This window comes from Gracilibacillus alcaliphilus (genome assembly GCF_016909015.1).
GTDB lineage: Bacteria > Bacillota > Bacilli > Bacillales > Amphibacillaceae > Gracilibacillus > Gracilibacillus alcaliphilus.
Map to the genome: position 1 here is coordinate 1 of NZ_JAFBFA010000041.1, position 47,642 is coordinate 47,642.

Genomic DNA, 47,642 nt, shown 5'->3' on the forward strand with positions numbered 1-47,642 from the left:
AATTTTATAATGAAGAACGTTACCAGGAGAAATTAAACAGCCTGGCACCGTTGGAATATCGGTACCAGACTGTTGCATAGATTTTTGTTTTTTCAATGTCTACTTGACAGGGTGCAGTTCACCGCCAAGGTCCTCTTATGATTATTGTTTTTCTTTTATAATAAAGTTAATAAAATCAATGATCAGCCGTGCTGAGATTTGTGAGGTGACATGTGTCGGATCATATAGAGGATTTACCTCTACTAAATCAAAACCAATCACGTTTCCTTTTTGGGCCACAGCTTCTAAAATGTCGCTGACCTCTTCATAAAATAGGCCGCCAGGGGAAGGAGAACCAGCTCCAGGTGCAATCGAGGCATCTAAACCATCGATGTCAATGGTCACATAGTATTTTTCACCGTCAGGCATATGTTCAAGTGCTCGCTCAATTCCTTGTTGTCTTAGCTGTCTTGGTGAGATAATTTTACTTCCATAGTTTCGGGCATCATCAAAATCTTCTTTTTGACTGCTGCCTACCCCTCGGATGCCGATTTGCGCCATTTTGTTGATATGATCCATTTCCGACATTCTTCGCATTGGATTACTTAGTGTAAATCGCTGTCCTGAGGCTTCTTTTAACCAATCCAAATGGGCATCAATTTGTACAACATTTACCTTTTCGTGGCTTTCTAAGGCGAAGGCAACAGGGTTCGTAATCGAATGATCGCCGCCCAATACAATAGGAATCGCTCCTTTAGCAATAATTGTTCGGATTGCCTCTTCTGTATTTTCATGGCTTTGCTCCACATCGCCATTAATAATCGAAACATCCCCGCAATCAACGATCGTAAAATCCTTGTCATCATAGACAATATCCTTCTCATGATCATAGCTGGCACCAAATGCATATAAGGAAGATTGCTCACGAATTGATCTTGGTCCCATACGAGCCCCAGAGCGCCAAGCCGTTGTCATATCATTCGGAACGCCGATAATGGCAAAATCGGCGTCTAGTTGATCTAGATCTGTACAGATAGGATATTTTTTAAAAGAAGTGATGCCGGTAAAGGGCATATCTAATTTTACTCTAGTATAGTCTTGCTTTTTTCCATATTTACTCATTTTGTATTCCCCTCATTTCTTAAAGTTCCTTTATTAAAAAATTGTCGATACAACATACAGACCATCAGTAATAAGCCGATGTAGCCGACAATTGGATAAACAAGATCAATAATCTTGGCAAATGGAAAGGCTCCACCAAAAAAGCCGACAACTGTTAAGATAATGATGATTATTTTATACAGATTGGTATTCCCACGTGAAAATTGAATCGATACGGTCCATAACATACCAACTGCCGTGGTGTAAATAGCCATTAACAGGATAATCGAAAAACACAGAGCGATGGCTGGGCTGATTTGATTTGCCAGAAATAATGTTGGAATCCCTTTTGTATGAACTTCTTCAATATTTGAAAGAATACCAATATAAATGGCGAAAACCCCTAATAGCATAATCAAACCGCCTACAGTCCCGCCTAGGATAACCGTGCGTCTATTAGTTTCATTTTTTCCTAAGTTGGCCAGGAAAGGAACAGCAACTAATAACACAAACGAAGAATAGACAAATCCTGACTGCCACCAGCTGCTGGTTCCTTGTAACAATTGTAACTCAGGAACTATTTTATTAGCTTGAATGATATCTTCGTAGTTAAAATTTCCTGCTCCAACGATGACAGCGAACAAGACAATGATGGGACCAGCAACTCCTAATATTTTAAGAATCGTGTTTAGGCGGGCTAAGGCAGTAATTAGTACGGCCACAGCCATGATGGTACGTCCCAATGTATCTCCTATGCCAAAATGTTCTGAAATGGTAGCACCTGCACCTGAGATCATTACAATAAAAACAACTAACATAAATAATTGCGCAAACCAGTAGAAAAATAGACCTAAATACTTTCCACAAAAATAAACAAAAACATCTTTGGCATTATCAGCTTGCAGCCGTGAACCAACGTCCATGGTATAAGCACCAAACCACATATGGATGACGGCTGCAACAATAATCGCTCCAATTCCCCAAAAACCAAATGGAACAAAGAACTGCATAATTTCTTGGCCAGTTGCAGTACCAGCACCTAAGATAAAGGACACAAACGCCCCAGCTAAGATAATAACCTTTGCTGCATGATTCATGTTATTTCCCTCCCAAATTTCAGTGGCGGTAATCTGCACCAGTTCCTCTGAATTTTTAAAATTTTCTAATAATTTAGAATTGGATACAATATTAGTATAAAAAAGGATGGAAGTATATATTATAATGAAGGTATTTCATACTAATAATTATTATTTTGCATCATTTTCTGGTGAATTATTAACTAAATGAAAAGTGGATGTTGAAGGGAGTTAGCAATGGATCCATTGGACATAGATATTATCAAACTGTTACAGGAAGATGGCCGTATGTCAATAAGTGAATTGTCGAAACACTTAGCACTCAGCAGGCCAAGTGTGACAGAACGAATGAAAAGACTACAAGAAAAAGGCGTAATTGAAGGGTTTTCCGCGAAGGTATCACCAACTTCGGTGGGAAAGAAGTTGGTAATCATGATTGAGTTAAGTGAACTACGTGTTTCCCATTATGAGTTTGAAAAAATAATTAAGGACGAACCGAAAGTACTCGAATGCTACCGAGCCACAGGACATGTCCATTATTATATTAAAGCAGCTTTAAAAGAGATGGATGAATTGACAGAGTTGATTGAACGTTTAATTCCTTATGGCCATACCAAAACATCGATTTTATTAGCCACTCCGGTAGTAAGTCGCGTTATTTTACCAGATTGAAATTGTTATTAGCTGAAAATGGCGCTTCCCTCTGCGTATCTAGTATAATAAACAAAAGTAAGATAAAGAAAGGGGAAGGAAAATGACACGAATTTGTATTGTACGACATGGAGAAACAGATTGGAACAGAACTGGCAAGATTCAAGGAAAGACAGATATTGAACTAAATGAAACGGGTATACAACAAGCCAAGGAATGCAGTCAATATTTGAGTCAATACGATTGGGATGTCATTATTTCAAGCCCTTTATCACGAGCTGCCCGCACAGCAGAAATTATTAATAAGAAATTAAATCTGCCATTGATTAAGATGGAGGAGTTTGTCGAGCGGGATTTCGGTACAGCAGAAGGATTATCAAAAGAAGAACGAGTAGCAAAATATCCAGATAAAAACTACCCAGGTCAGGAAACACGAGAAAATGTAGTACATAGGGTAACGAAAGGATTGGAATGGATTCTCCAAGAGTACCCGGAGCAGCGAGTGATTGTGGTTGCCCATGGCGCGGTAATCAATATTATTTTAGCTATCTTCTCTAATCATGAATTAGGTTCAGGAAAAACAAGACTGGTCAATGCCGGACTATCAGAAATTGAATATATCAATGGACGCTGGCAGGTAAACTACGCTAATGAATCAGGGCATTTATCACAGTATAGTGAAAAAGGGAAGATGTAAAGAGTGTGCCTGCGTCTATTTTTTCGATCAATTACATGGTTGACATAGAAAAAAGGAATCCGGTGTACGGGTTTCTTTTTGTTAACATAATACGAGAGTGGCTTGAAAATGGAGTTGAGTGACCTGTAAAGATCGATGAGTGGCCAGTAAACTAAGCTGAGTGGAAAGCCAAGTCAACTGGCCACTAAACATCTCTAAGAGGCCACAAAAAGCCGTGTTCACTCCAGCCATCAAGCAAAATGCAGTTGTGGGGCAACGCGCAAATCCTCTAAAAGTTCATACTGAGGGGCTATGCGGTTACCATCTTCGCCAAAAAATAAGACATCCTCTTTTGAAAAAGTAAGCTGCACCGGTTTATCAATGCTGTCCCATCGACTTGGTGTTTTTACATTCAGTTTGCCATACTCTGTCTTCACTCGATAAATGGTTTCTCCGCCGAGTTGTTCGGTAGACAGGAGTTCGCCATCGATCTGATAAGTATCTTCTGCTGGGTCAAAAGCTTGGACCAAGCGGATATTCTCTGGACGAATTCCAATTGAATAATCGCCTTGTTTCATAATATTAACTGGCGGTGAACCAATAAACTGAGCAACAAATAGATTCTGAGGATTGGTATAAATCTCTTTAGGCGTGCCTTGCTGCATGACTTCGCCTTGATTCAAGATAATAATATGGGTCCCCATAGACATTGCCTCCACTTGATCATGGGTGACATAAAGGAATGTAGTTTTTAACTGTGCCTGCAGCTCGATTAATTCTTGACGCATATGATTGCGTAACTTCGCATCAAGATTGGATAACGGCTCATCCATAAAGAAAGCGCCGGGACGTTTAACAATCGCACGGGCTAGGGCAACCCGCTGGCGCTGACCGCCTGATAATTGATTCGGCCTTTTCTGGGCGTGGTCAGTTAACTCTACCATTTCCAATACACCCGTTACCATTTGTTTTCGCTCTGCTTTCGGAATTTTCTTGATTTTAAGACCATACTCAATATTTTGATAAACTGTCATATGTGGGTAAAGGGCATAGTTTTGAAATACCATCGCAATATCCCGGTCTTTCGGTTCGTTGTAGGTAATCTCTTTTGTATCCATATAAATATGTCCAGAGCTTTCTTCTTCTAATCCTGCCAAAATTCTTAATAAGGTAGATTTACCACATCCAGAAGGACCCAAGAGAATCGTAAAAGACCCGTCTTTAATCTCTAGGCTAATATCTTTTAACACATTGGTTTTCCCAAATGATTTTTTTAAGTTCTGTAAGGTGATTTGTGCCATTCGTTTTTCCTCCTTTATTTGATTCCATATCGTACAAATGATTCAATAATATGTTTTCTCAAGATAAAATAAATCACTAAGATCGGCAGACAGGAAATCGTGGTGGCTGCCATTAAAGAGCCCCACATGTTCACATCCGAGTTAACAAACGAGCGTAAGCCGATTTGGATCGGGGCGTTTTCCATCTCGGTGGTAATTAACATAGGCCATAAATATTCATTCCAGCCATTGATAAACAGAAGAATACCCAAAGAAGCGATGGTTGACTTCAGATTTGGCAAGATAACCTTGACGAGAATAAAGAAATCTTTTTCCCCATCCAGTCTGGCAGAATCGATCAGTGCCTTAGGGAATGATCGAAAACTCTGATAGAGCGATAGGATGGCAAAGGTTGAAACAGATAATGGAATAACAATCCCTAGTAATGTTTCATTTAATCCCATTTGATTCACTAATACATAGTTTGGAATCATGATAACTTGCATAGGAATCAGCCATGATAAACTGATAAGCAGATAGATGAAGGTACTGCCTTTTACCTGCCAGCGTACCAAGGCATAGCTTGTCAGGATACTAGTAATCAGCTGAAAGGCAGTTAAGAGAGTTGCCATGACAAAAGAATTAAGCATCATGCGTAAAATCGGCATTTCCTGAAAGGCATAGACATAGTTAGAGAATGTCGCATTCCATGGAATGATACTGGAATTAAAGATATCAGCCTCATTTTTCAAGGAGGAGATGATCATCCAGTATAAAGGGAAAATAGCTATCAGGCTTAATAGAATCAATAACGTATGTTGTAAAATCGTGCTGATGGAGAGTTTTCGTTGTCTCACAGCTGTCCCTCCCTAATTATCATAAAAAGCGTATTTCTTGGTAATGTTGTTTAACACAAAGGCAATAATGCCAAAGACTACAAAGAATAATAAAGCAGCCGCTGCACTTAATCCCACGTCCATATTAGAGAATCCATATTTATACATCTCGTAATAAATATTGGTTGACGTACCAAATGGTCCTCCTTGGGTTAAAATATCGATATAGGCAAAGGTCCATTGACTAGAGAATAATAAACTCATCATCAAGACAAGAAAAATCATCGGTGATAACAATGGAAGTGTTAAGTCACGAAACTGCTGAAAACGATTGGCTCCTTCTAAGGAAATGGCTTCATAGTAATCTTTGCTGATCCCTGTTAAGGCTGCAGAGAATAAAATCGTACCGAATCCGATCATCTTCCAGCCGGTAATCAAGAGAATTAACCATTTGGCGAAGACAGGGTCGGAGAAAAAGGCGATATTGGAATCAATGAGACCAAATTGGAGTAACAGATCATTCACCAATCCGTTGGTAGGATGAAATAACCAGCGCCAGATCGCTCCAACGGAAACAGGTGCTAAGATAAGCGGAATAAAGAACATGGCACGATAGACATTCTTCATTTTGCCTTCCATCTTATGTGTCGCTACTGCTAGGAACAAAGGAATCACTATCGAGAAAGGAAGCAGACCAACCGTATAGAAAAGGGTATTGATAATGGAAATACCAAAATCCTTACTAGACAGCAGGCGAACAAAGTTATCGAGTCCTACTGGGGTAGGTGCTGTACCCGGAACCATTCCCCAATTTTGAAAAGCTAGCACAAATGTGGATAAGGTCGGATAATACATCCAAATCCACAATAAAATTAATGATGGTGCAAGATATATATATGGCTTGGTTAGTAATCGCCACTTTCTGGCGCGTTTGGACTTCGCTTGAATAGGCTCCAGTGCAGCGATATCAATAGAATTGCTTTGGTAATTAGACATATTCTTCATCCTTTATTCAATAGGTTTAGTGCTTTACCCATTAAGATGTGTAAAGCACCAAATGTTAAAGAAGTTGTTCAAAAAGTCCAATAAAAATGCTGCCTTGTACTTACGACGTACAGGACTAGTATCGGTGTTACATCACGATGTTGCGAAGTTAGAAGTTAACCGATGATGGTCCTTTTTATCGCACGTTTGAACCCGCCTGTAAACTATTATTTTAGTAGGATATTAATATTTTCTTCAGCGTTTTTCAATGTTTTTGTCACGTCTGCTTCTGTAGAAACTGCCTCAACAATCGCATCTCTGAAAATAGTAGATGCTTCGGTTGCCACCTCACCTGGCCAAATAGTAGCAGGCCGAATGTGTTCGAGTTGTGCTAGGTTGATCTGATACAGCGGATGTTCTTCGACAAAACCTTGTAAGTAGTTAGGATCCTCTGCTAAATCAGTGCGAAGCGGTAAATAGCCGATTTGTTCTGTGATCGTTGTATATCCTTCTGGCCCTGTTACATATTTAATAAATTCCCATGTGGCTGCTTTTTTTTCAGGAGAATCCGGTCGTACGGCAAGTGCACTTCCGGAGTTAACTGGAATGCTTGGCTGATCGCCAAATTGCGGAAGTCCAGCACCGTATAATTCCCATCCACCAGCTTCAGCTGCTGCTTTAAAGCCGCTATGCAAGGCGGTAGAGGTAATATACATTCCTAAATTGCCAGCCATAAATTGTTCTGGTACTTCAGTGGTAGAACCTGTTGCATGGGCACCACTGTTATAGATATCTTTCCATATCTCAATCGCTTCAATACCTTTTTCACTAGCAAAAACAGCCTCTGAGCGGTCTTCTGTCATAATATCTGCTCCATTACTGAAAAAGACACTATCTGTCACCCAGCCATTATCTGGTTCTAATCCGAATCCGTCTTTTCCAGTCTTTTCTTTAATTTGCAGCGCATATTCCTTCACTTCTTCCCATGTTTCAGGGGGATCGTTAGGGTCTAAGCCCGCTTCTTCAAATAATCCGCCATTGATAAAGACAATCGGTGTACTGAAGGTGAAGGCCAAACCATACATCTTATTATCAATCACGCCAAGTTGTAAGGCATTTTCCGAGATACCTTCCAGATGTTCTTCTAATTCTTCGGCAGGAAATACATCTTCATAGGCTTTAAAATCTAGATTTAATCTGGACGCATCCAAGGTGCCGAATGTATGTTGGATGACATCAACGTCTTTTCCGGCAGTAATATCTGCTCGATATTGCTGGTAATTAGGGTCTGCTACTGGTTCGACAATGACACCTTTTTCTTTTCCGACCGTGTCATTAAAGTCGTTGATTAACTGCTCCATACCTTCCTTCATTGTCGGAACGGCTAAGCTATACGTATAAAAGGTAATAGTCGTAGGGTTATCTGGGTCTAGCTCCACTAAGTCAGTAGAATTATTGTCACTTTCATTTTCGCTGGCATTGGATGTCTGCTGTCCCCAAATGCCGCAACCGGATAAGAATAGTAATAACAAACCAAATGCTAAGGATAGGCTTATTTTTTTAGTCATGGTGATATCTCCTTTTTGCACACGCACTTTTATTTAAAAACTTCATTTCATGTTCACAGCAGGGGAAGCCCCTGCTGATAGAAGTCTTACCTTATGAATGACTGGTCAGTGTCAGATCATAACTGAAAAGTACTTGATTATTGTCTGGCACTCGTGTTACCTCGATTTGCAGCTGCCCGTCTTGAATGGTACAAATATTAAAAGCACTGTTATTAGTGAAATCAGCTGATTCGCCATTAAACTCTACACCAAAGCAAGTTCCTTCTGCTGCTGATAATAGAAAATAAGGGTAGTTTTTAATCAAGTTTTTATGGATATGTCCACTTAACACAGCGATGATATCGTCATTATCTAGTATTTCTAATAATTGACTAGAGTTGACTAGGCTGTGCTCGCCAAATGTTTGCTCTTCATCAATCGGATGATGCACTGCTACAATCGTTCCGTTCTGTGATGGAACAGCTAACACATCTTTCAGCCATGATAATTGTTGTTCACTGACACGGCCTGTCCCGCTCTTATCATAGCTGGAGTCAAGGACAATTAAGCGATGCCCTTGAAGATCAGCGGTGTAAAATAACTCATCTTGGCAATTTAGTTTTTGTTCAAAGGCTTCCCAATAAGCACTAGTTACATCGTGATTTCCTAAGCATAGATAAATAGGTAGGTTAGTATAGGTTTCCAGTAGAGATTTTAAGTGCTGATAGTCGGAAACATTTCCTTCATGTACTAAGTCACCGGTAATCAGTAAGAAATCCAGTTTATCTTTGCGCGCTTCTGCATATTGGAGGATTTTGATTAATTGATCACTTGGATTAGATTGGATTTGATCAAGTCCCTCTAAGAAGCTGCCTTGGTATTCTTTTAAAACATGGGTATCGGTTAAATGGATAAATGATAATTTACTCATCCTAAACACTCCTTCTATCGTTTGATGTTTATCGCAGTGTAACTGACTGTAAGACTCCCATTTCAAGAAAAATAGAAAACAGGTCGTTTCTAAGTTGGAGGTCCAACAGCCAATAACAGCCCGATTGGTTCAAGCAACGTTTGGTGGGGGATGGAAAAAACCCCTACTGAACGAAGTTTCACTTTATTCTAAACAATAATCTTGTAATGTTTTACGGACTTCAGCTGTCATGCCATATTCTTCTGCTAAGAAATCTTCGATGGTTGGATAGTGTGTGAAAATATGTTGGTAAGACAAAGATAAGTATTGTTCTTGAAGTAAAAATCCTGCTTTAAATTGTTCAAATTGTGCCGGAGACATTTTATTTTCCACTTGAGTGAAGATTTGTTGATGATATTCCTCCAGCAATACGTTGGAAAAGACAAAATCTGCTACAATGTCTTCCCAAGCCACACCTAAGGCTAACAAGATAATCATAGAACCTATTCCCGTACGATCTCTGCCGCCAGCGCAATGGTGGATCAAAGGCAGATTTTCTGCTGGGTGTTTCATATGCTCCATTAGCTGCTTAAAGGAATAGTTTCCAATCGGTAAGCTGCGATATAGCTCGACTAAGAGATCATTACCAATGCTGTTCGACTGTTTAGTGGCAAATAAATCATTGAGCGATGTATAACTTGATGTATCTTCCTCTTTGTTGACGGATACCCGGTGATAATTTATGTTAGCTAGCTGTGGATCGGGACGTTCAGTAGCTTCTTTAGCCGTACGGTAGTCGAAGATCGTGCGGATGCCCAGCTCACGAAAGGTCTGGATATCTTCTTCTGTAACGTCGGTAAGGTCAGCTGAACGAAAAAGTAATCCTTGCTTAATCGTACGGCCATCTATAGTTTTCATCCCGCCAAAATCCCGGAAGTTGATCACGCCAGCTAGATCTAGAGCTTGACTGGTTTGCATCGCTTTGCTTACACTCAATCTGCATTCTCCTTTGTCTTTTTTTGAAATAGATAGTATCCTTACAATTACAAATCATAGCAGTCGGTTATTAAAAACAAATAAAGGATCTGTAAAGAAACATAAAGGGATTGTTAAGTTGTTATCTAAGTGTTAAACTGCGGTATATATAGAAAAAATAGGAGATAGATATTGATGAAACAAAATAAATATGATAATGAAGAATTTTTTGTGGCGTATCAAGAGATGCCTAGATCGGTAAAAGGCTTGGAAGCTGCCGGTGAGTGGCATATGGTTAAAGAAATGCTGCCAGAATTGAAAGATAAGGCTGTGCTGGATCTAGGCTGTGGATTTGGCTGGCACTGCCGTTATGCAAGAGAGAAACAAGCAAAATCCGTCATTGGGGTAGACATTTCTGAAAAGATGATCATCAAGGCACAAGCAATGACAGATGATCCAGAAATTTTTTATATCAAGGCACCAGTAGAGGATGTTGATTTTGAGGATGGTCAGTTTGATGTCGTATTTAGTTCACTGGCCTTTCATTATATAAAAGATTTTGCAGCCATTTGCCAAAAGGCTGCCGCTTTCTTAAAACCTGGCGGAGCCTTTGTGTTTTCAGTGGAACACCCGATTTTTACTGCACGGGCAGAACAGGATTGGTATTATGATCAAGATGGTAACATGCTGCATTGGCCGTTGGACCACTATCAAACAGAGGGACTGCGTGAAACAAGCTTTCTTGCAGATAATGTTCAAAAATATCATCGTACAGTAGCGAGTTATATCAACGAGGTGATTCAAGCGGGTTTTACTATTCAGGAAGTACAAGAATCGGTGCCATCCGCAGAAATGCTGGAACAAATCCCTGAAATGAGAGATGAATTGCGCCGGCCAATGTTTTTGATGATTGCGGCGGAGAAAGCCAAGTAATACCTCGCATTCTTGCTTCTCCTTACCTCGTTCTGTTAAGGTAAAGACCTGAGGGGAGAGAATAGTTATCAATAAATTCGGTATCCTTTAAAGGGCTTTTTTTGCATGCGGTTTGGTTACTTCATCACTAAAAATCCATACTAAAATGGGAAATAAAAGTGGTGCGAAAAAAATACTAAAATAACATAGTGAAGATAATAATTTGTTTCCTCCATTATAACAACTCCTAGATAAAGTGAGATTGCTCTTAATAGGGGGCTTTATTCCACGGGGTGGCTTACAAACGGCTGCCTCGGAATAAGAAAAAATAAAAGGTAATCAACGCTGCACCGGCAAACATAAGTTGTAAACTTTCTGAGACAAACTGACAGCTTCTTTGTTGCTATTTTATCGCAGTGTAACTGACTGCAAGACTCCCACTTCAAGAAATAAGGGAACAAGTCATGTCTAAGTGGGAGATCCAACAGCTAGTAACGGCCCGATTGGTTCAACTAACGTTCAGGGGGGGAAGAGGAAACTGACTAAGTTCGCGACGCCTGCACTAGCACATCCTATGTGTCGAAACCCCTACTGAACGAAGTTTCGCTTTATAAGAAATACTTATAGGCAATTAATTCATCATGAGTTAGCTGTTTTTTATAGCAAAAAGTGCGTACTTCTTTGTTTGTCTTAAAATCTCTTTCATTAGATCGATGTCAAGAAGTTGAACACTAGAAATGGTGCATTTCTGGACATCGATTCAGGTCTATTATGTTCTTATTTGTTATCTAAACCAAATAATAGTATAAAATAGTGATTCTTGGAATAATCCATTCTTTTATTTCAAATGTTGAATATAAAGCCATAATTGATAATTGCTAAATCTTTTATTTGAGCTCACTTCCGTACCGAACCACTGGGGAGGGGTGAATTGCTTTTGCTCTTCCATATCCTGAAATTCAACTTCCGCAACAATAAGCGGCACTTGTTCATATTGATCAATTTCTATATAAGAATCCATCCCGCTCAATTGACATACTGATCTGGTTTTTATAAGGGCTTGCTTATTTATTTTTGTGATGAGCTGTTCATATAATTCTTTTGAAATTTCATATTCGATTTCATTTCGAACAATTCCGCTTCCTTCTTTAAAGGTATGCGTGTATGTCGCCGAACCATTCTGTATATTTACCATTTTCCGTACCCTGATTTGCTGAGTAGGTTGGTAGGCTAAATAAGTTTGTTCAATCAGATTTGTAGAAAACTTTTTTAAATTTCCATTGCGGATTTCGTCAGCAGGAAATGTAGATAAGGCAAATTTCCTTTCTATTTCTAGGGACATGTTAATCCTCTCACTTTCTTATCTATTCATAGGTGTGACCAAATACGATTTGTTTATCTAAGGAATAAGTTTCTAGTCTTTGATCGTTTGTACTTATGGCATAGACAACCCAGTTCGTTAAATCGACAAGTGATAAATTGTACCCGTGACCTGCACCTGTATCAATCCCGATCATTCCTTTATGCAGCCAAACACGATCAACATCAGACCTCAGTCTGAATGTCGGTGTGTGACCAAATACGACTATTTTATCAGGGAAGTCGTCAAACGATGGAGGATTGATCCCTGTTAAATCTTCCATATGTTGTTCACGCAGTGGAACGTCTTTTTTTAAACCGGCGTGAACAAATACGAAGGGGGCTATTTCTTTCCAGAATGGTAATGAGGTTAGAAAAGGCTGCCAATTTACCGCATCTTTATCTATGGATTGCAACCATTTTAACTCATTATTACCTGCCAGTGCTACGGCACCTTCCTTACATAAAGCGTGAATCACTTGCAGGGTGCCAATTGAGTCAGGTCCCTTATTTATGTAATCACCTAACATAATCAATTGATCTATATTAGGTGAATAATTTGCTGCTTGTAATAGTTTAGTAAGTAAATGTCCATTTCCATGGACATCCGAGATTGCGAGTATTCGTTTTTCATTCTTCATAAAGATCGTTCTCCAATTTGCAATTTATAAAGCAAGACTTATCGGGGTGTTAGCGTCCGTTATCCGTCACTTAGTCTTTTTTGATATCTCTTCAAACCAGAGAGTGAGGGGTTACGGACAATTGCACCGGGGTAAATTACGATTTAAATATACGAGTTTGCTGCACAGAGAAAGAGATGCGTACTATTTCATTTAAAGGCAACTTCTTTGTATGCAGACCATCTATATGCTGTCCATCCTTTGTTTCTAACCGATACCTCCATCTGCTTCCTTCGTAAATGACTTGTACAATTTTTGTCTCTAAGTAATTGTCATGTTGATATGAGGTCGAATCAACATGAGTGGCTTCTAATTGAAGCATAATCGAGACATCATCACCAATGGTTAATTCGTTGTATGGGTTTGTGGGAGCAATTCCTTTTATCCTTAGTTCTCCACATTGAATGGTAGTTTCTTCTTCGTTTTTTGCGATAACTTTTCCTTTTAATTGATTTTGGTAGCCCATCAGCTGTGCTACACCCATTGTTTTAGGTTCTTCATACATTTGCTGGGGAGGTGCGAGTTGTGCTATTTTCCCTTCGTGTAACACAAGAATTCGATCTGCTAAGGCAAAAGCCTCCATCATATCGTGTGTGACATAGATCGTTGTAATGGAAAGCTTACGCAATATATCGGCTAATTCACTTCTCATTTCTGTCCGCAGCTTTACATCTAAATTAGATAACGGCTCATCCATTAGCAAGATACTTGGCTCTGTAGCTAAGGCTCTAGCGATTCCGACTCTTTGCTGTTGTCCTCCAGATAATTCGGAAGGCAGTCTTTTCAATAACTCTTCCAATTGGAGCAGTTTCGAGATGGATGCAACCCGTTCGTTTCTAACCGTCTCTGTTTTTTTCTCCATCTTTAATCCGTATTCAATATTCTTCCGAATGGTCATATGCGGCCATAGGGCATAATCCTGAAATACCATATTAATAGGCCTTTTTTCTGGTGGAATAAATGTATGCTTGTTCAGTACTTGTAAACCTGTCATGGTTATTTCTCCATGGTCGGCTTGTAATAAACCAGCAATGATTTGTAATAAGGTGGATTTCCCGCTGCCAGAAGAGCCCAAAAGACATATACATTCGCCCTCTGTCATTTCGAATGAAATACCATCTAATACTTTTGTCATGCCAAAAGATTTATGGATATCATTTATTTTTAAAATTGGTGACAATTAAATTTCCCTCTTTTCTATCTCGTTGATCCATTTTTTTGAAAATAACCTTAAAAACAAATTGAACAACGATAATTAATAATACAACGACGGTTCCGCCAAGAATGGAAGCAGCTGTAGCATATCCATATTTGGCAAATTCAAAGGCCTCATCAATTACTAAGGGCAAGAGTACAAAATTAGGTGGTTTCAGCATGGAAGCTGTAGCTAAGTCAAAAACACTTGTGCCAAATGAGGCTAACATGGCAATTAATAAAGTGTTTCTTACAATTGGTAGGATAATGGTCCACATTTTAGTCCATGTCGATGCACCTTGTACGGCAGCCGCATTTAATAATGACGGGGATAGATTGGCAAACGTCCCAAGCTGAACACGAACTGCGTAAGGAATTGCGCCGGCAACTGCTGCCATAACGAGTAAAGAGGGTTTTCCATATAAATGAAGACCAATTGGTTCTAACCATTTTTGATTCCATATAAATATGTATCCAATCCCTAAAACAACTCCAGGTACAGCTAATGAAATTAAGGTAAATACATGAAGTGAACTTTTGAGCTTCGAATTGGTAAAAGTTAATACATAAGCAACGATAAATCCAAGTATAACACTAATGATTGCTGCGACGGCAGCAATAGTAAGCGAATTTTTTAAACCTTCCATAATCGATAACTGGGCATGATCTAACTCGTCGCCTCCACCTAATACGGCGCTATAATGAGCGAGTGTAAAATTATCTAATCGTATCCCTGCACCAAAATGTTTCATAAATGATACAGCCGCACTTGAGCCAATGGGGATGCCTAAACATAAAAGCAGAAAAGCGAAGGTCCCAATATTTAATAACCAGGCATGTTTTGGCTTCTGTCTTGTTACTCGAACTGCTTTGCTATTTAAAAAATCTACTCTTGATTTTTGAATAGCAATAAATAAAAGTGCCATTGCCAGTGCTAGAATAAGCACTAAATAAAAAGACAATACTCCCGCCATATCGAATCTTACTGGTGATTGATTGATAGCTGAATAAATGGAATAAGGTAAGGTTGGAAAACGATAAACTGTTGCTAGTGCTGCCGGAAGTCCAAAGTCCCCGATTGTATCGATGAAAACTAGCGTCCATCCCGCGATATAAGCAGGTAAAGAAAGCGGGAGCTGTACCGTCCTCCACACTGTGAAAGGGTGAGCTCCATTTAGCCTTGCTGCATGTTCAAACCGAGATACATTCCATTCCATAGCAGCGACTATTGTTAAATATGCTAAGGGGAATTTTGTTAATCCCATAACAAAAATTAAGCCAATTGGCTGAAAAATAAATGAAGTTACCCACGACCAGTCTAACACACTGTTTGCTAACCCTTCGGAACTTGCGAACAATACCCATCCTTGCGCAATCATAAAAGAAGGAGCGATCAGTAAAATCCATACCGCTATATCTAACCATCGGCTCATTGTGTAATCCCATTTGGAACGGATTGTAGCGAGCACTCCGCCGAGCAGCGTTCCAAAGGTTGCCGCCCCAATCCCAAGTATGACAGAGTTTTTCAAGGAAATATACCATAACGCCCTTTCGAATATTTCAAAAATAATCTGAAACCCATTGAATGCTATGCTTCCGAAAAAGATGCCTGGGAATACAGCATTCAAAATAACGGCAAGCAAGGGGAAAAAGATAAAGATAAATAGAATAAGGGTAACTGCCCCGCCTATACGGTTTTCACTTCGTTTCATAATAAGTTTTATCCTTAATTAACATTTTGGTCAGCAAACCAAGTCTTTATTTCTGTTTCATACTCTGCTGCCCATTCTGCAGGGGGAAGTAAGAATGTACCATCTTGTCTACGCTCTTTACGCATGTTAGCCCCTTCACTAAATGGAGTAAACAAACTTGAATTCTCATTTTCCATTGATGTTAAGAAGTTTTGCGTATCCGGCTCTAACATATACTCTACAAATGCCTTAGCGGCTTCTAAATTTTTTGACTCTTTATTTATTGCCACGACTCGTAAACTACCCGGTGCTCCTTCATCAGGCCAAATGACACCAACAGGCTCTCCGTCAAGTTCAGCTTGATAAGCATTATGCTCTTGTAAGGCCGCGAGGTGAATTTCTCCATTAATTAACGCACTCGTCACAGGGCCGTTTTTCGGATATACGTAGAGCCCATCTTCCAAACGTTTCGCATATCGTTCTTTTCCTTCTTCGACTCCCCATTGATGAAAAAAGGAAGATACTAAAGGATAAGCTGGCGCTGCAACAGCTGGATCAGCATGGCCTACAGGACCGTCATAAGCAAAAAATTCATCCCATGTTTTTGGTGCTATTTCCTCCGTTAAGATATCTGTATTATAAGCAATGACAGCTGACGCATGTAGGCCGATTGGTGCGTACGCATGATCTTCTGGTACAAGTTCCTTTCCTTCGTCAGTCAGTAAGTCCAGATTTTCTGGTTCCCAATCAGTAAGTAAAAATCCACGATCTGCTAGGTTTCTAATCGATCCATGACCATCCATCATAACGACATCCCACTGTGGATTCCCTTGTTCGGCTTCAATTTGGGCAAGTGCTTCGCCGCCACCATAGTGAACACCTTCTATTTCATATCCTGTATCTTCTTGGAACTTAGGAGCAATTTCTTCAATAAAGTCATTTCCATAAAGTTTAATCGGTTCTCCGGTATCTTTTTCCTCTTCTTCATTCGAAGCTGAACTCTTTTCGCCTTCATTTGAAGCACAAGCTGTAAGAATTAGAAAAGAAAATAGACAAATAAATAATAAATTGTTCCTTTTTAACATGTGGCTTTCCCTCCATTTTTTTATTGTGAAATACTTACATAGTTAAAGATAAAGGATGAATATTAATCTGCTGTAAAAGAGTCGTAAACTTCATGTAAAACAATATCTATGTTATATAAATTTACATAGATATAATCTATAATAGAGTAAGCAATAATTGGATCATGTCAAAAGGAATAAAGAAACCGATCCAATATCGAAGGCTTGGCATGAAGCCTCTGCGGGTACGAATCTTTACGCAAGGACGCAGCTACTCCCTGTTGGCCAGTTTATTATGCTTGTCACTCCATGTAAGGCCTCCGTGAGAAATAAGATGTGATATCCATTCTTTAAAGAGAGGAGGGAAATTTTTTTCATCAAATCCATTTATATCAATGGCTCGACAAGTTTTTTGTGAAAAACTTTTGACAGTACCAATAGTTGAATAGGAGGGGAAACATGAATTTACAGCAATTAAAAGTTTTTGTATACACGGTAAAATATAAAAAGTTATATCTCGTTGCAAAAAAACTAGGAATTCGTCAACCAACGGTAACTTTTCATTTAAACAAGCTGCAAGAAGAGCTGGGGATACCTTTATTTTTTACGAAGTCATATCATACCATTCAGTTGACGGAAGCGGGGAATTCTCTTTATCATTACGCACAAAGTATTACGTCTCAATCAGAAGAAATTGAAGATTTAATGCAAGAATTTAAAGAATTGAAAGCTGGCTGTATTTCGATTGGAAGTACACATACGCCTGCAACTTACATTATTATTCCTTACTTGTCTAAGTTAAAAAAAGAATACAATGATATATCGATTGTTTTGGATGTTAATACGTCATCCGTAATTATCGAAAAGGTAAAACAATTTCAATTAGACTTTGGTATTATTACAGAAGTGAATTTAAAAGATGAGGAATTGATTATTACCCCTTGGCGGAAAGATGATTTGGTTATCGTTATGCATCCAGACCATCCTCTAACAAAAAAACAAACATTAACTCCGTCTGATTTATCTGGACAACCTTTAGTACATCATGAATCTGAATCTGTAAGTCGAAAATTATTTGATCAATGGGCTAACCAACATGGTGTTTCCCTCAAAATTAAAATGGAAACATCCGGGTCAGAAGCAATGAAGGAAGCAGTAAAACATGAAATGGGCTATGGCATTCTTTCTGAAAACATTATTAGCCGTGAAGTAAGAAGTGGTGAATTATGTATGCAGCCAATACCTGAATGGAAATACAAAAGACAAATTTTCTTAATCAGAAGAAAAGATAAGTTAGTTAGTCCTGCAATGCAATTATTTTTAGATCGATTTAGATTGGAATAAGTTTTAATTAAACAAAGCATCTACGTTCATAGAATCACAGTCATGGGCAGTACCAAGCAGTTGTATGGTTTACATGCAAACTGGAAGAGTTGTTTATCGCAGTGTAATTGGCTGTAAGACTCCCGCTCCAAGAAATAAAGAAGTATGTCATTTCTAAGTGGGAGATCTAACAGCCAGTAACGCCCCGATTGGCTCAACTAACATTCAATGGGGGATGAAATGAAAATCCCCACTGAATGAATTTTCGCCTTATGATGGTGTAACCGTCTGTAAATCTCTTACCTCAAGCTAATTACAAGGTTGGTCACACAAGGGTTTTTAAGGACGTGACGTTAGCTTGTGTTTCTTGCTATGCAGGGCGGGCAGTGGGGTGTCACCGTCGGGGCTCCGGCTCCCCAACCGTCTGTAGAAAGCGGCTTATATTTCTGAACTAGATCCTTACGCAATCAACAGGTCCGGAATTAGAGGAAGGCTTGTCTCTTCTGAAAATAGTTAATCTCATATAGGAAAAATACTATTTGACCACTTTCCAATTTTGGTTTGCAGTGGGAATAAATTCTTTTGTATTTTCTAATTCCTCGATGAGCATTTCGGTTATTCCGAATGGAAATTCTTTGATAATTTTTTCTGAACTAAACATATCATAGCCGCCTGTACCACTTGCACGATAGCTGCTGGTGGCAACACGATATGTTTTATTTGGATTAATAGGTTCGCCATTGCTGGTGAGCTGCGTGATTCGTTTGCCTTCTGGTTTTCTTAAATGGACGGTATATTCGATTCCTTCCCACATATCATAGTTATAGCCAAGCAGACGAGGCAGCTTCCATGATTCATTTATGACGATATTCTCATTCTGATCTAATGTGAGAAAAGTATTCGTAAACTCAAGAGAAGCACGTATTTCTTCTCCTGACACTTCCATTATCACTAATGTATTAGCGAATGGATAAAAGGTATGCATATCTCGTCTGGTCAGTGTTTGACCAAACGCCATCCCATGTGTAAGAAAATAGGCTGTTGCTGCCATATCTGCCCCAGTTACTTTCAGAAAAGTTTTATTCACCCACTCAATCATAGGATGTTCCTTTATCCAAACATCTGACAAAGGATCACCAATCTGCATGCTAGATGGATCAGTGATTGATGTGAGCGTTTCATCAAGCCAACCATCTACTTCTTTTTCAATATCCTCTATTCCAGATAAAACAGCCTCGTCAGCTGTCATATCTTTTACAGGAAGGAGAGAGGTTTCTTGTTGGACTAATTCATAAGGAGTGCTGCTATCCTTCTTTTCCACCCATAAATCAATACGACCGACAAATTCACCCTTTGTTCCTGATTGTATAACTGCCTTGTTATCTTCTGTTACAGCTTGATATACTAAGTGCTGATGACCTGTAATAAGTACATTTATCTCTGGAATGGCTCCCAGCAGTTCATTGCCCTGATTTTCTCCATTTCTGACTGCTATATGCTCACCAGTTATAGGATCCTGCTCAAATCCGCCATGGTAAGCAATAACAACTATATCTGCACCAAGCTCCTCTTTTAAATAAGGGACCCACTTTTTGGCTGTATTTATCGGATCTAAGAAGTCAAAACAATCAATATGCCGATCAGGCTCCCATAATGGAATGTTTTTGGTTGTTAATCCCAGGATGCCAACAGTAAGCTCACCAAACTTTTTAATAATATACGGTATTCCAAAATAAGGCTCCTCTGTCCCTTTTTTTACGGTATTGGCAGACAGCCATGGAAATGTCGAGTCCCTAACAGCCTTTTCTAACTTTTCCCGTCCATAATTAAATTCATGATTTCCGATAACGGCTGCATCATATTGGATTTTATTGCATGCAGCTATGACAGGATGTACGATGGTTTCCTTCTTTTTTTCAACAAGAGCAAAATGAGATAGTGGTGTGCCTTGCAGCATATCCCCATTATCAAGAACAATAACATACTCTTCCTGTTCCCTGACTGATTTGATGATAGAAGAGACCTTAGCATATCCTTTTCCATCATAACTTTTATCCTGGCTGTTATAGGGTGAGATTTTGCCATGAACATCACTTGTAAATAATATAACTATTTTCTGTTTTTTCATAGGCGTTGGCTCTTTCCTTTCTTTATTTCACAAAACAAGTTTTTTTATCACAGATCCGTAGACCTGATTCCCTTCGGTTTCTTCCGCAGCTCTGGCAGGGCAAGTTATTGCGGTTCCCGGTGGGAGAAAAGTGAAAACGCCCCCGGAAGAAAGCTTTGTTCTGTATCTGCCTTAAACAATTCGTTTTCTAAGCGCACTTGAAATCAGGTCAACGATTAATACAACAATCACAATGCCGATAATAATGATACTAACTCGGTCCCAGCTTCAGCCTTGGATGGCAAAAATTAATGATGTTCCAATTCCGCCTGCACCAATTAAACTTCCTACTTCAAGAAATAAGGAAGCACGTCATGTCTAAGTGGGAGATCCAACAGCCAGTAACGGCCCGATTGGTTCAACTAACATTCAGTGAGGGATGAAAACAGACTAAGTTCACGACGTCCTGTCGCAACATCTGCATTAGCACGTCCTGTGCGTCGAAAAACCCCCACTGAATGGAGTTTCGCTTTATTTTTTGATAGTCCTTGTTAAAATAGAGATAAGCAGCAACTTGGCAGGGGGTATGTCCACACTTCCATTAACACACTCGCCTGAAAAGAAGATGTTCACTGACCGTTTGTTGCCTTACTAATATGTTTCCATTTTATGCAGCATGCCATTTTCCATATAATAGCTTGTTTTTTCTGGAATAAATACAGCCTGTTTCGGATTGTTAGGCTGTACAAGTTCTGGATAAAGACTATGCCAAGGAATTAATAATGCTGGATGGAAAGCATCGATGAGCGCTAAAATATCCTTTTTCGTTGCATGCCCTGATACATTTATAGACTGATAGTGGATTTGAAAGTGTTCCAGATATTTCAACAAAGCGTAATATTGCGGATCAAACGCCCCTAATGGCATGCCGTTCGCATGAAAATAAAGCGCACCTTGGACCTGCAAATCTAATAAATCCACTAAATGATCAAAGCTGTTTTGGACAAAATATAAAGCTGGATTCTGATTGATTTCAGCTGTTGTTACTGTCGGATATTTTTTTATTAATTCTTCTTCCCAGGCAGCTAATTTCTTATTTTTCGGTAACAAAATAGAGAATGCACGATGAGCTGCGAAATAATTAGCGAGATAAGCTGTCTTTGTTTCTAAGACTACTTGGCGGTTTGCCCGCCGGCCTGCTTCAATTATATTATTAATGCGATCGACATTACGATGGTACATATTAAATATACCTAAATGTGTATGCTGCAGAAGTCTTTCTCCAACATAGGAAGCTATTTCCTGTTCTGATTCAGCAGGTGCTTGACGCTTATCCTCATCGCTCTCTGGTTCAACTGGACGAAAAGCAGTACCTTCCATTAGCAAAATATCGATAGATATATCTTTCATTGCTTGGATAAGCGCCAGATTATACTCTGGATGCTGACCATGCATGCGGATGTCTCCAGAGTAAAGGATATTTAAATCAGGTGTTTTAATAAGCATTGCTGCGGATCCATAAGCATCATGATCTGTCTGGTAGAGTGTCACTGTTATTTCACCAATCTGTACGGCTTGTTGATATTCGATACCTGTAATTTGACGTGGTCTTGTCAATCCCTCCCCAATTACCTGTAAATGTTCAAAAAGCTCTTTGCTTTGCTCAGACATATACACTGGTATAGCGTCTGCAATGGTATCCATTGCTCCCATATGGTCTAAATGAAGATGTGATATAAACACAGCTGTTTGTTTGTCTGTTTCTTCCAATGCTAAGGGCCTTGCTGCAGGGAAATCATCTGTTTGTATATCTGACTCAGCATATATACCATCTATTGGTGGTATGGCACCCAATTTTAGTAAGTCACTAACATATGTCTGCTGTCTGTTTTTATGATTTTGCACAAAAGAGGTGCCTGGGTCATAGACTAACCCAAAATCAAATATGACGCGGGCTTCTCCATAAGTTATTTCTGCTATATTCCCCCCGATAGTGTTTAAGCCGCCCCAAAATGTAATTGTTGTTTGCTGCATGATGTATCTGCCTCCTGTTTTTAGTGTTTATCGCAGTGTAAGACTCCCGTTTCAAGAAATAAGGAAGCACGTCATTTCTAAGTGGGAGATCCAAGGCCCGATTGGCTCAACTAACATTCAGTGGGAGATGAAAACAGACTAAGTTCGCGACGACCTGTCGCAACGTCTGCACTAGCACGTCCTATGCGTCGATAACCCCCCACTGAAGGAACTCGCTTTATGTCATGGTGCAATATCATCTATAAATCTCCGCTCAAGTGTGGAGAGCTTCAAAAAAAGTCTGAGCGGGGGGATAACGGCTAATTATCGCCGCTCATTAGTGAGGGAGGAAGGAACCTCCCGCTGATGGCAGTCTCGCTTTGTCATTTATCCAAGGCTCCCATTCTGCATGAATGTATTCTTGCTCCATGACAGCGGATTGATTGAATACATTAAATCCAATTTAGAACCCATTCTGCATGAATGTATTCTTGCTCCATGACAGCGGCGTACAACTCCGACCGTCCAATACTAGAAACTGATACATAAGCATTCTCCACTTCTTGGTCTCATTTACTGTAATGTTTCGTTTGCCCGATCTTGTGCATCGGTTAATCCTTCTTTTACCGTTTTCTGTCCAAGCTGAATATTGTCAAATTCCTCTAACAAGATATTTCTTACCTTGTTGCTGCCTTGAATACGAGCAGTAAAGAAACCTGCATCAAATTGTTCCGTACCTGCTTTATATTCATCATTTTCTTCAACAAAGGATTGATATTCCTCCAGCTCTTGCGCAGAATAACGGACTGGTAAATAGCCAGATTCCATAGACCAAGCAGCTGTAATCTCTGGGCTTGTTAAAAATTTCATGAATTTCCATGCGGCTTTTTGCTCAGCTGTTTCTGCTTGGTTGAACATAATGATATCATTACCTGCAAATACCGTTGCTGCTTCACCGTCCAATGTCGGTGTTGGTGCTGTTCCCCACTCGATGTTTCCTTCAGCAGCGCCTGCCACATGAGGAATTCCAGCAGAAGATCCAATATACATTGCTACATCACCGCGCCCAAATGGGTTAGACATATAATCTTCCTCTCCAGCTGTACGTGCAATTTCTTCATCAATCATGTCCATGATCAGTGACATCGCTTCTACACCATTTTCAGAGGCAAATTGTGCTTCGCTCGTTTCTTCATCAATAAAAGTACCGCCCATTTGGTTAAGAACCGCTTGGAATTCAGATTCATAAGAATTCTCAAACCCCATTCCGACTACATTGTCCTTTGTAACTGTTTCAGCAATATTTCGGACATCATCCCAAGTTTCTGGAGCTTCGAATCCATTATCCTCTAATATTTCCTTATTATAAAAAAGAACCCTTGTACTCTTGCTAAATGGCAGACTGTAGTACGTACCATCCCACTGGCTGGACTCTCTAAACACATCCACATAATCATCTAATTCTTCGTCAGATAGACCTATTTCACTATCTTCTATAAAATCATTTAATGGCATAATAAAATCATTATTCATATATTCAGGTATAACACTTGTTACAGCCTGAGAAAGTGTAGGCAGGTTACCGGCTTTTGCAGCAGCCATTATTTTTTGCTCCAGATCATCATAGCTACCCTGGTTAACCGGCTTTACGGTAATATTTTCATGCTCACTATTGAATTGATCAACAAAGCTATTAATCTGTTCTTCGTGAGGCCCGCTCATCGCATGCCAAAACTCAATTTCTACTTCTTCTGCTGCTTCATTTTCAGCGGCAGTATCTTCTCCGCCTTTAGAATTCCCTTCTCCACTTTCAGAGTTATCTTCCCCGCCCTCAGGATTACCTCCTCCACAGGCAGCCAGCAGCAAAATAAAACACATACTTAATAAAGTAAGCAATAAACTCTTCTTCATAATATTTTTCCTCCTCAAATAATAATGAATATACTTGAAAATAGGTTGCCTCTTTCAAAAAATGAAATTTTCTTCTGCAGGGTTTTTACGAACGATTCTCCGTGATAAACAACGCAGTCAACAGATCACCTCCTTGGAAAAGTGCAGAATCAGCCTTTCAATCCTGTCCTAGAAACACCAGCAATGATATGTTTCTGCATGATAAAAAATAAAATAATCATCGGCAGCACGACCATAGAGGAAGCGGCCATTAATAACTCATATTTCACACCAGCTTCTGTTGTAAAGGCTGAAAGTCCGACTGGCAACGTACGTAATTCCTGAGAGTTGGTAACAATTAACGGCCATAAGAACGCATTCCAGCTATTGATTACTTTTAATAAAGCTACCGTAATCAGTGCAGGTTTGGCTAAAGGAACCATGACATACCATAGAAATCGAAATTCACTGCAGCCATCAACCTTGGCAGCAAAAGAGAGTTCTTTCGGTATTCCCAAGAAAAATTGTCTCAGCAGGAAAATAGCAAAAACACTGGCAATCCAAGGTACAATCAAGGCTTGGTATGTATCAATCCATCCCAAATTGGATAAGGTAACAAAATTAGGTATTAAAAGGACCTCTCCCGGTACCATCATCGTTCCTAATAAAACAGCGAATATTACCTCTTTCCCATAAAAGTTAATTCTCGCAAATGCATAAGCTGCTAAAATCGTTGTAATTAATTCACCAATGGTGCTTAAAACCGTTACAACCACGCTGTTCATAAAATACGTATCAAAAGGAGCAACGCTTAATGCTTCTGTGAAATTACTCCAATTAAGTTCAGAAGGTATCCAAACAGGAGGCATAGTCATCACTTCATTCGGTGCTTTTAAAGACGTGCTCAGCATCCAAACGAACGGAAGCAGCATTAAAATAGCGCCAACAGAAAGTAAAAAATATATGGTTGTCTTGGTTAATGCTGATTTAATCATTGAATCCCCCTCAATCATAATGAACGAATTTTTTTCCGATAATCAACTGAACTAATGTAAATATGAAAACAATGATAAACAAGACGAAAGCTGCAGCAGCTGCCAAACTGAATTCATATTCTTCATAGAATTTCTGATATACGTAGTACACTACAGTCAGCGTACTATTCGCAGGTCCTGGCTTACCATTAAATAAGGCAAAAATCTCATCGAACACTTTAAATCCATTAATAATGGAGATAATGGAAACAAAAAACATCGTTGGTGACAGCAATGGCAGCGTCATATTTGTAAAACGTCTCCACGCTGAAGCTCCGTCAACCTGGGCAGCTAAATAGTATTGCTGATTAATATTTTGCAAGCCGGCTAGAAAAATAATGATATTAAACCCCAATCCTTTCCAAATACTCAAAATAATTAAAGCTGGCATCGCATAAGTTGGATCTGTAAGCCAGTTAATGGGATCTATTCCAAACCAGCCAAGAAAATAATTAAGCAGACCATAGTCCGAATGAAAAATCCAGCTCCAGACAATCGCTACAGCTACCACTGAGGTAACAAAAGGCAGAAAATAAATCGTCCGGAAAAAACCTAAAAATTTAATCTTGCTATTAAGAAATAAAGCAATCGTCAAAGATAATATAATGGAAATCGGTACAACACCAACGACAAAAATAAATGTATTCAGCGTCGCTTTTATAAAATTAGGGTCTTGGAAAAGATGGATAAAATTCCTTACACCTCGCTCATACACCACATTATTAAAGTAATCAAAATCTATATAAAAACTCATCAAAAAAGACTTGATAATCGGATAGATGTTAAAAATAATTAAGATAAGCAGTGCCGGCAGAAGATACAGGAAGGCTTTAAACGTGCTCTTCCAAGTTGGTTCTGACATCATGCGAAAACCCTCCTCCAATGCGTTCACTTGTATTCGTATCAAAGAAGTGAATCTGATTTTCTTCAATAGCCAGGCTGCAAGTATCACCTACTTGTAAATGGATTTTCGGATCTACTAAAGCACGTACTGGTATGTCCCCTTGCTGTACACGAATAAGCGTGTCTCTGCCAATGGTCTCGATATGAATAACTTCTCCTGTAATAAATGCTTCATTTTCTGCAGCAATTTCTAAATGTTCAGGACGCAACCCGATTTTAAGTGTTTCATAAGCCTTCAATGCCGGGTTCATGAAGGTGACCTGTTGATTCGTTCCGTCAATCGTGTACGTTCCAGCCTTGCTTTCTTCCTTGGTTAAGTTTAAGAAGTTGATTGGCGGATTCCCTAAGAAACTCGCTGCAAATACATTACTTGGTGTGCGGTACATTTCCTGTGGTGCACTATCTTGTTGTAATTCCCCTTGGTTCATAAGCATCACACGGTCAGATATGCTCAATGCTTCTTCCTGATCATGTGTAACAAACACAGCAGTAATTCCAACCTCTTGCTGTATTCTTCTAATCTCTTCACGCATTTCTAAACGCAATCGTGCATCTAAGTTTGACAAAGGTTCATCTAAGAGCAGTAGCTTTGGATTTTTCACGAGAGCACGGGCAATCGCAACCCGCTGCTGCTGTCCTCCTGAGAGTTGGGCTGGCTTTCGGTCAGTCAGATGATCAATCTGCACGAGCTTAGCCATTTCCATCGCCCGTTGCTTTGCTTCCGCTTTCGCAACTCTTTGCATTTTTAAAGGGAACATAATATTTTTTAATACAGATAGATGTGGGTATAGGGCATAACTTTGAAAAACCATTCCGATTCCACGTTTTTCTGCATCAAGATGTGTTACTCTCTTATCTCCAAAATAAATTTCTCCACCGGTAGGTTTGTACAGACCCGACAAAAGCATTAATGTTGTACTTTTCCCGCAGCCGCTTGGTCCAAGTAATGAGACCAACTCACCATTCTTAATGGTAGTGGTGATATGTTTGACTGCAGTTACATCATCAAACTGCATAGTTAATTGTTCTAAATGAATGTCCATCATTTTCCCCCTATGAAACTACTTTTTCTAGTGGTTATTCTAGCAAATGAATGTAAAAGAAAGATGATTATAGTGTAAATATTTCTTTTTATTATTTACTTATTATAAATAATATGGTATGCTATAATCTTGGTTATTTTTCGCTCTGTGACTGTCTCCTATATATTTCTTTCCGTATTTTTTCTTCCAATACAAAAATAAATAAACATAAGCATAAGACCGCGTTTAAAAACGATACCCAAAAATCCATACGAAGTCTCTAAAACGAAACTTTCTGCCATGGGCGTTTTCACTTTTCTCTCACTGGGACTGCGATTACCTGCCCCGCTAAAAACATAGATGAAACCTAAGGAATCAGGGAATTCGCCTGATCTCCCGTCTGCATAGAAGGGCTGCAAGCTTCTTCGTATATCGTGCTGGCTGGAGCAGGGAGTTTTACGGTCGAAAATGAGGTGGAATGCAAGTTAATAAGTTATATTAGAATGGAAAAGCGTAAATTCTATGTCCATGCAAGCTATTAACTCAACTTTCACGACAATGGGAAGGCAGAGCCTCGATTCAAGTATTAAAGCTGGAATTATTCCTGGGAGAAATAACGAAAATGAGGGAAGATCAACTACTGGAAGAAATACGTAAAGAAGTCAAAAGAGGAGTAGGGTTAAAGAAGATCCGCCAGCTTCAAGAGGTGTCTAGTCAATCTGTTGGTATCCAAGAATCCAGAAGACTGGCACGGATGAAAAATCCAAACATTATTGGATCAATACACCCTTCTTCAGGAAAAAATCAAGGAAGTATGGCATATGGTGGAATCGATAACAAGCACGATTCCAGGTGTCCAGGAAATGATGGATATAAAGGGTGGGTGAAACAACGATCGCTGCATTTCTAGCAGAGGTAGGCGATTTAAGCAGATATGATCACCCCGAACAAATCATTAAGTTAGCTGGATTAAACTTAAAACTGGCCACGTCAGGAAAATGGAAAGGTAAAACGGTTATTACCGAACGAGGGCGGCCTAAATTACGCGCCCTGTTGTTCCAAGTCATCTTTCCATTAGTGGGACACAATCCTGCTTTTAAGGCATTACACGAATATTTTACAACCAGAAAAGAGAATCCGTTAAAGAAAAAGCAGTCCTTGATTGCACTGTGTTGCAAGTTGATTCGCATTTTATTCACGATAGGAAAGAAACAAGTAGCTTTTTGTCCGGAAAAATGTTAGGGGACATTCCTCATTTTCCCATACAGGATGCCGCTTAGCGAAAGAAATAAAGTAGGCCCCCGTTTTCATGATAGCGAAGCGATTTCATTTATTTAAAAATAACCATCACATGAGAAGCAAGGAGCAGCCGGCAAATTTATATACAAACGGGCCATGCCCCTGTAAGAAAGCATGACCGGCCCCCACTTCATGGATAGACCGAACGAAGGAATGTATGCGCAATAGACGCTGTGAGATGTGGGAGGGTTTGTCACCATGAGTAAGGTGGGAATCAGTTTTATTCAGAATAAGGGGATAATTGATCAAGCAAGATGGATCGGAGACGGTTCAGTTAAAGTTATTATGGATAAGTGCTATGCGAAGGACGGTAGGATTAAAGCCTTCGACAACCCTCAATTTAATGAACTTAAAATTGAAATTGAAAATCATGGCGTTCAAGAGATTAAGCATAGTTTAACAGAATGGATTGACTTAAGAAATCAATTTACAACTCAACGAATTACTACTTACCATGACTAATCCATCACTCAATTACACATTAAAACGAGTATTCGCCGAGAACTCTTAGTGAGTTGGCAAGTGGTAAACGCCAACGAATTCAATTTGAACATTTAGATAAAATCGTGAATGTACGGAATATCAAGGATATGAATGAATTGTTTCGTATTGCAAGAAGATGAAAAATATAATTATAGATGTGTTTAATTGACTTTAAATTTTGCACACAAAAAAGACGTTAGCTGAAGCCATGCCTGCGGAAAGCGACTTCTCGCAGCGGACATCTATCTTGGCTAAAAGGTAAAGGATCAAATGCTCTTCTTGGTTTTTAAAACACAAGCTTCGCCTATTGAAATAAATGATGCAGCAGCTGGTTTCGATCTTCGAAGAATTGCTTCATCACGGAATAATGTTGGGTGTCTTCCAGTTTCTTTGCTTCCATGCCATCTTCTGATAGTTCAATGATCGCGGCATGAGGATAAGCCATTAACATAGGGGAGTGGGTCGCAATAATAAATTGTGAACCTTGATGAACCAGCTCGTCCATCCGGCTTAGCAATGACAATTGTCTCAGCGGTGATAAAGCAGCTTCCGGTTCATCTAAAATGTATAAACCATGCCCGCGAAATCGTTCATTAAAGGTGGCGAAGAAGGATTCGCCGTGTGATTGCTGATGCAATGACTTGCCGCCAAAAGCATCGACAATTCTTGCACCGCCCATTGGGTCCTGATCTAGTTCCTCTACATAAGTAGCTACATTATAAAAGCTTTCAGCCCGTAAGAAGAAATTATCCCTTGGGCGATAGGCGCCCTTGGCAATACGTAGGTATTGATCCAAATTGCTATGTGAATCATAATTGGAAAAATTAAAATTCCGTGTTCCGCCTTCAGGATTGAATCCTAATGAAACAGCCATGCCTTCCAACAAACTGGATTTCCCCATTCCATTCTCCCCAATAATAAAGGTGACATTCGGATGGAAATAGATATCTTTAAACTTTTTAATAACAGGAAGATTCAAGGGGAAATGCTGAAAAGACGGAATATATTCTGTTTTGAGCTTCAAACTTTTTATATATTGTGTGTCAATGTCTAATCTGCCCACTTTATCACCTCTTTCCTTACGAAATAAGGATTTGAATCCCTTTTACAATATTCCATATCAAAAAGTAAAGACTGATCAAAAAACAGACAACCATGGCAATCGAGGTAGAAATAAGCAACACCATACTAGCATTTTCAAGATTATTCTGAAATTGCCAAATACCTAAGAAGCCAATAACCAAAACGGCAGCGATGGCAGTCAGTGCAGGGATAATATGTGTCCAAAGTGCTTTTTTTGCATGTGGCTTGGTTACTTCATCACCAAAAATCCACACTAAAATAGGAAATAAAAGTGGTGCGAAAAAGATACTAAAATAGCATAGTGAAGATAATAATTTGTTTCCTTCCATTCTAACAACTCCTAGATAAAGCGGGGTTCTCTTGATTCCCTGCTAATGATATGAGGATATATATTAATAAACAAATAACCAATTAATAATCGATAAGAAAACAGCCATCACCATAATTCCAGTTACAACAATCATGTGCCGTTTGCGCTGCAGGGCGATGATCGCAATATATTCTCTTACCATGGCATTAGGCCAATAATACAAAGCTGTCTTGGCACCAATTCCTTGACTGTTTAGCCCTGCCATTCGGGCATAAATTCCTGCACGGAAAAGGTGAAAATTATTTGTCGTAAAAATACTGTGATAGTTTTGATCCGGCTTCCGCTGATCCATGATCTGCTTGGAGAAGAGCATATTTTCATAAGTGTTGCGTGATTGATTCTCTTGAATGGTATCCTCTTTCGGAATACCATGTTTGATGGCATACTCTTGCATTGCTTCCGCCTCAGGACGCCCTTCATCTGGGCCTTGTCCACCTGACAGAATAATTTTTGGCGGGGCGGCTGCCTTTTTTTGTTTCTGATAAAAATCAATGGCTTTATTAATTCGACTGGCTAACAGCGGAGGGACTTGATCCTTAATCAGACCACTGCCCAGCACAATAATAAAATCCTGATTACGTTTGGGGCGGTTAAATTGATACAGCAAGTAAGCCGTAAAGAAATTCAATAAATGTAAAAAAAAATAAAAGGTAATAAATGCAGCACCGGCAAACAAAGGTTGTAAACTTGCTGAGACAAATTGTGATAGGTTCAGTGTGTTGAGAAATAACAGCACGATAATACCAATGGCTGCAAGCAGTGTTAACGAGTTCGCCAATCTTTTGCCTTCTCGGCGCATAAGTATTCTAGCATTTAGAAAGAGCCCCCCAATTAATGCCACAATGGCAAATGGAATTAAAATCAATAAGGCGAGTAAAGGAAAAGCGATCAAAGAGCTTAAATATGTATTATTTGTTTCAAAGGCATATACGAAACAGAATAACAGAAAGGACACAATAAAAATATTAAATAGAAAACCATTGACTAATTTCCTCGGATCCCTCCAGTAAGAGATCAGAAAGGTAATTAAGAAAAATAAGGGAAAAAGGCCAAGCCACAGCAAGTATGATCACCTCTTTGTTGTTATTTTATCCTAGTAAGGCCATTTTGCCAGACATGTTAGGAAAAACAGGCTCCAGCTTCGATAAATCTCGTTTTATCGGAGCAATCAAGTTCTGTCTATATAATAAATATTATCGTACCATATTTAGCAGAAGACGTATAGAAGGATTGGGATTAGTTTGGTTTTGACATTTGGGTAAATATCTTTTACAATAAATGGTGAATAGAAAAGGAGGATTATTAAAAAATGACACATTCCATGAGACTTCGTTTCCCAACTTTGAACTAAAAGCAATTAAATAAGTTCAAAGACTCTGTTTGATTGAACAGAGCGAACGGGATAAGTCTGTCCTTTTTTAATAATCTTCATGAACAGTGAAATGGTAACGAAGAGAAAGGTGGATACGTCTGTCTTTCTTTATTTATCATGGTAAAAACGTCCATAAGTCTCTATTTTTTGGAGGATACCGGACGATAACACCTCGCTATCTATCGGTGGAGAGAGAGGCGAAACCACCCACTGATAGCAGTCTATAGAAAAGTAATCGCCGACTCCCCACCAGAAGACAGGAGGAGGCTAAGCTTTATTTAGATGAAACTATGGATCAGGATAGATTCCCTTCGCTCTTATCACAGGCAGATTGTCTGTGATTTTTTGATGCCAAAAATCAGAAATAGTGGAGGAAACAAAATGGAACAATTATGTTTTGAATTAAAGCAGGTACAAGTGACCTATTTGGATAAAGAAATATTAACTATTGAACGGTTGGCAGTACACCAATTTGACCGGATCGGTATTGTAGGAAAAAATGGTGAAGGAAAATCGACCTTGTTGAAATTGCTGGCAGGCAAAATAAAGCCAACTAATGGCTTGGTAGATCGTCATGTGGAAGGAGGTTATTTAGAGCAAACAGAGCCTCCTGCAGAACAGTCGGCAGATCCTGCCCTATTAGGAAAACTGGCGGTTCCAGCTTCGTCTGACCTGTTAAGCGGCGGAGAACAGACAAGGAAGAAACTGGCCCAATTGTTTACGGATTATCATGAGGCACTGTTGCTGGATGAGCCGACTACTCATTTGGATCAAGCAGGAATCTCCTTTTTAATCGATCAGCTGCGCTACTATTATGGAGCGCTTGTGTTGATCAGCCATGATCGTGCGGTATTAGATGAGCTGGTGACAACGATTTGGGAAGTGCATAAGGGAGAGGTTCGTGTCTATGCCGGCAATTACAGTGCTTATCTGGAACAGAAAAGGTTGGAGCGAGAGCAGCAAATCCAGGCACATGAGCAGTTTATTAAAGAGAAAGCTCGTCTGGAACAAGCGGCAGAAGCTAAAATGAAGAAAGCACAGAAGGTAGCACAAGCAGGGAGGCTGTCCAAAAAAGAAGCAAATGCAAAGCCGAATAAATCGTTTATGACCAAATCGAAAGGATCAAGCCAAAAAGCAGTGCAAAAAGCAGCAAAAGCGATAGAACATCGGGTGTAGCAACTTCAAGAAGTAGATGCAGTACAGGAAGAACGGCCGATCACCTTTCCTGTAGCTAGCTCATTGGCGTTGCACAATAAGTTTCCGATTATGGCGGATCATTATACCCTTCAAGTGGCAGATCGTGTATTATTAAATCAAGTGAATTTTCAACTCCCCCTTGGCGAGGTTATTGCTATTACCGGAGTGAACGGCAGCGGAAAGAGTACACTGCTGAAACAAATTGCCGAGCGAGATCCGGCACTGGTCATCTCACCTAAAGCGGAAATTGGCTTTTTTCAGCAGATGAGTTATCAATTTACCGCTAAAGAACAAGTATTGTCCTTTGTCAAACATCGTTCTGATTATGAGGAAGCTTTTTTCAGAAGTGTGCTGCATTCGATGCGATTTGAGGGGACAGATATCTATAAGGATGTTCGGTCATTGAGCGGTGGCGAGGCGATCCGTCTTCAGCTCTGTTTATTGTTTTTAGGACGGTATAATATCTTATTGCTGGATGAACCGACTAATTTCTTAGATATCGATGCGATCGAGGCATTAGAAAAGTTTATTGCTGGCTATCAAGGGACAATTATTTATGTCTCACATGACCAGCACTTTATTGAACGAACAGCAGATAGCATCTATCGTATAGAGAATCAGCAATTTGTAAGGGAAGATTAGTTATGGGTCCCGCCTGAACGAGAAATTCAGGCGGGGTACTCTGTTGTTATTATTAGGAGGAGATGATAGATATGGAGATCATTCGAGCTAGTGAGCCTTATCGAGAGGAATTTAGTAAGGTATTTGTATCCGGTTTCTGGAATGATTTATCTTTTTTTGCTAAAAATCCAGAGCAATTGGCCGAGGCAGTTGCCCATATGTTTGTACTAGAATCATTTTATATTGCTGTTATCGATGGACATATTGCTGGTATTACTTCATTTACAGGTATTCACGATGAAGATATTGTTATTCAACACGATAAAAAAATATTGCGAAAAAAATTAGGATGGATAAAAGAAGGACAATAGCTAATCATGTATTCACGAAGGAATTCCAGCAAGCTCCATTAAAAACAGGTGAAGGGATAGGCAATGTAGGTTTCGTCGTTACAGCACCCGATTATCAAAGACAAGGAGTTGCCTTTAGACTGATGCAATATCTATTAGACCTGCCTGGTTATCAAACATATATGCTGGAGGCAGTCGCTGACACAAACACTGCTGCACTAGCCTTATATGAGAAACTCGGTTATCAAGAATTTCGCCGCATCAAGCAAAAACACAGCAAATGGAGCGGGATTAATTATTATATTGATATGAAGTATGAGAAGAAATAGGCTGTGTGATTAAGATGGAAAAGAATAGACTTTCGTGAACATGACCTGAGTCCTGTGTTGATATGGATTTAGGTTGCTTTATGAAGAGATGGCTGCTTCAACAATTGTTAATGGTGTTGTACAACTAGTCACTTCTTTTTTACTGATCTAATATAAAAAGAACGAAAATGGCCACTGCGAAACACTTATCTTGTTGTGTCTGATCCATTATAAAAAATATATAACAAGAAATTAACTTTCACATAAATATAGTTCTGGTTAATCAGTTTCTATATTGAATTTCTTGTCTAATTAATATACACTTAACTATATCAAATTGATATAGTGAGGCGATTACATGAATCAAAGTCATTATTTATTATTAGGATTACTAGCCAACAGTCCTAAAACCGGTTTCGATATTAAGAAAGTAATGGATAAAAATATGAATTTTTATTGGAAAATAGGTTATAACCAGATTTATCCTTATCTAAAGAAACTGGAAGAAGTTAACTATGTAATAAAATCAGAAACATCAAGTAGTAAAGGACCAACTCAAAAAATTTATTCGGTTACAGAGGATGGGATGGAGGCCTTATTAAATTGGTTGGAAGAGGATTTAAAAAGTATCCCAACCTTCAGAAATGAGGTGCTACTGCGTTTGAATTTTGGTCATCAGACAGAAATGAAAAATAATATAACCTTAGTTAAAAACTATAAACAATTGGTCACAGACCGGCAGGATAGCTTAAAAGATATTCGCAGGGAAGTGGATCAGAATTGGAGCTCCCATCAGAGTTATATCTACTGGATATTAACACTGGAATATGGCTTAAAAATCTCGCAAGCAGAAATAGAATGGTGTTCGTTTACATTGAATAAATTAAAGGAGCATGGATAGTTATGCAAACATTTATCATTTATTGCGTCGGAGCTTTATTAGGCTGTATGGTTAGTTTGTTATTTAAAACAACAGAAAACATGCTGTTAACTGCTGCGCAGTTCTCTATAATTTTATCATTTTTGTATACGTTTATGGGGAGATGGATACCACCCGTGAGGGATTCGTTAATTCGAATGGTGCCTGCTCTTTTCCCGTTTCCAACATTAATTGTCTATGCTACAGGTATCATAGAATTGTTTATCGCAATAGGTGTTCTTATCCCTGCTACACAGCAAATCTCCAGCATAATCGGGATTATATTATGTATTGTATTATTCCCAGCTAATATCAAAGCATTTAAACAAAATATTCATCTAGGTACTAAACCGCCAACAAACATATATGTCAGATTCGTTGTACAATGCTTATTTATAGCTTCTTTTATTTTGATGGTTGTGTTTGGTTAACAATGGTTTGTATGAGACAGCGGTTTATTATAATGACCATAAATAGATTTGCTAAATCAATTATTATTTTAGCAAGTTTTGGTATGATCGTGTCTGTGTTAGGGTTAATTAGCTCCTTTTATTTTAAGTTACTTTATCTTTTTATTATTATTGATTAATAAACTCTTTCATGACGTCAGCAAAAGCGTTGTTATTTGCTTTACTTGTTCATTTGATTTAAGTTTCAAGAGGAGATTTATCTAGCGAGAACTAATCTCTTTTGCTTTTCAATAATTCAATTAATCGATAAAGATAATGAGCCCCACGCAGCTGCTGCTCAATCTGATAATCCATATAGGTTAAGGCGTCTGTGACAACCTGTCTGGCATCCATTAAACTATGCTGGTTCATTTTGTCGAGGATATCACGGACGGTTTCTAGTAAATAGACAGAAGATTGGACGGTGCGAATAATTAATAGCCGTCTCATATCTTCTCGAGTATACATCCGGTAACCATTCTCCGGGTTTCGGGCTGGTGTGATCAGGTCCTCTTTTTCCCAATGCCTGAGCGTGGTTGCAGGTACATGTAATTCGGCTTCTACCTCGCCAATTGTGTAATATCTTTGTGGGTGTTTCTTCATAAATTGCTGCATGTTATCAGGACTTAAGATATGCAGGGCGTCTGTGGCTTGTTCTTTTCGCTCAAATAGTTCCGCTTGGACAGCATTGACTTCCCATAACGCTTCTGTGAATTTATTTTCTTGCAATAAGGGCATGACACGGCGAACGGTTGCCATCCCGAATCCTGGATACATGGCTCGAATACACTGAAAGTATGCTTCATGCACTTCTGTATATACGCGATAACCATTTTCTTTTCGAATCGCCTTAGGAACAATTCCCCATTTTTCATAGTGTCTCAATGCGCTGGTTCCGACATCTAGCTTTTTGGCAATATCAATTGGTCTAAGTTCCATGACAACCTCCTAAAAGTTTAAACTAAAACTTTTTAGTACCATGACGGGTTTGGTGTTATAATTCCTTATTAAATAGTAACATGTTATAAAGAAGTTTGCACTTGCACAAATGTTATATGATGAAATAAGAAGATATGAAGGAGGAATGTGGCAATGAATGATGTCATGATGGTAAAAGGTGCAAGGGAAAATAACTTAAAATCTCTCTCTGTATCGATTCCGAAGAATAAACTAATTGTGTTTACAGGTCCGTCTGGTTCAGGGAAATCCACGCTGGCAATGGATACCTTATTTAATGAATGTCAGCGGCAGTACTTGGAGTCAATGGGAATGCAAGGTATCAATAAGCCTAAAGTAGACAGTATTAGCGGGCTGTCACCAGCGATTAGCATCAACCAGCAGATTACTAACCGCAATCCGCGCTCTACAGTTGGAACCATGACAGATATGTATACAAGTTTGCGAATGATATTTGAAAAATTGGGTATCAGACAATGCCCTCAGTGTCAGCAGACGATTGATCCAGTCGCTTATAGCGGGGAAGTGGAGAAAGAAGCAGACAGCTTTACTGAATATATCTTCTGTCCTCATTGTCAGGAGCGAATGGAAAAGTTGACACGGACACATTTTTCCTATAATAAAACTGAAGGGGCATGCCCTACCTGTAAAGGCTTAGGTGAAACCGTTGATATCCATCTTCCTTCTGTTTTCCATGAAGAACTTTCTTTACAGGATGGTGCTGTGGATATTTTTAAGGGGCGTTACGGTGAATATCAAATTGCGGTTCTTCAAGCAGCTTTCCAACATTATAACCAGCCATTTGAGGAAACCATGCCGATCAAGCAATTAAATGAGGCGCAGCGGGCGATTTTGTATTATGGTGTGGAAAGTGATCAAGTAAAAGAACTATTTCCGGATGTGAAGCCGCCAAAAACGGTGGAAAAAGGGAAGTTTCCAGGTGTATTAACGTCAATGTGGCGTCGATTTACGGAACATGGCGGCTCTTCTCCTGAAGCAGAGGCTTATTTCTATTCACAGATCTGTCCGGATTGCCGTGGTGAACGGCTAAATAAGACAAGCCGAGCGGTTAATGTTGCGGAAAAGACTATACCACAGTTAGTGACCCGTTCCTTGGAAGACATGCTAGCATGGGTGCAGGAGCTGGAGCAAGCATTGGATAAAGCCCGCTATCTATTAGTGGAAACTTTCCTTCAGGACTTGAAGACCAAGCTGACCAGAATTGATAAAATCGGCTTAGGTTATTTAACCTTAGATCGTCAGGTAATTACCTTATCTGGTGGAGAAGCACAGCGGATTCGCTTGTCTGCCTTGTTAGATTCTGCTCTTACAGGTGTATTGTATATTATGGATGAGCCTACTGTTGGTCTGCATCCTAAGGATACAGCAGGACTTGTCAGTGTGTTGAAAGGCTTGCGGGATCTAGGCAATACCATCTTGTTAATTGAACATGATGTCGATGTTATGAAACAGGCAGATTATATTATTGATATTGGCCCAGGCGCAGGAAAACTGGGCGGAACAGTAGTCGGTCAAGGTACATTGTCAGAATTGATGGAACAAAAAGATTCGGTGACAGGTCAGTATTTGCGACAGGATGAACCGGAACGGAAGTCGTATCGAACAGGCGCTGGAGATGGCATTACCATCTATCATGCCAATGTGCATAATTTGAAAGATGTGACCATTACCTTTCCAACTGGCTGTTTAACAGCAGTGACGGGTGTCTCTGGTTCAGGCAAGTCCTCACTTGTGTTTGATGTACTGGCTAAGGCAAATGACAAGTTTCATGAAGGATTTGAGAAGGTAACCGGCGTGGAGAGTTTTGATCAAATGATTACAGTAGGCCAATCTCCGCTTAGCCGGATGAAACGATCCAATATTGCGACTTATATGGATTTGTTTACACCAATCCGTACATTATTTGCCAAATTACCAGCGGCAAAAGATCGAAAATTAACGGCTAAACACTTTTCTTTTAATACAGCTGGCGGTCGTTGCGAGAACTGTCAAGGTCTGGGATATGTAACGACGAATATGCTCTTTTTTCCTGATTTAGAGGTAGTATGCCCGGAATGCCAAGGGAGACGATTTAAGCAAGAGATACTGGCAGTAAAATATCAAGGATATTCTATCAATGATATCTTAGAAAATTCTATTCATGAATGTCTGGCTATTTTTGAAGGAGAGAAAAAGATACAGCAAACCTTAAATTTATTGGTGGAAATTGGGCTGGGTTATCTCAAGATGGGGCAATCGTTAACCACGTTGTCAGGCGGTGAAGGGCAACGGCTAAAATTGGCCAAAGAGTTAATGAAACAAGGCAACAAGCAATCACTCTATTTATTAGATGAGCCAACGACTGGTTTACACCCGAATGATACAACCCAATTATTAAAGTTATTAGATCGCTTAGTAGATGCCGGTCATACGGTGATTATGGTAGAACATAACAGCCAAGTGATTAAGGCAGCTGATTGGATTATCGATCTAGGTCCAGAAGGCGGAGATAAAGGTGGTACGGTGATTGCAGAAGGGACGCCAGAAGTTATTAGGTGGCAGGAAAACTCTTATACAGGGCAGTATTTGTAGGGAGTTCACTTAGAAAAAGTGAGCCTTAGGCAGAAAAAATTTGTGTAAGTGAAAAGGTCTTAACGAGTCATAAGTTAATAATACATGAGAGCAAGCCTTTCTTGGTTTGCTTTTTTACACAAAGAAAAGGCTGTTGCTCATTTATTTTTCATTGTGCAACAGCCCTCTGTGATTAGTTTTTATACTTGATTACATTACTCATTCTAATTTAAGGAAACTAACATAAGCCTTCGCAAATATATACACAGCCTACTATTTCCGCCTTAATTGCTCTGTTTTCTCATAATCAATCGTTAGACTCTGCTGGCAAATGGCCACACCATAAGTCTTAGCAGCTGCAGAAAGGCTTACTAGTCCATTTTTTACATCTTCCAGAACCAACTCTGGTTCACGTTCAAACGGATCTCCCCAGCCTCCGCCGCCTGCACGGCGAAATTGAATAATACCACCTGGCGGCATTTTAACTGCAAAGGCAGTTTCTTCTACAGCTTGTTGATTATCTGCTCCATAGTTTACAATTACCAGATTACTTGGTGCGTCATGACCAGAAACAAAGCCTTTGGTTGTATTGCGGACACCTGCCATCATCACACTTGTGGAACTGTCGGCAAGGTGCTGAATTTGAACATCTAAACCGGGTGTTCCGCGCCATTTCCCTGCACCGGTAAAATCTGCTACATATTCATGTTTTAGCACCCTGCTTGGGTATTGTATTTCATTCATTTCAATCGAAGGCAGGGTAACCCCTGTCATAACGGGTGGATATAATCCCCAGCCGTCTGTTTCAAAAGCAGCTCCTGCTCCGCCTGTATAACCGAAGAAATTAAGGTTAACCCATTGGTTGCCATCTTCATCTACGCCATTTGTATAAGCCAATGGTAATTTGTGGGCATTTACGCCAACGCGTTTTGGTGCACATTTGGAAATCGCTAATAAAACAGCCTCCGCAATTTCTGCGCCGACACAAGCTGTGGCATGTCCACATGGTGCGGGCAGTTCAGGATTAACCACTGTTCCGACAGGGGCAGTTACCCGAACAGGGTTCATATAACCTTCGTTAATGGGAATATCTTCATCACAACATGTTGAAATCCCAACGAAGGCAAAGGAAGTGGTATTAGACAACGGACTGTTAATAAAACCAGCTGCCTGTTTCGACGAACCAGTGAAATCGATATGCAAATCACTGCCTGATACGGTGACCGTTGCTTTTAGTTTAATATCTCTATTGCCCTGAAAATCATGATCAGCAAATGTTTCAGCACTGTATGTGCCATCAGGCCAACTTGCGATCTCATCTCGCACTCTGCGTTCTGTATATGCTATCCGTTCATCAATGGCGCCTATCATCTGATCTGCTCCATATTGATCTAACATTTTTTGAATGCGATTGGCAGCTAGTTTACAGGCACCAATCATGGCATCCAAATCTCCCTCCAGCCAATGGGATAAACGGTTATTCGCAACGATTAAATCAAACACATCCTGCCGTTTTTCACCACGTTCGTATATCTTTAATGGAGGAATGCGGAGCCCATCATGCCAAATATCTTTTGAATTAGGGTTATACCCACCGGCAACTGGTCCGCCATTATCTCCCATATGACTTCTTACTGCGGGCAATAGAATTGGTTTACGATTATAGAATACAGGCATGACAATCGTCCAATCTAAGCTGTGTGAGCCGCCATGATAAGGATCATTAACAAGTAGGATATCACCGGGATGCAGGTCATAACGGAAGGTATCGATTAGATGGTCTACCGCTCCGACAATGGCATAAAGGTGTAACGTACAACCTGGTGCCTGAGCCACTAATCGTGATTTGTGGCCGGATAAATCAAAAATACCCGTGGTAAAATCGTGTGCTTCATTAAATAATGGTGATCTGGCCGTTCGCGTAACAGTTGCGCTCATTTCACGCGCTATCGCATCTAGAGAGCCGCCGACCACTTGTGATACGATCATTTTTTGATCCATTATTGATGACCTCCTCTCTCATATATAAAGGCAATTTCATCCCCGTGATTCAGCCGATTTCCAACCGTGCTCCCGTGTAATACCAGATTGTTTTCTTTGGTGTCCATTTTGATTTCACCGTAAGATCTGCCTGCTTTTTCCGGAATGATCGTGATGACATCAAAGCTCGCGCCTTGATTGATTATTTGAATGATCATCTGTTTATCTTTCTGTTCACGTTTTACCATTTTAAAATGATAATTGAATTCTAGCTCTTCTGCGGATACCAGCTTGCGGTCGCCGAATAAGGCAGACGGCCCCCAGCCTTGCAGCGATTCAGGAAAACCAGGTGCTAAGAACAGTGGTTCCGTTTCTCGTTCTTTTCCAAACGGAGGAAATAGAATGGCTTGTGGTCCTGGTCCGTGAATTTCCAGATAAAGATCGTCAGCAGTATCATTATTTTTCAATGCTTTGGTGATGACTTCGGCAATATAGTGACCGGTAATGACGGTGCTTAATCCAACAGCAGCTGGGAATTTCGGAGCAAGTACACTACCTTTAGGTACAACAACATCAAATGCCTGCAGAAGTCCTTCATTGATTGCAACTTCTTCTGCTATAGGTGCGAGCACTGGCCATACAGCATAAGCCTTGGTTGTTGACAATGCTGCATTAACAGGTGTCTGTACTTGCTTTGACGTACCTTCAAAATTGATTTTCAATCTATCTTTCAAAGCTTTAATTGTCACATGGAGGTTGATGACCTCAGCATTGCTGTTAAATGTAAGTTCAGAATGCATGTCTTGGTTTGGAAATTGTTTGATTTGTTCCAATATTCTGCGATGGCTATAGTCGCTCATGACGGAAATAGCATGATCAAGCTGCTTTTTTCCATGTTTCATTAATGATAACAGCTGTGTTTGTGCTGCACGTAAACAAGCATACATCGCATTTAATTCTGCTTCATACAGGCTTTTTACCCGACTGTTTGCTAACAAAAATTTCAGTACATCCCGCTGTAATAATCCCTGCTTATATAGCTTGATGGGCGTAATCCGCATACTTTCCTGCCAAATTTCAAAGGCATTTGGATGGAATCCTCCCGGGAATTCACCGGCTAGATCGATCATTTGTACACGAATAACGGGAAAAAGAACAAGCTCTCCTTGATAAAACAATGGTGCAGCCATTGTTAATGATTGTCCTTTTGTACCGCCATTATACGGGTCAGCTACTAGTAATACGTCTCCATCTGAGATATCAAAAGAAAAATAGTCAAACAGATGGGCGACACTTTCTTTGACAGCAAATAAATGCTCTGGTTTGAATTGATGCTGGACGGCAAGTTCTAATTCGTTTGTAAAGATGGCTGCGGCAAACGCTCGGTCTTGGGAAACTAAGGGTGAACGGGAGATTCGCTGCAATGTTTCTCCCATTTGCCGGCTGATGGCCTGAAGCTTGGAATATTGAATTTGTTCTTCAATCATTGGTTACCACCTCTAACCTGCTGTACCTCGATAACACAATTTCCATTTGCATCAATAAGTGCCTCTTGTCTTGGGTAGACAACGATAGTGGTGCCCCATTGTTCAATAATGGCAGGGCCGGCAATCAAATTACCTGAAGTGAGCTGGGCACCATCGTAGACAGGAATTGTTACAGGGTCTGGCTCAAAATAAACGATTCTTTCATCTGTTTTTGCCTCTATAGGATCTTCCTTACCAAATGGTTCATCTGCCATTTTTAGTTTCTCACGTACACCAATTAAATCTAAACGAAGGTTTAAAATTTCAATTGTTTGTTCGGCGTCCTGATGAGCGTAAAGCCGTTCATGCATTTCATGGAAATCTTTTATGGTTGCTTCCAGATTGAGTCTGGTAATTCTTTTTGTTCGAGAACGTACAGGTACGGTTACTTCATGGACTTCACCTTTATAACGCATATCAATATAGCGATGGGTTTCAAAGTGTCCTACAATATTTTCGCCACCTAATTTCTCACGGGCGGTTTTTTCCATTTGTTCAAAGTCTCGATTCATATCATCTAAGTTTAAGGTATCGATATCCTCGAATCTTGTTTTTAGCTCTGTCATCTTTAAATTGGCTGCGACATCGCCAAAGGCGGAGAATACAGGTGCTAGAGCAGGTACAATAACGGTATTTATACCCAAATCTTCTGCTTGTCTGCCGGCATGAATGGCACCAGCTCCTCCAACCGCCATTAGTGCAAATTCTCGAGGATCATAACCACGCTGTGAAGATACATACTGAACAGCATTTGACATATCGCTGTTTACAATTTGAGAAATAGCCAGCGCAGCTTCCATAGTTGTCATTCCTAACGGTTCGGCAATATATTTTGCGATTGCTCGCTCTGCTAAATCGCGGTCTAATTTCATTTCTCCCCCGAGGAAATTATCCGGGTTAATATAACCTAAAAGTACATTTACATCTGTTATGGTTGGTTCTGTTCCGCCTCTGCCATAGCAGGCCGGCCCTGGAAAAGAGCCTGCACTTTTTGGTCCGACTCGCAATGCACCGCCGCTATCAATCCACGCAATGCTTCCCCCGCCGGAACCAATCGTATGAATATCCATCATTGGTAAGGCAACACGGTATCTGCTGATCCAGCTTTCTGTTGTAATCGTGGGCTGAAGTTCTTCAATAACTGAGACATCATAGCTGGTTCCGCCCATATCCACCGTAATAATATTTTCATTGCCTGACTTTTCACCAATAAAAGCTCCTGCAGACACACCGCCTGCCGGACCTGATAAGAGACTGCCTGCTGCAAGCTTTCCGGTTTGCTCGACGTTCTGTACACCGCCATTGGATTGCATAACAAACAATTCACCGCGAAAACCATTTTTCTGCAAGTTTGCTTCTAAATGGTTTAAATAAGATTGTAAGGTTGGTCCTGTATAGGCATTGACTATCGTAGTAGATACTCGTTCAAATTCACGGATTTGCGGCAATACTTCACTTGATAAAGAGATAAACATATCAGGTGCTTCTTCCTTAATAATTTCTTTCACTCTTATTTCATGTGCTGGATTAACGAAACTAAATAAGAAACAGACAGCGATGGCTTCGATGCCTTCTGCTTTCAAGCGGTGAACAGCGTCTCTTACTGCTTGTTCGTCTAACGCTTGAATAATTTCTCCTTCTTTATCCAGTCTTTCTGGTATGCCGATACGATACCTTCTGGGCACAATTTGATGTGGTGCTTGTAAGCGAACAGAGAATACACTTTCTTTATAAGCGCGGCGGAACTCGATTTCATCACGGAAACCTTCTGTTGTCAGTAAGCCAACCTTAGGACCGTCATATTCCAGTAATGTGTTGGTGGCAACCGTTGTACCATGTACAATTAATGGACAGTCAGCTAGAAAAGTTTCCTGATTAACACCTAGTAAGCCGGCAATTTTGTTAATGCCATTCATGACACCATCCGATTGATCTGGAGTGGAAGGGGTTTTTGTTGAAAGTAGCTTTCCTTGTTTGGTAGTTACCACTAAGTCAGTAAATGTTCCTCCTACGTCGACACCTAATACCCAATGATTCGCGTTAATTGCTTGTTCCATGTGTAAGTCCTCCTTGTTACCTGGATAATGTTAAAAACCATTTGCTTCTTCTGATTTCTCTCCAATTTCAAAAGATATATTTAATTTGTTTAAAATAAAGGCAAGTACAATGTACAGGGCAAAACCGATTACGATGGCATTAATTGCAGTAATCCCCCAAATGATTTGGGAACTTATCCATCCAGCTAATACAGTAGCAGCAATGGCGGCAATATTCCATTTGGCATAGGTTGTCCCTGTTCCAAATTGATAAGATTTGCGCAGAATTTTAGGTTTTACAATCCAATGATCGGCTATCATGACACCCGCAATTGGTGGCACATAGGTACCTAAGGCATTTAGAAATGGTACAAAATAGTCCTGAATGCCGATAAGAGCGATGGCTAATCCAAGTATACCTAACACAGCGACAATAACAGTCTTTGGCATGTTTACTACATTTCGAAGCCCGAGAGAACCGGTATAAAGGTTGTTATCATTGGTTGTCCATTGGGCAAATACTAAGATTAAAAAGGCAAAAAAGCCTAACCCAATTTGACTCATAGCAGCCGGAATATTTGGTGTGGAGCCAATTGATGGAACTTGAGCAGCTAATGTCATGGCCGCACCGGCGATCACACAGAATACACCGCCTAGAAAATAACCGATGGAAGAACCAAAACCACCCTTGGTTGGCGTTTTACCGTAACGGGTGACATCAGCGAATACAATCGCCCCTGCCGCAGCATTTCCAACTACAATCGTAATTCCTGTAAATAAGGAAATCGATTCTCCGGTCGATTCAGCAGTAAACAAAGAATTCCAGCTTCCTAAATGATTGACAGCTGCTGTCAGCCCCCAAATAGATAGTATGGAAACCAATGGAACGGCGATCATACTAAGTGCTGCCAAACCACGATAACCAATAAATGCGGTCAGCATCATCAAAATACCGCCCCAAACCATTGCTAATTTTGGCTGGGCAAACCAGAGATCAGGAAACATCTCGGCAATCGTCATACCGAAAAAGGCAATCTGCCAGCCAAACCAGCCAATCCCCATGGTTAGTGCCAATAAAACTCCAAACAAATTGGCGCCATATCGTCCAAATACCTGCCGAGTGAGCATGGTTGTCGATACACCATATTTTGCTCCCATCCAGCCTTGAAAAAAACCGATAATAGCAAGAGTTAACATGCCAAATACGGCAGCTAGTACGGCGTCACGAAAATTCATTCCAGCAACTAAAGCTCCACCGGTGAAAATAGTCGATAAGGAAATGATCCAGGCACAGCTGGTAATAGAAATATTAAATGTACTTTTCCTTTTATTAGCAGGGACAGGGGTAATCGAATAATCTTCCAAATTAGTTTGATTCTTTGTCATTATTCATCTCTCCATCTATATAGCTGATTTGTGTACCTGTCTTTAATGTATTCCCGATCGTACAAGCTCTTTCAGCAGATTTAATTAATCTTTTGCGGTATTTGTCATCCAGATCCAGTGATAGCTTAATATCAACGGTAAATTGCTCTACCCTGGATGGGCCTTGTTCTGCTTTTTGTGCATGAACGGTAACTTGTAAGTCATCTTCATGAAAGGAAACACCATCCCGCTTTAATAATCTGGAAAGGGAAATAACGATACATTGTCCTAAAGCTCCTGTCAGCAATTCTATCGGAGTAAATCCTTGTTCTTCGGCATTCTCAGCGCCGATAACCTGATTATCTTTTGTGTTGCTTATTTCTAAGCTGTTATGAGACCACTTTACTATTGTTTTCATATTTTACCTCCTGAACCAACCAGTCCGAAAAATTCATAACGGACAATTTCCTCGGTGATGTCGTCTATAGAAGTATTTGGAGTATAGTCTAATTTATTCAACGGACCAAATAACCATCTAGACATAATCCCAGTAATAAAACTGGTTAAAATTTGCGCTTGTAAATCGACACAATCACGATCTTCCAGCATGTTTAAATCAATGGCGCGCTGGATATTGTTAGCGAATTCTGTTTCCATAGCAACAATGGTTTCAGCGATTGCTTTTCGAAGGTGTTCATCACCGCCATGTCCTTTTAATAAAAGCAAGATCATCAAATGGCGATGATTATTTCCAAAAATTAAGAGTTGTTTGACCAAATGTTTGGATGACTGTAACATATCTGAAATGTAGCCACTTTCCCTGCGGTAACCTTTGCGGACAACTTCTAACAGCTTCTCTCGGCCGTCTTCGATAATGGTAAGTGCTATTTCACTCTTAGATTGGAAGTGCCAATAGAAGGTACCTTGTGCAACGCCGGCGTGTTTCACGATATCTGATACCTTTGTTGCATGGTAACCTTCTGTTGCAAATAATTCTAAGGCTACATCCAATAGAAGTTCTCTAGTGTTTGTACTCAATTTGGTGTATCCCTCCTTGATTGACAAGTCAGTCAGTATTGGTGTGATAAATGAATAAATCCGATAAGTTTACTATAGATTGAGAAGTTGAAATTGTCAATCATCTGAATTGGCAGAGGTAAATTAGGTGTGGCACCATAATGAAATCCCTTGTTTTCCATATCAGTTGTTTATATTATATTTCTGAATGAAATGCAGTTAGGTGCAGGGAGTGAGAAGCTTTGTTTCATTACAAAGGTGTGTTAGTTTATACTTACCCGAAGAATGTAACGGTCAGGTGTCTGCAGACGGGGACAGAAAATAGAGGCTGTACAATAAACTATTGCACAGAACTTGTAGAATATGACAAAGGAAAGAAGAATAAATTGGGTGCACCATGGCTGTTTCTGCTGATGACAGGTGAAATATAACATAATAATAGACTCTCGGAATTTCAAGAGTGAAAATGACCCAATTTCCATAAAATCACTGGAAATAAAGCTTAATCCAGGCAAACAACGGTCATTTTCAT

At 39.8% G+C, this 47,642-nt stretch carries 42 protein-coding genes and 2 pseudogenes; 14 read left to right on the forward strand and 30 right to left on the reverse strand.

The window, feature by feature from the left end; translation table 11 throughout:
* Positions 1-141: 141 nt before the first annotated feature.
* Positions 142-1,101 (reverse strand): agmatinase, encoded by a 960-nt coding sequence (speB, locus tag JOD18_RS20930; protein ID WP_204671113.1) that lies wholly within the window; start codon positions 1,099-1,101, stop codon positions 142-144.
* Positions 1,098-2,177, reverse strand: coding sequence for a YkvI family membrane protein (locus tag JOD18_RS20935; protein ID WP_204671115.1), 1,080 nt, complete (start codon positions 2,175-2,177; stop codon positions 1,098-1,100). Before JOD18_RS20935 ends, speB begins: the two co-directional genes overlap by 4 nt.
* A 216-nt stretch (positions 2,178-2,393) precedes the next feature.
* Here JOD18_RS20935 and JOD18_RS20940 point away from each other — a divergent pair, with 216 nt between their 5' ends.
* Positions 2,394-2,828, forward strand: a complete 435-nt coding sequence (locus tag JOD18_RS20940; RefSeq protein ID WP_204671117.1) for an Lrp/AsnC family transcriptional regulator — start codon at positions 2,394-2,396, stop codon at positions 2,826-2,828.
* 82 nt (positions 2,829-2,910) lie between these two features.
* Positions 2,911-3,504, forward strand: a complete 594-nt coding sequence (locus JOD18_RS20945) for a histidine phosphatase family protein (RefSeq protein WP_204671119.1) — start codon at positions 2,911-2,913, stop codon at positions 3,502-3,504.
* Positions 3,505-3,734: 230 nt separating this feature from the next.
* Here JOD18_RS20945 and JOD18_RS20950 read toward each other — a convergent pair whose 3' ends face one another.
* From JOD18_RS20950 to JOD18_RS20975, 6 genes are all read right to left on the reverse strand, one after another.
* Positions 3,735-4,784 carry an ABC transporter ATP-binding protein gene (locus JOD18_RS20950; protein WP_204671121.1) on the reverse strand — a complete coding sequence of 350 codons (1,050 nt, stop codon included), beginning with the start codon at positions 4,782-4,784 and terminating at the stop codon, positions 3,735-3,737.
* 14 nt (positions 4,785-4,798) lie between these two features.
* Positions 4,799-5,620 carry a carbohydrate ABC transporter permease gene (locus tag JOD18_RS20955; RefSeq protein WP_338029594.1) on the reverse strand — a complete coding sequence of 274 codons (822 nt, stop codon included), beginning with the start codon at positions 5,618-5,620 and terminating at the stop codon, positions 4,799-4,801.
* A 12-nt stretch (positions 5,621-5,632) separates the two neighbouring features.
* Entirely contained in the window at positions 5,633-6,595 is a 963-nt protein-coding gene (locus JOD18_RS20960) for a carbohydrate ABC transporter permease (RefSeq protein ID WP_239588283.1), read from the reverse strand.
* Positions 6,596-6,810: 215 nt separating this feature from the next.
* Positions 6,811-8,151: an ABC transporter substrate-binding protein gene (locus JOD18_RS20965; RefSeq protein ID WP_204671124.1), complete on the reverse strand. Its 1,341-nt coding sequence runs from the start codon at positions 8,149-8,151 to the stop codon at positions 6,811-6,813.
* 91 nt (positions 8,152-8,242) lie between these two features.
* Positions 8,243-9,061 carry a metallophosphoesterase family protein gene (locus JOD18_RS20970; RefSeq protein WP_204671126.1) on the reverse strand — a complete coding sequence of 273 codons (819 nt, stop codon included), beginning with the start codon at positions 9,059-9,061 and terminating at the stop codon, positions 8,243-8,245.
* Positions 9,062-9,244: 183 nt separating this feature from the next.
* On the reverse strand, positions 9,245-10,036 hold the full coding sequence (locus JOD18_RS20975) for a tyrosine-protein phosphatase (RefSeq protein WP_204671128.1): 792 nt from the start codon (positions 10,034-10,036) through the stop codon (positions 9,245-9,247).
* 174 nt (positions 10,037-10,210) lie between these two features.
* Here JOD18_RS20975 and JOD18_RS20980 point away from each other — a divergent pair, with 174 nt between their 5' ends.
* Positions 10,211-10,948: a class I SAM-dependent methyltransferase gene (locus tag JOD18_RS20980; protein ID WP_204671129.1), complete on the forward strand. Its 738-nt coding sequence runs from the start codon at positions 10,211-10,213 to the stop codon at positions 10,946-10,948.
* An 817-nt stretch (positions 10,949-11,765) separates the two neighbouring features.
* Here the strand turns inward: JOD18_RS20980 and JOD18_RS20985 are convergent.
* The 5 genes from JOD18_RS20985 to JOD18_RS21005 form a co-directional block, all read right to left on the reverse strand.
* Positions 11,766-12,269, reverse strand: coding sequence for a CYTH domain-containing protein (locus JOD18_RS20985; protein WP_204671130.1), 504 nt, complete (start codon positions 12,267-12,269; stop codon positions 11,766-11,768).
* 22 nt (positions 12,270-12,291) lie between these two features.
* Positions 12,292-12,927, reverse strand: coding sequence for a metallophosphoesterase (locus JOD18_RS20990; RefSeq protein ID WP_204671131.1), 636 nt, complete (start codon positions 12,925-12,927; stop codon positions 12,292-12,294).
* Positions 12,928-13,063: 136 nt separating this feature from the next.
* Complete coding sequence (locus JOD18_RS20995) at positions 13,064-14,146, reverse strand: ABC transporter ATP-binding protein (RefSeq protein WP_204671132.1); 1,083 nt, start codon at positions 14,144-14,146, stop codon at positions 13,064-13,066.
* A complete protein-coding gene (locus JOD18_RS21000; protein WP_204671133.1) occupies positions 14,121-15,872 on the reverse strand; it encodes an ABC transporter permease in 1,752 nt (583 codons plus the stop codon). Before JOD18_RS21000 ends, JOD18_RS20995 begins: the two co-directional genes overlap by 26 nt.
* Before the next feature lie 14 nt (positions 15,873-15,886).
* Complete coding sequence (locus JOD18_RS21005; protein ID WP_204671134.1) at positions 15,887-16,936, reverse strand: extracellular solute-binding protein; 1,050 nt, start codon at positions 16,934-16,936, stop codon at positions 15,887-15,889.
* 438 nt (positions 16,937-17,374) lie between these two features.
* Here JOD18_RS21005 and JOD18_RS21010 point away from each other — a divergent pair, with 438 nt between their 5' ends.
* On the forward strand, positions 17,375-18,259 hold the full coding sequence (locus JOD18_RS21010; protein ID WP_204671136.1) for a LysR family transcriptional regulator: 885 nt from the start codon (positions 17,375-17,377) through the stop codon (positions 18,257-18,259).
* 514 nt (positions 18,260-18,773) lie between these two features.
* Here JOD18_RS21010 and JOD18_RS21015 read toward each other — a convergent pair.
* The 7 genes and pseudogenes from JOD18_RS21015 to JOD18_RS21045 all read right to left on the reverse strand — a co-directional run bounded on the left by JOD18_RS21015 (position 18,774) and on the right by JOD18_RS21045 (position 27,228).
* Positions 18,774-20,366: a bifunctional metallophosphatase/5'-nucleotidase gene (locus JOD18_RS21015; RefSeq protein WP_204671138.1), complete on the reverse strand. Its 1,593-nt coding sequence runs from the start codon at positions 20,364-20,366 to the stop codon at positions 18,774-18,776.
* Positions 20,367-20,537: 171 nt separating this feature from the next.
* A pseudogene (locus JOD18_RS21020) lies at positions 20,538-20,687 on the reverse strand (phosphonate ABC transporter, permease protein PhnE); the annotation flags it as partial.
* 309 nt (positions 20,688-20,996) lie between these two features.
* Complete coding sequence (locus tag JOD18_RS21025; protein WP_204671140.1) at positions 20,997-22,379, reverse strand: MBL fold metallo-hydrolase; 1,383 nt, start codon at positions 22,377-22,379, stop codon at positions 20,997-20,999.
* 552 nt (positions 22,380-22,931) lie between these two features.
* The gene (locus JOD18_RS21030; RefSeq protein WP_204671142.1) at positions 22,932-24,269 is read right to left on the reverse strand and encodes an ABC transporter substrate-binding protein; all 1,338 of its coding nucleotides are present in this window, start codon (positions 24,267-24,269) and stop codon (positions 22,932-22,934) included.
* Between the two features lie 149 nt (positions 24,270-24,418).
* The gene (locus JOD18_RS21035) at positions 24,419-25,243 is read right to left on the reverse strand and encodes a carbohydrate ABC transporter permease (protein ID WP_204671144.1); all 825 of its coding nucleotides are present in this window, start codon (positions 25,241-25,243) and stop codon (positions 24,419-24,421) included.
* A gap of 10 nt (positions 25,244-25,253) precedes the next feature.
* Complete coding sequence (locus tag JOD18_RS21040) at positions 25,254-26,147, reverse strand: carbohydrate ABC transporter permease (protein ID WP_204671146.1); 894 nt, start codon at positions 26,145-26,147, stop codon at positions 25,254-25,256.
* Positions 26,113-27,228, reverse strand: coding sequence for an ABC transporter ATP-binding protein (locus JOD18_RS21045; protein ID WP_204671148.1), 1,116 nt, complete (start codon positions 27,226-27,228; stop codon positions 26,113-26,115). The genes JOD18_RS21040 and JOD18_RS21045 overlap by 35 nt, the downstream gene beginning before the upstream one ends.
* Positions 27,229-27,829: 601 nt before the next feature.
* Here JOD18_RS21045 and JOD18_RS21050 point away from each other — a divergent pair.
* The 3 genes from JOD18_RS21050 (at position 27,830) to JOD18_RS21060 (ending at position 28,968) form a co-directional block, all read left to right on the forward strand.
* Positions 27,830-28,117, forward strand: a complete 288-nt coding sequence (locus JOD18_RS21050; protein ID WP_204671150.1) for a hypothetical protein — start codon at positions 27,830-27,832, stop codon at positions 28,115-28,117.
* Positions 28,087-28,449, forward strand: a complete 363-nt coding sequence (locus JOD18_RS21055; RefSeq protein WP_204671152.1) for a transposase — start codon at positions 28,087-28,089, stop codon at positions 28,447-28,449. The genes JOD18_RS21050 and JOD18_RS21055 overlap by 31 nt, the downstream gene beginning before the upstream one ends.
* A gap of 255 nt (positions 28,450-28,704) precedes the next feature.
* Positions 28,705-28,968, forward strand: coding sequence for a hypothetical protein (locus JOD18_RS21060; protein WP_204671154.1), 264 nt, complete (start codon positions 28,705-28,707; stop codon positions 28,966-28,968).
* 325 nt (positions 28,969-29,293) lie between these two features.
* Here JOD18_RS21060 and JOD18_RS21065 read toward each other — a convergent pair whose 3' ends face one another.
* The 3 genes from JOD18_RS21065 to JOD18_RS21075 form a co-directional block, all read right to left on the reverse strand.
* Positions 29,294-30,052, reverse strand: a complete 759-nt coding sequence (locus JOD18_RS21065; RefSeq protein ID WP_204671155.1) for an AAA family ATPase — start codon at positions 30,050-30,052, stop codon at positions 29,294-29,296.
* 16 nt (positions 30,053-30,068) lie between these two features.
* A complete protein-coding gene (locus tag JOD18_RS21070; RefSeq protein WP_204671157.1) occupies positions 30,069-30,401 on the reverse strand; it encodes a DUF4870 domain-containing protein in 333 nt (110 codons plus the stop codon).
* A 63-nt stretch (positions 30,402-30,464) separates the two neighbouring features.
* A complete protein-coding gene (locus JOD18_RS21075; protein ID WP_204671179.1) occupies positions 30,465-31,502 on the reverse strand; it encodes a YdcF family protein in 1,038 nt (345 codons plus the stop codon).
* Positions 31,503-32,195: 693 nt separating this feature from the next.
* Between JOD18_RS21075 and JOD18_RS21085 the strand changes: the two are divergent.
* From JOD18_RS21085 to JOD18_RS21100, 5 genes and pseudogenes are all read left to right on the forward strand, one after another.
* Positions 32,196-33,653, forward strand: a pseudogene (locus JOD18_RS21085) (Msr family ABC-F type ribosomal protection protein).
* A gap of 71 nt (positions 33,654-33,724) precedes the next feature.
* Positions 33,725-34,003: a hypothetical protein gene (locus JOD18_RS24465; RefSeq protein WP_239588284.1), complete on the forward strand. Its 279-nt coding sequence runs from the start codon at positions 33,725-33,727 to the stop codon at positions 34,001-34,003.
* Entirely contained in the window at positions 33,982-34,311 is a 330-nt protein-coding gene (locus tag JOD18_RS24470; RefSeq protein WP_239588285.1) for a GNAT family N-acetyltransferase, read from the forward strand. Before JOD18_RS24465 ends, JOD18_RS24470 begins: the two co-directional genes overlap by 22 nt.
* A gap of 337 nt (positions 34,312-34,648) precedes the next feature.
* Positions 34,649-35,191, forward strand: coding sequence for a PadR family transcriptional regulator (locus JOD18_RS21095; protein ID WP_204671159.1), 543 nt, complete (start codon positions 34,649-34,651; stop codon positions 35,189-35,191).
* 2 nt (positions 35,192-35,193) lie between these two features.
* A complete protein-coding gene (locus JOD18_RS21100; protein ID WP_204671161.1) occupies positions 35,194-35,640 on the forward strand; it encodes a DoxX family protein in 447 nt (148 codons plus the stop codon).
* Positions 35,641-35,889: 249 nt separating this feature from the next.
* Here JOD18_RS21100 and JOD18_RS21105 read toward each other — a convergent pair whose 3' ends face one another.
* Complete coding sequence (locus JOD18_RS21105; RefSeq protein ID WP_204671163.1) at positions 35,890-36,597, reverse strand: MerR family transcriptional regulator; 708 nt, start codon at positions 36,595-36,597, stop codon at positions 35,890-35,892.
* Between the two features lie 153 nt (positions 36,598-36,750).
* Here JOD18_RS21105 and uvrA point away from each other — a divergent pair, with 153 nt between their 5' ends.
* On the forward strand, positions 36,751-39,207 hold the full coding sequence (gene uvrA, locus JOD18_RS21110) for an excinuclease ABC subunit UvrA (protein ID WP_204671165.1): 2,457 nt from the start codon (positions 36,751-36,753) through the stop codon (positions 39,205-39,207).
* A gap of 252 nt (positions 39,208-39,459) precedes the next feature.
* On the opposite strand, the gene JOD18_RS21115 is transcribed toward uvrA, so the two are convergent.
* From JOD18_RS21115 to JOD18_RS21140, 6 genes are read right to left on the reverse strand one after another with little or no spacing between them, the layout of a single operon-like run.
* Positions 39,460-41,187, reverse strand: a complete 1,728-nt coding sequence (locus tag JOD18_RS21115; protein WP_239588286.1) for a hydantoinase B/oxoprolinase family protein — start codon at positions 41,185-41,187, stop codon at positions 39,460-39,462.
* Positions 41,187-42,653 (reverse strand): hydantoinase B/oxoprolinase family protein, encoded by a 1,467-nt coding sequence (locus tag JOD18_RS21120; RefSeq protein WP_204671167.1) that lies wholly within the window; start codon positions 42,651-42,653, stop codon positions 41,187-41,189. Before JOD18_RS21120 ends, JOD18_RS21115 begins: the two co-directional genes overlap by 1 nt.
* The gene (locus JOD18_RS21125) at positions 42,650-44,749 is read right to left on the reverse strand and encodes a hydantoinase/oxoprolinase family protein (protein ID WP_204671169.1); all 2,100 of its coding nucleotides are present in this window, start codon (positions 44,747-44,749) and stop codon (positions 42,650-42,652) included. Before JOD18_RS21125 ends, JOD18_RS21120 begins: the two co-directional genes overlap by 4 nt.
* Before the next feature lie 30 nt (positions 44,750-44,779).
* Positions 44,780-46,114, reverse strand: coding sequence for a purine-cytosine permease family protein (locus JOD18_RS21130; RefSeq protein WP_204671171.1), 1,335 nt, complete (start codon positions 46,112-46,114; stop codon positions 44,780-44,782).
* Positions 46,095-46,511: an OsmC family protein gene (locus JOD18_RS21135; protein ID WP_204671173.1), complete on the reverse strand. Its 417-nt coding sequence runs from the start codon at positions 46,509-46,511 to the stop codon at positions 46,095-46,097. The genes JOD18_RS21130 and JOD18_RS21135 overlap by 20 nt, the downstream gene beginning before the upstream one ends.
* Positions 46,508-47,131: a TetR/AcrR family transcriptional regulator gene (locus JOD18_RS21140; protein WP_239588287.1), complete on the reverse strand. Its 624-nt coding sequence runs from the start codon at positions 47,129-47,131 to the stop codon at positions 46,508-46,510. Before JOD18_RS21140 ends, JOD18_RS21135 begins: the two co-directional genes overlap by 4 nt.
* Positions 47,132-47,352: 221 nt before the next feature.
* Here JOD18_RS21140 and JOD18_RS21145 point away from each other — a divergent pair, with 221 nt between their 5' ends.
* Positions 47,353-47,541: a hypothetical protein gene (locus JOD18_RS21145; protein ID WP_204671175.1), complete on the forward strand. Its 189-nt coding sequence runs from the start codon at positions 47,353-47,355 to the stop codon at positions 47,539-47,541.
* Positions 47,542-47,642 lie beyond the last annotated feature (101 nt).

Excerpts from the sequence above, each read along its gene's own strand:
- speB (WP_204671113.1), bottom strand. The coding sequence starts at position 1,101 with ATGAGTAAATATGGAAAAAAGCAAGACTATACTAGAGTAAAATTAGAT.
- JOD18_RS20935 (WP_204671115.1), bottom strand. The coding sequence starts at position 2,177 with ATGAATCATGCAGCAAAGGTTATTATCTTAGCTGGGGCGTTTGTGTCC.
- JOD18_RS20940 (WP_204671117.1), top strand. The coding sequence starts at position 2,394 with ATGGATCCATTGGACATAGATATTATCAAACTGTTACAGGAAGATGGC.
- JOD18_RS20945 (WP_204671119.1), top strand. The coding sequence starts at position 2,911 with ATGACACGAATTTGTATTGTACGACATGGAGAAACAGATTGGAACAGA.
- JOD18_RS20950 (WP_204671121.1), bottom strand. The coding sequence starts at position 4,784 with ATGGCACAAATCACCTTACAGAACTTAAAAAAATCATTTGGGAAAACC.
- JOD18_RS20960 (WP_239588283.1), bottom strand. The coding sequence starts at position 6,595 with ATGTCTAATTACCAAAGCAATTCTATTGATATCGCTGCACTGGAGCCT.
- JOD18_RS20965 (WP_204671124.1), bottom strand. The coding sequence starts at position 8,151 with ATGACTAAAAAAATAAGCCTATCCTTAGCATTTGGTTTGTTATTACTA.
- JOD18_RS20970 (WP_204671126.1), bottom strand. The coding sequence starts at position 9,061 with ATGAGTAAATTATCATTTATCCATTTAACCGATACCCATGTTTTAAAA.
- JOD18_RS20980 (WP_204671129.1), top strand. The coding sequence starts at position 10,211 with ATGAAACAAAATAAATATGATAATGAAGAATTTTTTGTGGCGTATCAA.
- JOD18_RS20985 (WP_204671130.1), bottom strand. The coding sequence starts at position 12,269 with ATGTCCCTAGAAATAGAAAGGAAATTTGCCTTATCTACATTTCCTGCT.
- JOD18_RS20990 (WP_204671131.1), bottom strand. The coding sequence starts at position 12,927 with ATGAAGAATGAAAAACGAATACTCGCAATCTCGGATGTCCATGGAAAT.
- JOD18_RS21000 (WP_204671133.1), bottom strand. The coding sequence starts at position 15,872 with ATGAAACGAAGTGAAAACCGTATAGGCGGGGCAGTTACCCTTATTCTA.
- JOD18_RS21005 (WP_204671134.1), bottom strand. The coding sequence starts at position 16,936 with ATGTTAAAAAGGAACAATTTATTATTTATTTGTCTATTTTCTTTTCTA.
- JOD18_RS21010 (WP_204671136.1), top strand. The coding sequence starts at position 17,375 with ATGAATTTACAGCAATTAAAAGTTTTTGTATACACGGTAAAATATAAA.
- JOD18_RS21015 (WP_204671138.1), bottom strand. The coding sequence starts at position 20,366 with ATGAAAAAACAGAAAATAGTTATATTATTTACAAGTGATGTTCATGGC.
- JOD18_RS21025 (WP_204671140.1), bottom strand. The coding sequence starts at position 22,379 with ATGCAGCAAACAACAATTACATTTTGGGGCGGCTTAAACACTATCGGG.
- JOD18_RS21030 (WP_204671142.1), bottom strand. The coding sequence starts at position 24,269 with ATGAAGAAGAGTTTATTGCTTACTTTATTAAGTATGTGTTTTATTTTG.
- JOD18_RS21035 (WP_204671144.1), bottom strand. The coding sequence starts at position 25,243 with ATGATTAAATCAGCATTAACCAAGACAACCATATATTTTTTACTTTCT.
- JOD18_RS21040 (WP_204671146.1), bottom strand. The coding sequence starts at position 26,147 with ATGATGTCAGAACCAACTTGGAAGAGCACGTTTAAAGCCTTCCTGTAT.
- JOD18_RS21045 (WP_204671148.1), bottom strand. The coding sequence starts at position 27,228 with ATGGACATTCATTTAGAACAATTAACTATGCAGTTTGATGATGTAACT.
- JOD18_RS21050 (WP_204671150.1), top strand. The coding sequence starts at position 27,830 with ATGAGGGAAGATCAACTACTGGAAGAAATACGTAAAGAAGTCAAAAGA.
- JOD18_RS21060 (WP_204671154.1), top strand. The coding sequence starts at position 28,705 with ATGAGTAAGGTGGGAATCAGTTTTATTCAGAATAAGGGGATAATTGAT.
- JOD18_RS21070 (WP_204671157.1), bottom strand. The coding sequence starts at position 30,401 with ATGGAAGGAAACAAATTATTATCTTCACTATGCTATTTTAGTATCTTT.
- JOD18_RS24465 (WP_239588284.1), top strand. The coding sequence starts at position 33,725 with ATGGAGATCATTCGAGCTAGTGAGCCTTATCGAGAGGAATTTAGTAAG.
- JOD18_RS24470 (WP_239588285.1), top strand. The coding sequence starts at position 33,982 with ATGGATAAAAGAAGGACAATAGCTAATCATGTATTCACGAAGGAATTC.
- JOD18_RS21095 (WP_204671159.1), top strand. The coding sequence starts at position 34,649 with ATGAATCAAAGTCATTATTTATTATTAGGATTACTAGCCAACAGTCCT.
- JOD18_RS21100 (WP_204671161.1), top strand. The coding sequence starts at position 35,194 with ATGCAAACATTTATCATTTATTGCGTCGGAGCTTTATTAGGCTGTATG.
- JOD18_RS21105 (WP_204671163.1), bottom strand. The coding sequence starts at position 36,597 with ATGGAACTTAGACCAATTGATATTGCCAAAAAGCTAGATGTCGGAACC.
- uvrA (WP_204671165.1), top strand. The coding sequence starts at position 36,751 with ATGAATGATGTCATGATGGTAAAAGGTGCAAGGGAAAATAACTTAAAA.
- JOD18_RS21115 (WP_239588286.1), bottom strand. The coding sequence starts at position 41,187 with ATGGATCAAAAAATGATCGTATCACAAGTGGTCGGCGGCTCTCTAGAT.
- JOD18_RS21120 (WP_204671167.1), bottom strand. The coding sequence starts at position 42,653 with ATGATTGAAGAACAAATTCAATATTCCAAGCTTCAGGCCATCAGCCGG.
- JOD18_RS21125 (WP_204671169.1), bottom strand. The coding sequence starts at position 44,749 with ATGGAACAAGCAATTAACGCGAATCATTGGGTATTAGGTGTCGACGTA.
- JOD18_RS21130 (WP_204671171.1), bottom strand. The coding sequence starts at position 46,114 with ATGACAAAGAATCAAACTAATTTGGAAGATTATTCGATTACCCCTGTC.
- JOD18_RS21135 (WP_204671173.1), bottom strand. The coding sequence starts at position 46,511 with ATGAAAACAATAGTAAAGTGGTCTCATAACAGCTTAGAAATAAGCAAC.